Raw genomic sequence first — 57,671 nt, forward strand, 5'->3', positions numbered from 1 at the left:
TTCAGTTTTTTAAACTTTTCTTTAAAATCATCAATATTCTTTATATACTCTTTCTTTTGCTTCATAATACCTTTTTTTAACTTCTTCTTTTACTTCATTTTCAATATTTTCATTTTTTAATATCTCTTCTAAAATTTTTTCAGGATCAAGTAAGTTTCCAAAATTTTCATCTTTTAATGCTTTAAAATACTCAAGAAAAGAGATATCAGAATTAATTATTGAATCAATTTTTATTTCAATTTCCTCTCTTTTTTTAACATTTTTTAGTTTTATTAATTCAACTTCTACTTTTCCATTATCAATTTTTAATAAAGCAACTTGTGGAATTCTATCGAATTGTGTTTTTGAATCTCTTGCAACACTCCCAGGTGAGATAAATATTTTTCCATTTATCTCTCTTATTCCATATCCATCATGATAATGACCTACAAGAAAAATATCTCCTTCGCTTTCCCTTGAAACTTCTTCAAGAGAAAGATAAGGAAAATTTGCTTTAAATGGGAGTAAATATGCATGAACAATTATGATTAAGATTTTATTTTTGTCTTTCTTTTTAATTCTATGAAATTCAATATTAGAATCAACTCCATCTTTATAGTTAATTCCTCTTATTTCAATATCAGTATCAAAAGGAGGGAAAGTTTCTTCATCATTTAAAATTTTTAAAACTTTAGCTTCTTCAAGCATTTTAACTGCCTTTTTTTTGTATGTTTCAGGATTTCTTCCTTCAATATCATGATTACCAACTATGCCAATAATTGGTTTTGAATTAAATTTCTTTAAGGTTTGTGTTAAAAGTATTGTTACTTCATAACTAGGAGATGGTCTTGTAAAAAAATCTCCACCAAATAAAACATAATCAACATTTTCATTATTTGCAATTTGAGATATCTCTTCTATTTTTGTTAAAATTGATTTAAGATAATCATCTTTTCTTGATGAAATAGGTTCTTCTTGAAGATGTGTATCTGTAAAGAAAAGTATTTTTTTCATAATTTAATTATAACTAATAATTTTTTGGAAATAAGATAAAATAAATTTGGAGGAATATATGAAAGTTGTGGATACAGAACAAATTAAAGAATTAGATAGAAGAGCAGTTGAAGAGTTTAAAATAAATCCAGAAATTTTAATGGAAAATGCTTCTTTAAGTGCTGTATATTTAATTTTGAAAAAAATAAATAATATTAAAAATAGACACTTTTTAATTTTTTGTGGAACTGGAAACAATGGAGGAGATGGTTTCGCAATAGGAAGAAAAATTCATTCACTTGGAGGAGATATAAAATTTATTTTACTTGGAGACGAAAATAAATTAACACAAGATGCAAAAGTAAATTTTGAGAGAGTTAAAAAAATTGGTATTACTATTTTAAATAATCCAGACATTAAAATTATAAAGTATGAGTTGGAAAATTGTGAAATAGTAATCGATGCAATATTTGGAACAGGATTAAAAAGAGAAATTGAAGGATATATAAAAGAGGTTATAGAATTAATAAATAATTCAAAAAAATTTATTTTAAGTGTTGATATTCCTTCAGGAATAAATGGAGATAATGGAATAGAAATGGGTATTTCTGTCAATGCTGATGTTGTAGTAACATTTGGTCTTCCAAAAATAGGAAATTTAATTGAAGATGGCTCTGAGAAGACAAAAGAACTTTATCTTTCATATATTTCATATCCTCAAGTTTTATATGAAGATGTAAACTCATCAGTTTTTATTAATGAACCAATTGAAATAAAGAATAGAAAAAAGAATACATATAAAAAAGATTATGGTGATACATTATTTATTTCTGGTTCTAAAAAATATTTTGGAGCACCCTACTTTTCTTCATACTCATTTTTAAAAAGTGGAGGAGGATACTCTAGACTTGCATCAGTTAAAGAAGTTATAAAATCTGTGAGCATTAATGCAAAAGAAATTGTTTTTTACTCTTTAAAAGAGAATGAGGATGGTACAATTTCAAAAGAGAATGAGGAATTTTTACTCAATCTATCAAAAGAAGTGAAATTTATTGTTATTGGACCAGGAGTTGGATTAAATGAAGATTTGGAAGAGTTAATTAAAAATCTAACTATAAAAATTGAAAGACCTCTTTTAATTGATGGAGATGGATTAACTTTAATTTCAAAAAATAAAGAGGTTTTAAAACAAAGAAAATTTCCAACAATATTAACTCCCCACTTGGGTGAATTTTCAAGGTTAACTCAAATTCCAAAAGAAACTTTAAGGAAAGAAAAAATTAGAATTTTAAAAGAATTTTCTAAAGAATATAATTCTTATGTTATTTTAAAAGGGTTTCACTCTTTAATTGCAACACCAGATGAAAGAGTTTTTATAAATTTGTCAGGAAATCCATGCATGGCAACTGCTGGAATGGGAGATGTTCTTGATGGAATAATTCCTGCAATGTATGGTATTGGATTTAATATTGAAGAAAGTATAAGGATGGGTGTTTTTGTTCATGGTTTTTGTGGTGACTTATTAAAAGAGAAATTTGGAGAAAATGGGGTTGTTGCAAATCAAATGATTGATTATTTACCTCTTGCATTAAAAGAGATAAAAGAAAATTTTGAGAGTGTTAAGAAAAAATATTCAATTGAGGTTATTTTATGAATTATTCTATTTTACCTCAAGAATTAAATTTTGACCCTAAATTTGAAATATCAAGAATCTCTAATTTTATTAATTCTTTTTTAAATAAATTAAATAAAAATAAAGTAGTTATAGGTCTATCTGGAGGAATAGATTCAGCAATCGTACTTAAACTTTTAACTCTATCTATTCCAAAAGAAAATATCTTTGCATTAATACTTCCTGAAAGAGATACAGATAAAAAAAATTTAATTGATGCAATAAATTTTGCAAAAGATCTAGGAATAAATTATAAAATAATAAACATTTCTAAAGTGTTATCAAAATTTGGTATCTATTTATCTGTGCCATATTTTATTCTCCCAACTAGAAAATTAAGAGAAAGTTATACTAGAAAATTATATGATAAATATAGAGAATTTTATGGAAAATCTCCGTTTTATCTTCAATATGATATTAATGAAGAATTATTGAAAAATAAGTGGTTTTTTAAAGGACTTGCTTATTTGAGAATAAAACATAGAATTAGAATGGTTACACTTTATTACAATGCAGATCTTATTAATGGAGTTGTGGTAGGAACTACTAATAAAACAGAGTATCTTCTTGGGTTTTTTGTAAAATATGGAGATTACGCATCAGATTTTGAGCCAATTATTCATCTTTATAAATCACAGATTTTTAAATTGGGAGAGTTTATAAGTTTACCAAATGTTTTTTTAAATAAAAAACCTTCACCAGATTTACTTCCTGGTATCGAAGATGAATTTTCTATGGGTTTAAATTATTTAGAAATAGATAGAGTACTTGTTAGATTTTTAAATAATTTACCTATTGAAAAAATAAGTGAAGAATTGAATATATCAATTGATTTGATTAAAAATTTATATGATGCTTATATAAAATCAGAGTTTTTAAGAAATCCTCCACCCAATGTTTTGAATTTTAGTTTATAGAGAGAACAACCCCTTTTAAAGCCCAAAGATCTGATTCAATAACAAGTTCATAACCAATTTTAAAAACATCTGTTCCATACTTTAAACTAGTGGATCTAAATGAAAATTTAATTATAATGTCTTTTAAAACAGGTTGTTCTGCAATAACAACTCTTCCATCAGAAGTTTCAACCCATTTTTTAGATGGTTCAATTTGTGGATCTTCTAAAATCTTTCCAAAAACTCTTCCACTTTTATCAACAATTCTATCTCCTTTTTTAACAGAATTTGCCATTTCAGGTGGAACTTCAAGAAGTTTTACAGTTATAATGTAATCTTTATAGGAAACTTGTTTTTTAACAAATAATGGTCTTATAAAATAAAACAAAACAATTATAATCAATAAAAAAACAACAATATCAAACAAATTGAAGAGTCCAAAAAGTTTAAAATTTTTTAATCCTCTATGTTCTCTTTCCATATATCTCCTCCTATTGCTCTTAATTTTTCATCAAACTTGAAATATCCTCTTTCTATATGATATATCTTTTTTACTGTTGTTTCATTTTCTGCAAAAAGACCCGCGATAACAAGTGCTGCACCTGCTCTTAAATCTGGTGCAACAACATCTGTTCCATAAAGTTTATTTACTCCTTCAACAAACAGAGTATTTCCTTCAACTTTTATTTTAGCACCCATTTTTCTTAATTCAGGTACCACATTAAATCTATTTTCAAAAACAGTTTCAGTAATGAGACTTACACCTTCTGAAACAGATGCAAGGGTTACCATTTGTGATTGTAGATCTGTTGGAAAACCAGGAAAAGGCATTGTTCTTATTTCAAAACTTTTTGTTCTTTTTTTAGATATAACTCTTAATTTTTTACCATTTTCAATTCTTAAATCAACCCCTATTTCTCTCAATTTGAATATAAGAGGTACAAGATGATCAAAAATTACAGGCTTAAGTGTAACATCACCACCATTCACTGCTACAGCAATTATAAAAGTTCCTGCTTCAACTCTATCAGGATAAAGAGAGTGATTTGTACCATGTAATTTTTTCTGACCTTCAATTCTGATACACCTTGAACCTGCTCCTTCAATTTTTGCACCCATTGAATTTAAAAATTCTGCAAGTTCTACAATTTCTGGCTCTTGAGCCGCATTTTCGATTATAGTCTCTCCAGGAGAAACAGAGGCAAGAAGCATAATATTTTCTGTTGCACCAACAGAAGGATAGTCTAAATAAATTTTTTCTCCCTTAAGTTTCTTTACACTCCCTTCTATTATTGAGCCAATAGCATTAACTTCAGCACCTAGAAGAGAAAACCCTTTTAAATGAAGATCAATTGGTCTTGACCCAATATGACATCCTCCTGGAAATGGAAGTTTAACTTTTCCAACTCTTCCAAGAAGAGCACCAACTAGGGTTAAACTACCTCTTAATTTACTAGCGTTTTCATTTGTTATTTCATAATTTAAATTTGTTGCTTCAATATAAATTGTATCTTCATCAATAAATTTAGCTTTTACTCCTATTGACTTAACAACATCTAACAAAGTTACTATATCAAGTAATTTTGGAACATTTTTAATAATTACTGGTTCATCTGTTAAAAGAGAAGCAGCAATAAGAGGTAAACAACCATTTTTTGAACCTTGAACATTCACTTCACCTTTAAGTTTTTTTCCACCTATTATTTTATACACTTCCATAAAGTTTCTCCTTTAAAATTAGTTTTATTCTCTCAGACGCTTTTCCATCTCCAAAAGGATTAAAGTCAATTTTTGGTTTAAATCCCTCTCTTAATAACTCTTCAACACCTTCAATAATTCTTTTTTCATCTGTTCCCACTAGTTTTACAAAACCAAATCTTATGGCCTCTTCTCTTTCAGTTTCATTTCTAAGTAGAAGTAGAGGTTTTTTAAGAGTTGGAATTTCTTCTTGAATTCCGCCAGAATCAGATAATACAAGGAAAGATTTTTTCAATAAATGTATAAAATCAATATAATTTAATGGTTCAATAAATAAAACATTTTTTATGCCTTTTAAAATTTTAAATTTTTCTCTAACTATTGGGTTTTTGTGAACAGGTATTACAAAAAATAGTTCATTGTATTTTTGAGAAAGAGTTTTTATTGCATTTGCAATTTTTGGGATACCACTATCCCAATTTTCTCTTCTATGTGCTGTGACTACAACAATTTTTTTATCTTTAGGCAAAGGAATATCAAAAATTGGATCAAGATTTAAAATTTTTAAAAGTGCATCAACAATTGTATTACCAGTTACAAAAATATTTTCTTCATTTACTCCTTCACTCAAAAGATTTTTTTTAGCATCCTCAGTAGGTGCAAAGTGAAATTTCGCAAGTTTTCCTATTAAAGTTCTATTCATCTCTTCGGGAAAAGGGTAATAGATATTTTTTGTTCTTAAACCAGCTTCCACATGAGCAATTGGTATTTTATTGTAAAAAGAGACAAGGGAAGCGACAAAAGCAGTCGTTGTATCTCCTTGAACAATTGTTAAATCAAATGATTCATTTTTAACAATTAAAGATAACTTTTCAAGAATTTTTTCTGTTATATGTTCTAATGTCTGTTTTTCAACCATAATCTTTAACGAGTAATCAACTTCTATTTTAAAGATATCAAGTAGTTCATCAACCATTTCTTTATGTTGTCCTGTATTAACAATTTTTAATTCAAAATTATTGTCTTTCTTAAGTTCATAAATCAAAGGATATAATTTTATTACCTCAGGACGAGTTCCAAAAACAATAAGTGTTTTAATTTTTTTCATAGAGAAAATCCTTTAATTAATAGAAATGAAAGAAGTGAGAAAAATAGTGTTAATATGTATAAAATAATAATAACCTCTTTCTCTTTAAATCCACTATACAATAATTTATAATGAATGTGATCCATATCTGCCTCAAATATACTCTTTCTTCTTATAATCCTTCTTAGAATTGCTGAAAATGTATCAAGAATTGGAAATCCAAGAGCAAGAACTGCAACAAGAAGAATTACTGAAGTAGTTGTTTTAAGTGCTCCCCAGACAGCAATTTCACCAAGAAGGAACCCAAAAAGAAGAGCACCTGAATCTCCAAGATATATTTTTGCAGGTGGAAAATTAAAAACAAGAAAACCTATAGCTATTCCAGCAACAGCAAAACATATTATAGAAACAATTATATTTCCTTTTAAAATCGCAACTAAACCTAATGTTGTTGAAACAATTGAAACAATTCCAGATGCAAGACCATCAAGTCCATCAATGATATTTATTGCATTTGTTATTCCTGTGACCCAAAAAATTGTAAAAGGTATGCTTAATTCTTTTAAATAAAAATAACCACCTTTTGGATTTGTAATGAAATTAACCTTAACACCATAAAAAATTGGTATTAATGCGCCTAATATTTCTCCTAAAAATTTCATCCATGGTTTTAATTTAAATTTATCATCAATAAGGCCAACAGCAAAAATTAAACTTCCTCCAAGGAAAATTGATAAAAACTCTTTTGAATTATATCTTAAATAAATGTAAAGAAAAAGAAGAAGAAATGATATATAAATTGAAATTCCCCCACTTCTTGGCATCTCTTCTTTTTTAATTTTTTCTTTATCTCCTCTTTTTTCATGAGGTTTACTTATTATATTAAATTTTTTTCCTAAATAGATAGAAAGTGGAGTAAATGCTAGTGAAACAAAAAAGAAAATAATTAAATAATAAAAGTTAGGTAAAAAATTTTTTATCATTTTGTCCCAAACAATCTATCTCCAGCATCTCCTAAACCAGGAAGAATGTAACCTTTGTCATTTAATCTCTCATCAATTGCTATTGTAAAAATTGTTGTATCTTTATAATGTTTTTGAACATATTCTATGCCTTCTGGTGCAGAAACTAATGAGATAACATCAATATTTTCCAATTTTGCTCCTTTTTCAAGTAAAATCTCAATTGCTCTTACAATTGAACCACCTGTTGCAAGCATTGGGTCCAAAAGAAAAATTTTAGAATCAGATAAAGTTTCTGGAAGTTTAACATAATATGTTACAGGTTTTAGTGTTTCATGATCTCTATAAATTCCTATATGTCCTACTTTTGCATTTGGAATTAAATTTAAAATACCATCACTCATTATAAGCCCTGCTCTTAAAATAGAAACAACAGTTATTTTTGTTGATAAAATATAACCTTTTGCTTTGCCTAATGGAGTTTCAATTTCAATTTCATCAAGTGGAAGATCTCTTGTCATTTCATAAGCCATAAGCATTGAAACTTCTTTTACAAGTTCTCTAAATTCTTTTGGATTTGTATTTTTGTCTCTTAGATATGTTAATTTATGTTTTATCAATGCATGGTTTAAGAGTTTTACATTTTTATAATCCATCTATCCTCCTTTCGGTAAAATTATATCACATCTTTTCAAGAACAACTCCTATTATATTTTCTGATTCTGTTTTTAGGATCTCTTTAATTTTTAGAAAATTCAAAAATTTCTTGGCATAATCAAGTTCTTCTTTTTCCATTTCTACTATAAGAAGACCTTTTTCATCTAAAAATTTATAAGATTCCTCAAAAAGAATTTTTATATATTTAATTCCATCTTCACCGCCAATAAGAGATAATTTTGGTTCCATTTTTACATCAATTGGTAAATTTTCATATTCCTCTTCCTTTATATAAGGAGGGTTTGAGATTATAAGATCATATTTTTCATTAACATTTGAAAACATATCACTTTTTATAATCTTTCCATTTAGTTTATATTTTTCCAAATTTATCTTTATATTTTCTAATGCTTTTTCATCTATATCAACAAATGTACAACTTTCAGTAAAATTATAAAAAAGAAGCGAAACTCCAATTGCACCAGTACCAGAACATATATCAAGTGTTTTATTAACTTTTTCATATTTTTTTAAAATTTGATAGATAATCTCTTCTGTCTCAAATCTTGGAATAAAAACTCCCTCTAAAACCTCAATTTCTAAATCAAGAAATATTTTTTTGTTAGTTATATAAGATAATGGTACCCCTTTTTTTCTTAGGTAAAATTTTTTAAATATTTCTTTGAAATTTTTTCTATCTATTTCTTTATTTAAATTTAAATAAAACTCCTCTTTTTTTAAATAAAGTGAATTTCTTATTATTAACTCTACCTCAATATCACTATTTAATAATCTTCTTCCAAACTTAAAAAGGGTTTTTATGTCATATTTCAAGTGATTCAATTTTTCTTTTCTTATCTTCCTCCTTCAAAGCGTTTATTATATCGTCAATGTTTCCTTCCATTATCTCTGGAAGATTATATAAAGATAAACCAATTCTATGATCTGTAACTCTATTTTGAGGATAGTTATATGTTCTTATTTTTTCACTTCTTTCTCCCCATCCAATTTGTCTTTTTCTCTCTTCTCCAACCTCTTCTAATTTTTTTCTTTGATAAAAATCAAAAAGCCTTGCTCTTAAAACTCTAAGAGCTTTTTCCTTATTTTTAAGTTGAGATCTTTCGTCTTGGCATGTAACGACAAATCCAGTTGGTATATGTGTAATTCTCACTGCAGATTCTGTTTTTTGAACACATTGACCTCCATGACCACTTGCTCTAAATACATCAATTTTGAGATCTTCTGGATTAATTTCAATTTCAACTTCTTCAGTTTCTGAAAGAACTGCAACTGTAACAGTAGATGTATGTATTCTTCCAGAGGATTCTGTTATTGGAACTCTTTGTACTCTATGTACTCCACTTTCAAATTTCAAATCACCATAAGCGCCTTTTCCTCTAATTGAAAAAATTATTTCTTTATATCCACCTAAATCTGTTGGATGTGAATCAATAATTTCAACTTTCCATCCTCTTTTTTCTGCATAATATGAGTACATTCTGAATAAATCTGCAGCAAAAAGTGCTGCTTCTTCACCACCTGCAGCTGCTCTAATCTCCATAATTGCATCTTTTTCATCTCTCTCATCTTTAGGAATTAAAGATAAAACTATCCTGTTTAAAAGTTCTTCCTCTTTCTTTTTAAGTTCTTCTAATTCTTCTTCAGCAAGATCTTTTAGTTCTTCATTTTCAAGAAGTTTTTTTGTTTCTTCAATGTTTTTTCTAATTTCTTTTAATTCTCTATAAAGATTAACACTCTCTTCTATTTCACTTTTTTCTTTTAGATATTTATTAAGAAGTTCGCTATTTTTATAAATGTTCTCATCTAATAGAGCATTTTCAATATCTTCATACTTTTTTTCAAGTTCTTCTAATTTTTTTTCTATCTTCATATCTTTTCAAACCTCAAAATTAAATATATTGAATTATCTTTTATTCCTTTTCCTAATTCATCACCTGAAATTTCTTTTACTTTGAATCCATTAAACTCAAGAAATTCAAAAACTCCTTTAGGAGTAAATGCTTTCTCTTTTAGCTCTTGAACCTCATTAAATTTTAAATCAAAAATATTAATTTTTACTTCTTGATTAATAGGATCTAATTCATATTTATAAATTTTATCTTCAAAGATATCAAAATCCCTTTTTATGAAATAAAATAAATTTAAAGTTTCAGTAAAAATTTCGCCCTTAAGGTAATTTTTAATTATTTCTAAATAATTATGTTCAAAAGGAAATGGAAGTATAAGAAAATTTCCTTTTAATTTTTCTTTTATTTCTTTCAAAGATGTTTTTTCAAAAAAAATAAAATTATATATTTTTTTATATCCCTCCCAAAAGGATATTCTTTCTTTTAAATTAAACATTTTATCTATGGTGAATATCAGGTTTATCTGGTACTATATGATGAATTCTACATCTTGGTTCATATTTTTCAGATGCTCCAACCATAATAATTGGATCAAAATATGATGCTGGTTTTCCATTTAAAATTCTTTGAGTTCTTGTTGCTTCTTCACCACATACAACACAGATTGCAGTAAGTTTATCAACCTTTTCTGCTCTTGCTAAAATCGCTGGCATTGGTCCAAATGGTTCACCTCTAAAATCAGTATCTAATCCTGCAACAATAACTCTTAAACCCTTATCTGCTAAAAATTCAATAACATAAATTATTTTGTCATTAAAAAATTGAGCCTCATCAATTGCAACAACTTGAGTTGTATCTTCAATTTTTAAAATTATCTCCTCTGGGTGGTCTATGCTTATTGCTTCAACTTTTGCACCCGAGTGAGAAACTATACTTTTTTCATCATATCTTGTATCTAAAGTAGATTTAAATACCTGAACATTCTGTTTCGCTATTCTTGCTCTTTTTATTCTTCTTATTAACTCTTCGCTTTTACCGGAAAACATACATCCAGTAATAACTTCTATTATTCCTTTTTTCATACCCAACCATTCTCCTCAGGAACAATTGTTTTTAAAAATTCTCTGTTGTTTCTTGTTTTAGCCAACATATCTGCAAGTTTTTGTAGTGCTTCGAATGAATCTGCATTTGCAAGTGCTTTTCTTAATACCCAAATTCTTTTATACTCTTCTGGATCATAAAGAAGTTCTTCTCTTCTTGTTCCAGATTTCTTAACATCAATTGCAGGGAATAATCTTCTTTCAGCTATTTTTCTATCGAGAACAAGTTCCATATTTCCAGTTCCCTTAAACTCTTCATATATTACCTCATCCATCTTACTTCCTGTTTCAATTAGTGCGGTTGCAATGATTGTTAAACTACCTCCATTTTCAATATTTCTTGCTGCACCTAAAAATTTCTTAGGCCCTCTTATTGCAGCTGGGTCTAGTCCACCAGAAAGAGTTCTTCCAGAAGGTTGAGTTACAAGATTGTATGCTCTTGTCAATCTTGTTATTCCATCAACAAGAATCATTACATCTTCTCCTAACTCAACTAACCTTTTTGCTCTTTCAACAACAAGTTCAGTGACTCTTATATGATTTTCTGGTGGAAGATCAAATGTTGAAGATATAACCTCTCCTTTTGTTGATCTTTCCATATCAGTTACTTCTTCCGGTCTTTCATCAACAAGAAGAATAATTAGGTGAATTTCTGGATGATTTATTTCAACAGATTGTGCTATTTTTTTAATTAAAGTTGTTTTTCCAGCCTTTGGAGGAGAAACAATAAGTCCACGTTGTCCTTTTCCAAGAGGTGCTATAAGTTCAATCAATCTTATGGCTAAATCTGCATTAGGAATTTCTAACTTTATTCTTTTATTAGGGAAAATTGGTGTTAAATTTTCAAATATTGGTCTATTTTTTGCTTCCTCAAGTGAAAGGCCATTAATTGATATTATTTTTAAAAGCGCAGGGTATTTGTCTTTTTCTGGAGGTTTTCTTACCCATCCCTCAACCAAATCTCCAACTCTCAAATTAAATTTTTTAATCTGAGAAGGTGCCACATATATATCTCTTTGAGAAGGCGAATATTTTGCTCTTAAAAATCCATATCCTTCTGGAAGTATTTCGAGAATTCCTTTATCAATATATTGCTCTTCTGGTGGAATCCCTGGAAAATAATCTAATCTTTTATCAAGAAGATCTGAAAATTGTGATTTTTCTTTTACTACTATCTTTTCTTCTTTTGGTAAAAGTTCTTCAAAATCTTCTGTTTCTTCTTCAATTTCATCTTCTAGAACATTTCCCTCAACTTCAAGAATTTTTTTGATAAGTTCGTCTTTTCTAAAATGTGAATAATTTTTAATCTTTAAGTCCTGGGAGATCTTGTAAAGTTCTTTCATTGATTTACTCTTTAACTCTTCTTCTCTCGTCAATTAGCACCTCCTTTTTATTTTAAAATTTTTAAGAAAAATGGCAAAAATACAAGAGAAATTATGCTCATAAGTTTCAATAAAATATTTATTGATGGACCAGCAGTGTCTTTAAATGGATCTCCAACTGTATCTCCTACAACACTTGCTTTATGTGCAGGAGAGCCTTTGCCTCCATAAAGTCCTTTTTCAATTAGCTTTTTTGCATTATCCCATGCACCACCAGAATTTGCCATTAAAATTGCAATAAGAGCTCCAGAAACAAGAGAACCTGCAAGAAATCCGCCTAGACCATCTTTTCCAAAAATAAAAACTATTACAAAAGGTGAAACTATAACAATCAAAGAAGGAATTATCATCTCTTTTAAAGCACCTATTGTTGAAATATCAACACATCTTTTATAATCAGGTTCTGCTTTTCCTTCAAGGAGTCCAGGTATTTCTCTAAATTGTCTTCTCACTTCCTCAACCATTCTATATGCTGCTTTCTCAACAGCAGATATTGCATATCCACTAAAAAGAAATGGTAAAATTCCACCAATAAACATACTAGAAACAACATTTGGTTTTAATAAATCAATATTATTTATACCAGCAACTAGTGAATATGCAACAAAAAGAGCAAGTGCAGTTAAGATTGCTGAACCGATTGCAAAACCTTTACCCATTGCAGCTGTTGTATTTCCAAATGCGTCTAAAGAATCGGTTATTTTTCTTACCGATGGATCTTGATGTGACATTTCAGCAATTCCACCTGCATTATCTGCAATTGGACCATATGCATCAACAGATAAAGATATTCCAAGAGTTGCAAGCATACCAACTCCAGCAAGAGCAATTCCATAAATTCCTGCAAAAAGGTATGCTCCATAAATTGAAAAAGAAAGAATTATCATTGGCAAAACTGTAGATTCCATTCCTACTGCGAAACCTGCTAAAATATTTGTTGCTGTTCCTGTTGTAGCTGCTTCTGCAATTTTTTTAATTGGGTTTCCACCTGTATAATATTGAGTTATTAAACCAATTACAACACCACTAATTAAACCTAAAAATGTTGAGAAATATGGAGATAGATCTTTTACATATATTATTGTTAAGATAAATCCTAAAATTGCAAAAATAATTGCACTAAAAATTGTACCACCTGTTAATGCAAGTTGTGGTGTAATTGTTTTAATTATCTTTGAAGAGAATTTTACAAATAATACTCCCAAAATAGAGGAGATTAAACCAAGAGATACTATTAGAAATGGATAATAAATGAAAGGTTGTTTTGATGATACATTTAATGCCAATGTAAATGCAATAACTATTGATGAGACTATTGAACCAACATAAGATTCATAAAGGTCTGCTCCCATTCCAGCAACATCTCCAACATTATCTCCAACATTATCTGCAATAACTGCTGGGTTTCTTGGATCGTCCTCAGGAATTCCTGCTTCAATTTTTCCAACAAGATCTGCTCCAACATCTGCTGCTTTTGTAAATATACCTCCTCCAACTCTTGCAAATAGAGCAACAAAACTTGCACCCATTGAATAACCAGTGATCAATGGAATTGGCCCAATTTTTGGAAGAAATTTTATACCAACTAGATATACAATAGATAAACCTAAAATTCCAAGTGATGTAACTGTTATTCCCATAACTGCTCCACCAGTAAAAGCAACATCAATCGCTTTTCCACCACCTGTTTTTGCAGCATATGTAGTTCTACCATTTGCTCTTGTTGCGACACTCATTCCTACAAAGCCAGAAAATGCTGAAAGAAAATTACCAAAAATAAATGTGAGTGCAACATAAGGAGATATTAAAATTGATACAATGATTGCAAAAATTATAACTATAACTCCCATAACTTTCCACTCTCTTACAAGAAATGCTTGAGCACCTTGTCTTATTGCAAGAGAGATTTTTTTAATCTTTTCTTCTCCTTCAGGATTTTTAAAAACATTAAAAATCAAAAAAATAGAGAAAATAATACCAACAATACTTACCAAAATGGAAAGAGTCAGAAAATCCATAATTTAACCTCCTCAATTTTTTAAGAGCCAGCGACCCGACTCGAACGGGCGACCAGCTGATTACGAATCAGCCGCTCTACCACCTGAGCTACGCTGGCAAAAATATGGAAAATATAAAATAATGATAGTCACTCTGGAGCGGGAGACGGGACTCGAACCCGCGGCGGCCACCTTGGCAAGGTGGTGCTCTACCACTGAGCTACTCCCGCATGGCGGGATCGACGGGATTCGAACCCGCGATCTCCAGCGTGACAGGCTGGCGTGTTGGACCGCTACACCACGACCCCGCTCATTTCGCTTATTTCTGGTGGGCGAAACAGGAGTCGAACCTGTGACCCCTTGCTTGTGAAGCAAGTGCTCTACCGCTGAGCCATTCGCCCTGCTTTATTATTCTAATAAAATTTCTTTTTTTGTCAAGTGGGTTTAAGTTATAATAAATACATAATTAATGGTAAAATTCAAAAAGAATGGAAAATTTTGAAAAAAGAATAAAAAAACTAGAAATTGAATTTAAAAATTTAAAAGAGAATTTGTCAAAAATAATATATTTTATAGATAAAAATTATGGTAAAGAGATAATTTTTTCACTTCTCAAAGAAAGAGGATTTGAGGTATTAGAAATTAAAGATAAAAGAATTATTTTTCCAAAAGATGAAAGGTATTTTGAAGATTATTTTAAAAATTTAAAAAGTTATTACTTTAGAAGAATTTTACAGGATACAATTAAAAAAAAGGAGTTTTCTTATGATTTTATCTTAAAACTTAAAGAAAAATGGGGAGAAAAAGTTGTTGAGAGATATTTAGAAAAACTTGTAAAATATAAAATTTTTAAAAAGGAAAATTTTCATTATATCTCAAACTATATAGATATTGATAACATTGGAAATACTCTTGAATGGTATATTGGAGAGATTTTAAAAAAGGAATTTTCAATTCCTGTTATATCTAATATTGAAATTAAAAATATAAAAGAAGGTGGTGATTTTGACATATTTTTCTTATTGCTTGGAAATTTATCATATCTTGAAATAAAATCTTCTCCTCCAAATAATATATCAATTGAGGAAATTGAAAATTTTATAAGAAGAGTTGTAGAAATAGGAATAAAAGTATCAATTTTATTCATTGACACAACTCTAAATATAAAAAGGAATATAATAGATAATATGGAATTTTTACTTAAAAGAGTAAAAAAGAATTTTATTGGTAAAATGATTAGAAATGGTTTTTATAAGGTAGCTTCAGGTATTTATGTTTTTAATTCAAAAAGAAGCATTGAAGAGAGTATTAGGATTGTCATAGATGATTTATTAAAGGAGGATTTAATTTGAGAGTTTTAATAACTAATGATGATGGTATAGATTCTCCTGGAATTAAAATTTTAGGTGATATTTTTTCAGAGGAGTTTGAAACTTTTGTAATTGCACCAGAAAGACAAAGAAGTGCATTAGGTCACTCAATAACAACTCATAAACCATTAAGAATTAAAGAAATTGATTCAAATAAATCTAATTTAAAAATTTATGCAACAAATGGCACAACAGCAGATTGTGTTATTTTAGGGGTTGATGTATTAATAAAGAATATTGATTTTGTTATATCTGGGATAAATGAACTACCTAATGTTGGCGATGATATAACATACTCTGGAACAATTTCAGGGAGTATGGAAGGTGTTATTAATGGTATTCCATCAATAGCGGTTTCGATACTTGGATTTAAAGAAAACTTATCTTTTGCAGCAAAGTTTTCTAAAAAAATTGTAAAATATTTAATTAAAAATCCCCTTAAAAAAGGAACATTTTTAAATATTAATTTTCCAGGAGAAGGAGAAATTAAAGGAATTAAAATTTCTAAGGTTGGAAGAGTATGGTACAGAAATAGAACGATTGAAAGAAAAGACCCTCTAGGAAGACCATACTATTGGATTATTGGAGAGCCTGTTTGGGAAGGAGATGAGGACACAGATACTTGGGCAGTAAAAAATGGTTATATTTCAATAACTCCACTTCATCTTGATTTAGTTGATTATGAAACTTATGAGTTTTTGTTAAAAAAAGAGCCTGATTTTTTAAATTTATTGAAAAATGAATAAAATTTTGATTTTAACTGAAAAACCATCTGTTGCAGAGGATATTGCTAAAGTTTTAAATGCAAAAAGAAAGGGAAATTTATTTGAAAGTGATAAATATACAATAATTTTTGCATTAGGACACTTGGTTACTTTATGTGAGCCAGAAGATTATGATAAAAAATTTAAATATTGGACAATAAAGGATTTGCCAATTATTCCAAAAGTGTTTAAATTAAAGCCAATTAGAGAAACAGAAGATCAATTTGATTTTGTAAAAAAATTTCTAAAAAGTGATTCTTATGATTTTATTGTAAACGCTTGTGATGCAGGAAGAGAAGGTGAATTAATTTTTAGATACATTTATAAGCTTTCTAAATCAAATCTAAAAATAAAAAGATTGTGGCTTAATGCTTTAACAAAAGAAGAAATATTAAATGGATTTAATAATTTAAAGGATGGTGAAGAATTTGAAAATTTAGGAATAGCAGCTGAAGCAAGGGCTCAAGCAGATTGGCTTGTTGGAATAAATGCAACAAGAGCATTTACTAGAAAAGAAGGTCTTCTTCTTTCGATTGGTAGAGTTCAAACTCCAACTCTTTACATGATAGTTGAGAGAGAAAATGAAATTTTATCATTTAAAAAGGAAAAATATTATGAAATTTTTGCATATTTTGAAAAAGATAAATTTAAATATAAAGGAAAGTGGTTTGATGATAGTGATGATAGAATTTTTGATGAAAATAAATTAATTAAAATTTTAGAAAACATTAAAGAGAAAGATGGTTTAGTTGATTCAATTGAACTTAAGAAAAACAAAGTTCCACCTCCACTTCTATATGATCTCACAGAACTACAAAGAGAAGCTAATAGATTATTTGGGTTTACTGCTCAAAAAACTTTATCAATTGCACAATCTTTGTATGAACAGGAGAAACTTATTACATATCCAAGAACCGATTCAAGATATCTTCCATCTTCTTTAAAAAGTGATATTCCTAAGATTCTAAAAAATTTATCAAAATTAGATATTTACAAGAATTTTATTGAAAATGTTTTAAAAAGTGGAATTAAATTTAATTCAAGAATAGTTGACGATTCAAAAGTTACTGATCACTTTGCAATAATTCCAACTGGAGTTTTACCAAAAGGCATGCTTTCTAATGATAAAAAGATAATTTTTGATTTAATAGTTAAAAGATTTATTTCTGTTTTTTATCCTCCAGCAGAAGAATTAAAATTGACAATTATAACTAAAATTGTTAATGAAAGATTTAAGACAGATGATAAATATCTTATTTTTTCTGGTTGGATGAAAGTTTATGGAAAAGAAGAAGAATTATTTGAGGAAGTACCTTTAAAAATAAAAGAAAAAGTAAAAGTAAACAAAATAGAAAAAGTTGAAAAATTTACTGAACCTCCTCCAAGATTTACTGATGGTGGAATTCTTTCTTTAATGGAAACATGTGGAAAATTAATTGAAGATGAAGAATTAAGAGAGATTTTAAAAGAAAAAGGAATTGGGACTCCAGCAACAAGAGCACAAATCATTGAGAGATTGATTGAAGTTGGATACATAGAAAGAGATGGAAAATATTTAAAACCTCTTCCTAAAGGAATGAAACTTATAGAAACTCTAAAAAAAATTCCTCTTGAAGAACTGCTTTCTCCAGAACTTACAGGTGAGTGGGAGAGAAAACTTTTATTTATTGAAAAAGGAAAACTTGAATATGAAAAATTTATAAAAGATATAATAAATTTCACAAAAGATATTGTAGATAAAGTTATAAAAAGAGAAGGCAAAAGAATTAAAGACGAAATTGTTGAAGTAATTGGAAAATGTCCTAATTGTAATAGTGAGCTATTAGAAGGAGAAAGAGGCTATTTCTGCAAAAAGTTCAAAGAGAAAAATTGTTTATTCTATGTCCCAAAAACCTTCCTTGGAAGAAAGATAAGTAGAGAAGAAGTACTTGAACTAGTAAATAATAAAAAAACAAAACTTCTTTATGGATTTATATCAAAGAATAAAAAGAAGTTTTCTGCATATTTATTCCTTGGAGAAGATGGTAAAGTCACATTGTCATTTCCAGAAGATAAAGTAATTGATGAAAAATCTTTAGGAAAATGCCCTATTTGTGGGTCAAATGTGTTAGAAACTGAAACGAAATTTAAATGTGAAAATGATAATTGTTCATTTTCGATTAATAAATTTATTCTTGGAAAGGAAATAAAAAGAGAAGATATGATTGAACTTCTTGGTGGTAGAGAAACAAAAATATTTCAATTTAAATCTAAAGGAAAAAAATTTAAAGCACAATTAAAACTTGAAAAAGATAAATTGAAATTTATTTTTGAGGAGAAAGGTCATGGCAAAAGTAATAGTAAGAAGAGTAAATGAATATAATGAAGATTTAATTAAAAAAATTTTTCTTGAAAATAAAGAATTTATTTTAAAAGATTTAAATCCAAAAGACAAGGTTCTTGTTAAACCAAACTTTTTATCTTTTAACCCACCAGAAAAAGCAGTTACAACTCATCCAGTTTTTATAAAGGCATTCATAAAATTTCTTCTTGAGCATGATATTTATGTAATATTAGGAGATATTCCAGGAAGAGCAATTAGTTCAACTAAACTAAAAGAACTTTCAGGAGTATCTGAATTTGAAGGAGAAAATTTAAAAATAGAGGACCTCGGAGTATATGGTTTTAGAAATGTAGGTACAACAGTAAATGAAATTGAAATTAAACTTCCAAATATTCTTTGGGAAGTTAAAAGAGTTTTTAATCTGCCAAAAATGAAAACACATTCTTTAACTTTTATTAGTGGTGCAACAAAAAACCTTTTTGGTTTAACTCCAAGAAAAGATAGATTGATAATACACACAATTTCAGATCCAGTTTTATTCTCTAAAATTTTAATTGACATAAACAAATTTTTACCAGTTCCTCAAATTATTTTACTAGATGGGATTTTAGGTATGGAGGGAGATGGCCCTTCTTTTGGTAATCCAGTTTGGTTCAATTCTATTATAATTTCGAATGATCCTATTATTTCAGATTTTATAATGAGTAAAATAATGGGTTTTGAGATAGAAAATATTCCTCTCTTTAAAAATGATTGGTGTTTAGATTTTGATTTAGATGGAGATATTGATGTGCTTATTAAAAAATCAGAAAAACCAAAAACCTTTCTTGTTTCAGGAAAAGGAACATCTCATATAGCAGCCTTTTTTTATAAATATCTTGGAAACTTTCTTCAACCAAAACCAAATGTTGATAAAAATAAGTGTATAAAATGTGGAGTTTGTTCATCAAAGTGTGCAGGCAAAGCAATAACATTAAATCCATACCCTATTTTTGATAGGGAAAAATGTGTTTTGTGTTATTGTTGTCATGAATTATGCCCTCAGGGGGCGATATACCTTAAAAGAGGTATAATTTCAAAAATTGTAAAAACATAAAAAGGAGGATTTTATGGATCTTGGAATAAAAAATAAAATAGCAGTAGTAACAGGTGGTAGCAAGGGTCTAGGCAAAGCAGTTGCCTTTTCTCTTGCAGAAGAAGGAGCAAGGTTAGGGGTTTGTGCAAGAGATGAAAAAGCACTAAAAGATTTAAAAAGAGAGATTGAAGAGAGTTATAATACTGAAGTTTTTGTTTTTCCATGTGATTTAACAAAAAGAGATGAAATTTTGAAATTTAAAGATGAAATTATAAAATTTTATGGAACAGTTCATCTTCTTTTTATAAATAGTGGAGGACCTCCGCCAGGTGGTTTTTTTGATTTTAAAGAGAAAGATTATTTAGAAGCAATTAATTTAAATTTAATGAGTACCATTAATTTGACTTATGCATTCATTGATTATATGATAAACCAAAAATTCGGGAGAATTGTTGCATCAACTTCAATTTCTGTAAAAGAACCACTTCAAGATATAATTCTATCAAATGTATCAAGAACACCAGTTGTTGCATTTATAAAAAGTTTATCAAGAGAGGTTGGTAAATATAATATAACAGCAAATTGTGTTGCACCAGGATATACTTTAACTGACAGATTAAGAAAAATTATTGAGAATAGAAGCAAGAAAAATGGTACTACTTTTGAAGAGGAATTAAATAAAATAACAAAAGATATACCTCTTGGAAGAGTTGGAGATCCTGAAGAATACGCTGATGTTGTAACATTTCTTCTTTCTGAAAGAGCAAGTTATGTTACTGGAGTTACTCTTTTAATTGATGGTGGTATATTTAGAGGTTTAATGTAATTAAATTAAGGTTCCAACTCCATTTAAAAAACTTATACCAGAAGGTCTTTCTCTTAAAATTACCTCTACTTCCATTGTTTTTCCATTTCTTATAATTTCTATTTTAACCTTATCACCAATATTTTTCTGTCTTAAATATTTTGTTAATTCCTGAACAGATGTTACTTCTTTACCTTCAAATTTAGTTATGATATCAAATGGTTTTAATCCTGCTTCACTTGCACTTGTTCCGCTTAAAACTTGAACAACTAATATACCTTTATTAACTGGTAAATTATTTCTCTTTGCAATATCATCTGTTATTGCAACTCCACTAATACCTAAAAAAGGCCATCTTACTTTTCCATACACTTGTAAATCATTAACAACTTTTTGAATAGTATTTGAGGAGACAGCGAAACCTATTCCTTGACCTGAGGCATAAATTGCTGTATTCATTCCAACAACTTCACCAAAAAGATTTAAAAGAGGACCACCAGAATTTCCAGGATTAATTGCAGCATCTGTTTGAATTACTCCTACAAGTGTAGTTCCATCTTCAAAAGTAAGTGTCCTTTCAAGTGCAGAAATTACACCAGTTGTGACAGTGTGATCAAAACCATATGGATTTCCAATTGCAATTACAGTTTGACCAACTTTAAGAGTTGAAGAGTCTGTAAAGGTAAGATATGGAAGACCCTTGGCATTAATTCTTATCAACGCAACATCAGATGAAGGATCTGTTCCAACAATAAAGCCATCATACTCTTTGCCATCACTAAGAGTTACTGTAATTTTTTTAGCACCTTCAATAACATGATTATTTGTAACTATTAATCCATCTTCAGAAATTATAAAACCAGAACCTAAACCTGGTGTTTCATATGTGAAAAAGAAATCTTGAACAACCTGAGTGGTTGAAATTCTTACAACAGCAGGACTAACCTTTTCTGCAACATTAATAATTTGAGATTCTTCAACTTTAATAACATCGCTTACATTAACATATTGAACTTTTGAGGGATTTTGTGAAGGTAAATAAAAATTTGATTTTAAATATTTTACTGTTATGAAGCTTCCTAATCCTCCTCCAATTAATGCTCCAATTATAAACATGATAAGAATAATAAAGGTTGTTCCTCTTCTCTTTTTTGGTTTTTCTTCAATCAATTTTTCTTTTATCTCTTCTTCTATTTCTTTTATTTCTTCATTTTTTATCTCTTCTTCTTTTTCAAATTCTTCCATAATTAATACCTCCTTTAATATTTATACAAATAAATAGAATTTTTGTTACAGATGTTTTGTTTTTATTCAATAAACTCTTCTGTAAATTTAGATATGTCTTTAGTTCTTCCTATGAAAACAATTGTGTCATCTTGTCTAAATATTTCCTCTGAAGATGGAGCTACAATAAACTCCTCTCCTCTTTTTATTCCTAAAACAATTATTTTATATTTATTTCCTAAATCAAGTTCTCTTAAAGTTTTTCCAACAAATTCTTTTGGAACTTTTGCCTCCTCGAGATTATACTCAGGAGAAATTTCAATGAAGTCGAGTAGAGATGTTGAGGTTAATTGAATTGCTAGTGTTTCTCCTCTTTCTTTTTCAGGAAAAACCACTAAATCTGCTCCAATTTTTTCAAGAATTTTTCCATGAAGTTCATCAACTGCTTTTGCTACTACATATCTAATTCCCATACTTTTAACTATCATAGTTGATAGTATGCTATGTTCTTTATTATCACCAATTGCAATAATGACTGTATCACAATTTTTTATACCTGCTTCTTCAAGCGCAAGTTCATCTGTTGCATCAGCAAGAATAACATGAGTCAATTTATCTTTAACTCTTTCTATTATTTCTCTATCATTATCTATTGCAAGAACTGGAAACCCCCTTTTCTCTATATTTAATGCAAGTGAAAATCCAAATCTTCCAAGACCAATTACTCCAAAAGTTTTCTTCATATTTCTATCCTACCATAACTTTATCTTCAGGTAAATAAACCCTTTGTGATTTTCTAACAATAACACTTGTTAAAAACGAAAGAATTCCAACTCTTCCAGTAAACATTGTAAAAATTATTACTAATTTTCCAAATGTTGAGAGTTCTGGAGTAATTCCTGTTGAAAGACCTACTGTTCCAAAAGCTGAAACAACCTCGAAAAATATTGAAATTAAGCCAAATTTTTCTGTTATTGATAATAAAAATGTTGAAAGAGATATAAGAAAAATTGCAGTTGTAAAAACAAGGTATGATTTTTTGATTGAAAGAGTCTCTACACATCTTCCAAATATAGTGACTCCTTCTCTTCCTTTTATCCAACTTCTAATATTAAGTAAAATAAGTGCAAAAGTTGTTGTTTTTATACCTCCACCTGTTCCTCCAGGTGATGCACCAACAAACATTAAAAATATTGTTAAAAGTAGAGTTGGAAGATTTAAATATCCAACATTTACTGTACTAAAACCAGCTGTTCTTGGAGTTACAGCATGAAAAATTGAAGTTAAAACTCTTTCTTTAAAAGAATAAAATTTAAGTGTTCTTGGATTTGAAATTTCAAATAAGTAAAAAAGTGTAGCACCTAATATTATCAAAATAATTGTTGTTATTATAACTAGTTTAGTATGAGTTGAAAGTTTTTTTGATTTAGGAAAATCAATCAATTCGCTAATGACTACAAAACCAATTCCGCCAAACACTATTAATAATATTATTGTTAAATTGAGAACAATATTTCCTCTATATGGTATGAAACTTTTAAAATCACCAATTAAATCAAAACCAGCATTACAGAATGCAGAAATCGAATGAAAAAGTCCATAAAAAAGAGCCTTTGGAAAACCAACTTCTTTTAAAAAAACTGTTGATAAAATTATAGCCCCAGTTCCTTCAAATAATAAAACTATATAAAAAATTCTTCTTGCAAGTTTAATAATACCACCAATACTAAAAAAACTAATTGATTCTTTCAGAATTATTCTATCTAAAAGTGGTATTTTTCTTCCAAGAAGTAAAGAAAGAAAAGTAAATATTGTCATATAACTTAATCCGCCTATTTGAATTAATAAAAGGATTATTATTTGACCAAAAGTTGAATAATGAGTTCCTGTATCTAAAACAACAAGACCTGTTACACATGTTGCTGAACTTGCTGTAAATAGAGCATTGATAGGATTTGTCCATACTCTATTTTTTGAGGAGATAGGGAGTGTTAAAATAAATCCTCCAATTAATATAATTAAAAGGTATGATAATATAATAAATCTTCCTGGCTCTTTTCTTATATTAGAAAGATGATTTATCATTTGTTTTTAAAATTGATAAAAATGAGTAAATAGAAATTAATAAAAATATAATAGAGATTATTAATGGAAGAGTATCTTTAAAGTTTATTATTATAAGATAAATAAAAAGTATAATTGAAAAAACATTTAGAATTTTTGAAATATAATTATACTCTCTGAATTTGAAAATTTGTGATACAAAATAAAGTAAAATTGAAGCCAAAAGAAAATTAATAGAAGTGTTAACTGTTATTAATCTTAACCACCAATTTGTTATACCTCCAAAAATGTCTTTTGGAAGGAAAAATGTTAGAAATGTTAATAATATAATCAAAACAACAATAGGATTTGCCATTTTTAATTCAATTAAATTTAAATATTTTTTTAAAGATTTTAATGAATAAACCATAAATGAAAACATAACAACAACTGTTAAAAATAGAACAAAATTTTTACTATAACTTTCACTTAAACCTGCAAAACGAAGATATTTAGCCATCCCTTCTTGAAAAAGAGTTAGTGGATCTTTTCCTTTAATTAATGAATCAGTTTTAGCATAAATTATTAATGAAAAAGAAGAAACTATTCCTGCTAATGAAAGAATTGTAATTGGAAGAAGGGAGGTTTTTGAAACATCTTTTTCTCCTTTTATACTTTCTGATGTAAATAATATTGAAAACAGAGATTCAAAACCAGAAAAGGCAACAAAAGATAGGGTTCCTAAAATTAAAGGAATCATTGAGCCTCTCGAACTAGATAAAATAAATTCTTCTCTCTGAATTCTTACACCAATAAATGGACCAAAAAATCCCCCAAAAAGAATTATAAATATTAAAAATGATGAGAGATATGAATATGGTTTAGATAATAAGTCATCTTTTAAAAATATAAAAATTAAAAGTAAGGCAGTTAAAATAATTCCAAATGTAAATTTTTCAGTAACTATTTTAAAAGGAATAGATAGAGGATAGAATCCTCCAAGAAAGATAATGTAAAATAGAAATACTGCAAAAAATATAGTGTATGGTATAATATCTTCCTTTTTATTAATAATGAAATATGAGAAGAGAAGAGATAGCAAAACAAGAAGCAAAAATGAGGTAGAAACTCCTCTATTTTGCCCTAAAAGCTCAGCTGTGTAATGAATAAATGAGATTGTAATTAAAAAAGAGAAGATAATTAAAAAAATTAAAAGAATATTTTTTAATTTTTTATTGTTTATTAAATAATCTTTAAAACTTAATCTTTTATTCAATAAGGTAGAAAGAAATGAAAGAGGATAACCAAAAAATAAAGTCATAACTATCGTTATTACAATTACTGGAATATAACCCCACTCTATTGCAATAATAGGTGCAAGGAAAAGATAAGCACCCCCAACTGCTCCTAACTTTTCTCCAAAGGGAATAAGAGCAAATCCACCTTCTCTTTTAATTTTAAATTTCTTTTCAAAAAATAATTTAGAAAGAAAATAAAGTACAAAAAGAATAACAAAAACAAAAGTTGATAAAATATATAATTTCATATTCCTCTCCTTTTAAAGGTTCTCATACAATCATAAATTTTAAATCAATTAAAATTTCTGTCAAGAAATGTTAATATTTAATTTATGAAAATTGGCTATCCATGTATAAACTATTCAATAGGTTGTTCTCCGAATAAAACTTTTAGATTAACCTCTTATGAAGAAAATAAATTAAGAGAGACAATTAGAAATAATTTATTATGTTTAATTGAAATTTTAAAATTTAATTTGAAGGAAAATTTAAAATTTTTTAGAATTTCCTCAGAAACTATACCTTTTGCCTCTCATGAAATAATGAGCATTAAATGGTATGAGGAATTTAAAAGAGAATTGATTGAGATAGGAGATTTTATAAAGAAAAATTTTTTTAGAATTTCAATGCACCCAGATCAATTTATTCTTATAAATTCAATTAAAGAGGATGTATTTATAAGAAGCGTTAAAGAACTTGAATATCACATGATTTTACTTGATAGCATGGAATTAGATTACACACATAAAGTACAAATTCATGTTGGTGGAGTTTATGGTGATAAAAATTTATCAATTGAAAGGTTTTTAAAAAGATATGAATCTCTTCCTGATTTTATAAAAAAAAGACTTTGTATAGAAAATGATGATAAGTATTATTCTGTTTTGGATGTAATAAAAATAAGCAACAAAACAGAAATTCCTATCATTTTCGATTATTTTCATTATAGATGCAATAATAATGGAGAAAAATTAGAAAATTTTTTAAAAGATATTATATTAACCTGGAAAGAGAAAGATGGAATTCCTATGGTTGATTACAGTTCACAAGATAAAGGTGCAAAGAAAGGCACTCATGCAAGAAGAATTGATCTTAAAGATTTTGAAGAATTTATTAATATTACAAGACCATATGAATTTGATATTATGCTTGAAATTAAAGATAAAGAAAAAAGCGCAATTGAAGCAAGAAAATTTCTTGAAAAGTTAAATCTCATTTAAAATATTTTTTAAATTAATATACATAGATTTATCAATTTTTTTGTCTTTATAATAAACATCTTCAAATTTAATTATAAATTTTTTAAGTTTTAATTTAACATCTTCATTTTTAATTTTTTGAAGAAATTCTTCTAAACCCTCATACTTTTCTTTTTTTAAGCCAAGTTTTTTAATTTTTTTGTAAAAATTTCTTATAAGCTTATCTTCAAATCGCTCTTTTTTTAACTTCATATTTTTGATTATGAAATACAAAATAAAAATTAAAAACAACAACAAAAAATAGAAACCCTTTTTAAAAAACTCTATCATATTAAATTTTATATTAAAATCTATTTTAAAATCTTTAATTTTATTTAAAAGTGCAATTTGTTTTTCAAGATCATAATTTATAACAAAAGTGTTGTAATAATAGTTTATTGTATCTAAAAAAAGTCTAAATTTTGATATTTTTCTTGAATTTAAAAGTGCTAAATTTCTCTCTGAAGATGGAGTTGGATCAAATCTTATCCATCCAATTGCATCAACATATGCTTCAACCCAAAGATGCGCATCTGATTGCTTAATAATATAATATTTTCCTATTTCATTATAAATACCACCTTTATATCCTGCTACAACTCTTGATGGTATTTCAAGCCCTCTTAAAATTAAAGCCATTGCAGTAGCAAAATATTCACAATTCCCCTCTTTTGTTTTAAAAAGAAAATCTTCTACTGGATTTTGTGAGATTGGTAAGTTTTTAAGATTATATTTAAATTGAGGTCCCATAAGGTAATTTTGTACATTTTTTATAGTTTCCAAAGCATTTTCATCTTTAAAATTTCTAATAAATTCATAAAAATTTTGAGATAAATTATTAGGAAGTTGCAAATATAATTTTTTTTCTATATCTTTTTCATAAACCACATTAGAGATAACTGATTTAACATCATACTTTATTTTATTTCCTATAATTTCTCTTGTTTTGAAACTTAACCCCTCTTTTTCATATCTTAAAAAAGAATAAATTCCAACTGGTTTATCAATACCAAAAAGAATATTTCCTCCATATGGTTCAAGATAAATTGTCTGCTCTACTAGTTTCCCTTTTATTTCTAAATTTTTTGAATCTTCACCAATTTTAACATAAATCCATTCGTTATTATCATAATAATTTAGTGTTATGCCTCTAAAATAAAGTTCATCATCATTTAATCTTTCAGTTGAGACTCTCATAATAACTGAATCATCTTCTTGAATTTCTGAAACTGTACCAAGTTTTACTGTTTCAGAAAATCCAGTTCTTGCAGTTAAAGTTGAGCCAAAAAATGAAAAAAGCGGATTTGGAGTTCTTGGAAGTCCAAAAAATAGTATTACTGAAAATGGTAGAGCAATAATTGGAATCAAAAAGGCTCTTTTACTAATTTTAAAAAATTCACCTATTTTTAATTTAAGATTTTTATCTTCAGAGTAGTATGTTAGAAAAATTATTGAATAGTTTAGTAATAAAATGAATATTAAAAAGAAAACAAGAAAAGAAATTTCAAAAGAGAAAATTGTTGCACCAGTAAATATTAAGATTGAAATTAAAAAAATTTGAAGATAATCTCTTTTTTCTTTATCCTCTAAAAATTTAATCGAAAGAAGAACAATTAGAGATTCAAGAGAAGGTGTTATTATATCTGTAAGTGTTAATCTTAAAAAAATCAAAATGATAAAAATTATTGCAACTATATTTAAAAGAGTTCTATTTATTTTATAATGTTTGACAAAATCTTTATATAAAGCAAAAATAAATATAATTAGAGAAATAAATAAATAAGGAAATGAAATTATTTTAAATGAGAATATAAACATTTCAATTCCAATTAAATAGGTTAATATATTTAAAATTTTCTTTATCTCTATTTTATTCATATAGTGCTAATTCCCTTAATAGATTTAATTTATGATTAAAAGAAAAATCTGGTTTAAAAAATTTATCCTTAATTTTTAAACCTACAGGAATACCTTTTTTGAAATTATCCATTATAAGAAATGATATAAAAGAAATTTTATCTTCTAAATTTTTAGCTTTTATTTTATCGAATTCTATTATTAAAGGTTTATTTATTAGCGAATCAAATTCCTTAATTTTAAGTGAGCCAGTCTTTGCACTACTTTTCCAATCAATATATTTTTTTGGAGTTCCATTAATATAATCTTTTATTGATTTGATATCACCATCATAACCACTTTTAATTTGTGATTCATATTCTCCATTTTTTTCTTTTTGAGATATTAAATTTTCATAAATAATGACCTTTTTTGGTTCAGGAAAAACAATAAATTCAAAACTCTTTTTTAAATTATAATATCTTACAAAAAAATTAAAAGGAAAAGGAGATGAAAATTGAAGTTCATTAATTTTATATAAACCTCTTTTTGGAAACACCAATGACTCTCTTTTGCTAATTTCTTTTTCAAAATAAGGAAAAACAATTTCCTTATCATAAAATTTTAATTTTATCAAGAAAGATGGCAATCTCTTTTTATTTATTAATTTAAAAATAAAATAGACCTCCTTTTTTGCATAAATTTCTTGAGGAAATTCAATTTCAAGATCTAAATTTTGGATATTGTATCTTCCAAAAAAACCTGAAACAGCCATAAAACTTAATAAAAAAGAAGTTATTAAAAAAAGTAGATTATTACCAGTATTTATAGCAGAAACACCCAAAAAAATTGTTATTAAAATATAAAAATATCCAGATCCAGTTATTTTAATTACACTGGGGTAGGTACTTCTTCTATTATTGATTTTATAATCTCCTTTTTATTGATATTTTCATATTCTTCTTTAAATAAAACCCTATGTGGAATTATAAATTCAATAAGTTCTTTTACATCTTCTGGTATTACATAATCTCTTCCTTTGATGAATGCATTGGCTTTTGATGCGAGAAGAAGAGAAAGAGAGCCTCTTGTTGAAATTCCAGAATATAAAAATTTGCTTTTTTTGGTTGCTTCCACTATTTCAATTATGTAATCAATTACCTTATTGGAAACAAAAACTTCATTTTTAATAATTTCCTGAATTTTAATAATTTCATCTTTTGATAGAATTGGTTTAATTTTAATCAACTCCTCTCTTGTACTTCCAATATGTAATATTTCTCTAAGCTCTTCTTTTTCAGGATAGCCAAGTGATATTTTCATCATAAATCTATCAAGTTGTGATTCAGGAAGAGGAAAAGTTCCAAATAGTTCATATGGATTTTGAGTTGCTATGACAAAAAAGGGTTTTGGAAGATCATAGGTTTTTCCATCAATTGTTACTTGTCTTTCTGCCATTGCTTCAAGTAGAGCAGATTGAGTTTTTGGGGTTGCTCTATTTATTTCATCAACAAGAAGAATGTTATTAAAAATTGGTCCTGGGTGAAATTCAAATTCAGAAGAGTTTTTATTAAATACAGATAAACCAGTAATATCTGAAGGAAGAAGATCTGAAGTTGCTTGCACTCTTCCAAAAGATAGACCAAGGGTTTTAGCTAAACCTATTGCAAGTGTTGTTTTACCTAACCCTGGCAAATCTTCAATTAAAAGATGTCCATTAGAAAGTAAAGTTATAAGAGAAAGTTCAATTGCCTTTCTCTTTCCTTGAAGGTAATTTAAAAGAAAATCTATGATTAAACTTATTTTTTGGTTCATTGTGTTCTCCTTTTTATTGTGTGAGTATTATAATTTTAATTGATTTATTTAAGGAGGTCAATATGGAGATAAAAGGAAAATGTGCATTAATTACAGGTGGTAGCAGAGGAATTGGAAAGGAAACAGCAATTGAAATTGCAAAAAGAGGAGGAAATGTTGGAATAAATTTTAAGTTAAGAAAAGATGAAGCAGAAAATGTTTTAAAAATTTGTGAAAGTTTTGGAATAGAAGGAATTTTGCTTCAAGGTGATGTTAGTAAAAGTGAAGATGTTAAAAAAATTATAAAGGAGTTTATAAATAAATTTGGAAGAATAGATATTCTTGTAAATAATGCTGGAATTGCTCCTCCTAATACAAAACTCATTGATATAAGTGAAGAAGAATGGGATGAAATAATTGATATTAATTTAAAAAGTATGTTTCTTATGACAAAAGAAGCGCTTCCTTATATTCCTGATGGTGGAAAGATTATAAATCTTTCATCAATAGCAGGTAAAATGGGAGGAACAATAGGTCCTCATTACGCTGCAAGTAAAGCAGGAATTATTGGTTTTACTTTTGCTCTTGCAAGTGAACTTGCACCTAGAAAAATTAATGTAAATGCAGTTGCTCCAGGACCTGTAGATACTGATCTTGTTAGTGAAGATGTTAAAAAGAGATTGAGTGAGTTAACTCCATTAAAAAGAATTGCAACACCATATGAAATTGCTCACACAATTATTTATTTAATTGAAAACGATTTTGTACATGGAGAAGTTGTTGATGTAAATGGTGGAAGATATATGGATTAAAGAAAAAGTTTAAATTTTCACAAAAAAACTTTTAAAAAATTAAAAATCTGATAAAATTAAATATGAATGCTTAAAAATCTTACCGTTAAAAATTTTGCGATTATAGAAGACTTATCGATTGAATTCGATAAGGGGTTAAATGTTATTACAGGTGAAACAGGTTCAGGCAAATCAATTTTAATAACAGCCCTTGGTGTAGCATTAGGAAACAAATTTTCAAAAGAGATGTTTAGAGAGGGAGAAGATAAAGTTTATCTTACAACAACATTTGATGTAAGTTTTAATCCAAAAATTAAAAATTTTTTAATTGATAAAGGAATTGATGAGGATATTCTTTTTTTTCAAAGAGAAATTTATAAAGATGGAAAACAAAAATTAAAAATAAATGGAATGGTTGTTCCATATTCAATTTATAGAGAAATTGGAGAAAAATTAATTGATATTCATGGACAACATGAGCCACAATCTCTTCTCGATAAATCAAAGCATCTTGAACTGTTGGATAGATTCATTGGTGAGGATTTTCTTAAAAAGAGAGAAGTTTTTAAAGAAAACCTTAAAAAATTAAAAGAATTAAAAAAAGAGATTGAAGATATTATAAATCAAAAAGAAGAAAGGGAGAGAAGAAAAGATTATTTAATTTATGTGATAAATGAGATAGAAAAAGAAAAAATAAGTGAAGAAGAGGAAGAAGATTTAATTAAAAAAAGAGAATTATTGAAAAATGTTTCAAAATTAAAAGAAATTTATAGTGAATCATTTAATCTAATCGAAGGCGAAGGGGATGATTTAGGTATTATAGACAAACTATTTTTAATTGAGAAAAAATTAACTGAAATTGAAAATATAGATAAGAGTGCTTTTAATTTTAAAAAAGAATTAGAGGAAGTTGAAGTAAAAATTAGTGAGTTATCTCAACAGATAAAAAAAAGGAAAAGCGAAATAGATTTTTCACCTCAGGAATTAGATTTTATTGAAGAGAGATTAAAAACATATGATGATTTAAAAAGAAAATATGGAAAAACTGTTAAAGATATTTTGAATTTTCTTGAGAATTCCAAAGAAGAATTAAATAAAATAGATACAAGTTTTGAAAGACTTGAAGAATTAGAAAAAGAGGTTGAGTTAATAAAAGAAGAGTTAGTTAAACTAGGAAAAGAATTAAGGAAACAAAGAGAGGAAGCTTCAATAAAATTAAAAGAACTAATAGAAAATGAACTTTCATCTCTTGCAATGGAAAAGGCAAAGTTTTTTATAAAATTTTTTGAAAAAGAGAGCGAAGATGGGATTTTGTTTAACGAGAAAAAACTTGAACCTAATGATTATGGTTTTGAAACTGTTGAATTTTATATTTCACCAAATCCAGGTGAATCAGAAAAGCCCCTAATAAAAATTGCTTCAGGTGGAGAATTATCTAGAGTAATGCTTGCAATAAGAACTATTTTTGGAAAAGTTGATGAAACTCCATGTATTGTTTTTGATGAAATAGATCAAGGAATTGGCGGAAGGGTTGGAGAAATGGTTGGAAGAAAACTGCTTGAACTTTCTAAGACAGCTCAAGTTATATCAATAACTCATCTTCCACAAATAGCAAGTTTTGGAGACTATCACATAGTTCTTTCAAAAAATGTTATAGAAGAAAGAACATATCTTGTTGCAAGAGTTTTAGAGGAGGATGAGAGAATTTATGAAATTGCAAGAATGTTAGGTGGAGTTGAAATAACTGAGAGTGCTATAAATCATGCAAAAGAACTTTTAATTAAAGGAAAGGAGGTAAAGGGTGTTTAAAATTTTAGTTATAAATCCTGGTTCAACTTCAACAAAAGTTTCATACTTTGAAGATGAGAAGGAGATAAAAACAAAAAAAATCGAACATCAAATAGAAGAACTTAAAAAATTTGAAAGAATTTTTGATCAATATGAATTCAGAAAAAATGCTGTTTTAGATTTTTTAAAAGAAAATAATATTGATGAAAAGGAACTCTCTTGTGTTGTTGGTAGAGGTGGAGTTTTAAGACCAATTTCTGCTGGAACATATATTATTAATGAAAAAATGCTTGAAGATTTAAGAAATGCTTCTATAGAGCATGCGTCAAATTTAGGAGCACCAATTGCTTATGAAATTGCAAAACCATATTCCATACCTGCTTATATTGTAGCAGATGTTGTTGTTGATGAGTTTCCTGATATTGCAAGAATATCTGGTTTAAAAGAAATTCAAAGAAAATCTAGATTTCATGCATTAAATACAAGGTATGTAGCTCAAAAAAGAGCAGAAATGTTAGGAGGTAAATTTAAAGATTTCAATTTTATAGTTGCACATATAGGAGGGGGTATTTCTGTTGTTGCTTTTGAAAAAGGAAGAGCGATTGATGTTAATGACCCAAGTTCTTCTGGTCCTTTTTCACCTGAAAGACCTGGCGGGCTTCCATCAATTGATATAGTTGAGATGTGTTATAGCGGAAAATATACAAAAGAAAAAATTAAAAAACTTTTAATGGGAGAAGGAGGAATTGTTTCTTATCTTGGGACAAATGATCTTAGAGAAGTTGAAAGAATGATAGATGAGGGAAATGAATATGCGAAATTAATTTATGAAGCAATGGCATATCAAATTTCAAAAGATATTGTTGCAAATGCAGTTGTTTTAAAAGGAGATGTTGATGAGATTATTTTAACAGGTGGCGCCTCAAAATCTCTTAAATTGACAAATTTAATTAAAGATAGAGTTTATTTTGTTTCAAATATTTTTATCTTTCCTGGTGAGATGGAGCAGGAAGCACTTTGTTATGGAGCTTTAAATGTTTTGAGAGGAGAGGAAAAACCAAAAGATTATTAAAAGGAGGAATGAGATGATTAAAAATTTTGATGAAATGTTAACTGAAGTAAAAAAACTTGGTAAGAAAACTTTAACTATTGCAAATCCTTATGAAGCAGAAGATTTAAAAGCAATTAAATTTGCTAAAGATGAAGGAATTATTGAACCAATTTTAATTGGAAGTAAAGAAGAGATTTTAAAATTTTTAGAAAAAGAAAATATTGAACTTCAAGCAGAAATTATTGATGAGAAAGATTATTTTAAAGCAATAGAAATATCAATTTCTTATGTAAGAGAGGGAAAAGCAGATTTAGTAATGAAAGGTTTAGTAAAAACTCCTGAACTACTTCATGCTGTTCTTGATAAAGAAAAAGGAATAAGAAAAGAGAAAGTTTTATCTCATGTTGGAGTTTTACAATGTTCAAGATATCCAAAATTAATAATTATGAGTGATGGAGGAATGATAATTGCACCAACTCTTGAACAGAAAGTAGAGATATTAAAAAATGCTTTAATTGTTGCAAAAGCACTTAAAATTGAAACACCAAAAGTTGCACTTCTTTCTGCAATTGAAATTGTAAATCCTGATATGCCATCAACTCTCGATGCTGCACTTATTTCAATGATGGCAAAAAGAGGACAAATTAAAGGAGCAATAGTTGATGGTCCACTTGCTTTTGATAATGCAATTTCAAAGTGGGCTGCAGATGTAAAGGGAATTAAATCTGATGTTGCAGGTGATGCAGATGTATTTATTGTACCAAATATAGAAGCGGGTAATATTTTCTTTAAGATTTTAAATTATTTATCTGATGGAGTGAGTGCAGGTGTAATTATTGGTGCAAAAGCACCTGTTATTCTTCCATCAAGATCAGATTCAAAAGAATCAAAATTTTATTCAATTGCATTAGGTTGTTTAGTATCATCAATTAAATAAAAGGAGGATATTTATGGAGAAAGAATTAACTTTAAATCCATTTAAGATTGCACAGGAGCAAATTGAAAAAGTTGGAGAGGTTCTTAATCTTCCACAAGACATTGTTGAAGTTTTAAAATGGCCAAAAAGAGTAGTTCAAGTTTCGATTCCAGTTAAAATGGATGATGGTAGTGTAAAAACATTCCTTGGATGGAGATCTCAACACAATGATGCTTTAGGACCTGCAAAAGGTGGGATAAGATTTCACCCTGAAACAAATATGGATGAAGTTATTGCTTTATCAATTTGGATGACACTTAAATGCGGAGTTGTTGGAATTCCATATGGAGGGGGAAAGGGTGGAGTAAGATGTAATCCAAAAGAAATGAGCCAGGGAGAGTTAGAGAGATTATCAAGAGGTTATATTGATGGAATATGGCAGGTAATTGGTCCTGAAAAAGATATACCTGCACCTGATGTATATACAAATCCTCAAATTATGGCTTGGATGATGGATGAATATTCAAAATTAAGAGGTTATAATGCTTTTGGAGTAATTACTGGAAAACCTCTACTTCTTGGTGGTTCTGAAGGAAGACATATGGCAACTGCAATGGGTACTATTTATACAATAAGAGAAGGAGCAAAAGCAATTGGTTTACCACTTAAAGGAGCAACTGCCTCAATTCAAGGATATGGAAATGCTGGATATTTTGCAGCAAAACTTCTTTATGAGGATGGAGTAAAAATAGTTGCTGTTAGTGATTCAAAGGGAGGAATCTATTCAGAGGAAGGTCTTGATCCTGATAAGGTTCTTGAACATAAGAATAAAACTGGAAGTGTTGTTGGTTATCCTGGAACAAAAGAGATTGGTTCAAAAGATCCACTAACTATTCCTTGCGATATCCTTGTTCCAGCAGCCCTTGAAAATCAAATAACAACTGAAAATGTAAATGAAGTTAAAGCAAAAATTATTGCTGAAGCTGCAAATGGTCCAACAACACCTGAAGCAGATGAAGTTATTGTTAAAAAAGGAATTCTTATGATTCCAGATATTTTAGCAAATGCAGGTGGAGTTACAGTTTCTTATTTTGAATGGGTACAAAATAATTATGGATATTATTGGAGCGAAGAAGAGGTCTTACATAGACTGGAAAGAATAATGGTTAATGCATTTAAGAATGTTTATGAGATGCATAAAGAAAAGAAAATTGATATGAGAACATCTGCAGGAGCAGTTAGTATAAAAAGAGTTGTTGATGCAATGAAACTGAGAGGATGGATCTAAGATTAAATTAAAGGGGCTCCAACTGGAGCCCCTTTAAAGTGATGGAGGAAATAATGGAAAGAATTCTTGTTATAAATCCTGGTTCAACTTCAACAAAGATTGGAATTTTTGAAGGTGAGAAACCTCTTTTTATTGAAGTTATAAGGCATAATTCTGAAGAGATTAAAAGTTTCAAAAAAATTTTTGATCAATATGATTTTAGAAAAAACGCTGTTTTACAATTTCTTAAAAATAAAAATATTGATCCATCGACTCTTTCTTGTGTTGTAGGAAGAGGTGGTCTTATTAAACCACTTGCAAGTGGAACTTACATAATAAATGAAAAGATGATAGAAGATCTTAGAGAAGCAAAAAGAGGAGAACATGCAAGTAATCTCGGTGCAATTATTGCTTATGAAATCGCAAAACCTCTTAGAATTCCTGCTTTTATTGTTGACCCTGTAGTTGTAGATGAAATGGATGATATAGCAAGAATTTCAGGACTCAAAGGAATTGAGAGAAAAAGTATTTTCCATGCTTTAAATCAAAAAGCAGTCGCAAGAAGAGCAGCAAAAGATCTTGGAAAGAGATATGAAGATGTGAATTTGATTGTTGCACATCTTGGAGGAGGAATTTCAGTTGGTGCACATAGAAAAGGAAGAGTTGTTGATGTTAATAATGCACTAAATGGAGATGGTCCATTTGCACCAGAAAGAGCAGGAGGACTTCCAACCCAAGATTTAGTTGATTTATGTTTTAGTGGTAAATACACATTTGAAGAAATGAAAAAGAAATTAGCAGGTGAAGGAGGTCTTGTTTCTCATCTTGGAACAAATGATGCAAGAGAAGTTGAAAAAAGAATTTTAGAAGGAGACTCTTATGCAAAACTTGTTTATGAAGCAATGGCCTACCAAGTTGCAAAAACAATTGGAGAGATGGCAGCAGTTTTAAAAGGTGAAATTGATGCTATTGTTTTAACAGGAGGCATTGCTTATTCTGAAATGCTTACAAATTTAATAAAAGAGAGGATAAGTTTTTTAGGAAAAATTTTAATTTATCCTGGTGAGGATGAAATGGAAGCATTGGCTCTTGGAGCATTGAGGGTTTTGAGAAAAGAAGAGGAGCCAAAAATATATGAATGATAATATAGATGGAATTAAAAAAATAAATATTTTCATAGGTGAAATAGGCAGTGGAAAGACAGAAATTTCAATAAATTTTGGAATTAATATCAAAAAAAATGGCAAGTCAGTTGATATCATAGACTTAGACATTTATAAACCATATATAAGATTAAGAGACCTTAAAGACAAAATAGAAAAATTTGGTATAAATGTTATAACACCACCAAATAATATATCAAAGGCAGATCTTCCTCTTATTGTTCATGCTTCTAAAAGATGTATTTATGATAAGAATAAATTATGTATTTATGATATTGGGGGAGGTGAGAATTCAACTTTTGTATTAAGACAATTTCCTGAAATAAAAGAATTTGATTATGACATATTTTATGTGTTAAATATTTATAGACCTTTTACTAGAACTTTAATAGATATTGAAAAAAATATAAGGAATATAGAAATAGCATCTGGTTTTTCAATAACAGGTTTAATTTCAAATTCACATTTAAGATTTGATACAAAAGTTGAAAATATAATTGAAGGGTTTTTAGTAACAAAAGAGATTTCTGAAAAATTAAAAATTCCTGTTAGATATATTGGAGTAAAAGAAGATTTAATTGATAAAATTGAAGACAAAAATCTAAAAGATTTAATTTTACCAATAAAAATTTTTATAAGATACCCATATGAAAAGAATTAAGGAGGATATATGGATAAAATTTCAAAAGTTTTAATTAATGAAGAGTTTTGTAAAGAGTGCCTTTACTGTATTAATTTTTGTCCAACTCATGTTCTTGAGAGTGATTTTTCCAAATTTAACTCAAGAGGTTTTCATCCTGCAAAACTTGTAGATGAGGAAGGTTGTATCATGTGCGGAATATGTGCTCAGGTTTGTCCAGAAGGTGCAATTGAGGTGTTTAGAATCAAAGAGGAGGTTAAGAAATGAGCGAAAAAGTTTTTATGAAAGGTGCAGAAGCATTAGCAGAAGCAGTTATTCGTTCTGGTTGTAGATTTTTTTATGGATATCCAATAACTCCTCAAAATGAAGTACCAGAATATTTTGCAAGAAAATTTCCACTTATAGGAGGACTTTATCTTCAAGCTGAAAGTGAAGTTGCAGCAATTAATATGGTATATGGAACAGCATGTGCAGGAAAAAGAGTTTTTACTTCAACTTCATCTCCTGGATTTTCTCTTATGCAAGAAGGAATTTCTTACATTGCATGTTCAAATGTACCAGTTGTTGTTGCTAATGTAGTTAGAGGAGGACCTGGGCTTGGTGGAATTTCTCCTGCACAATCAGACTACTTCCAAGCAACAAAAGGAGGAGGACATGGAGATTATAAAGTTGTTGTTATTGCACCTTCATCTGTTCAAGAAATAGTTGATCTTGTTCCAAAAGCATTTGAAATTGCTGATAAATATAGAACAGTAGTTGCAATTTTATTAGATGGTGTTTTAGGTCAAATGATGGAGGCAGTTGAATTTAATTATGAAATTGATCCAAATATGCTTCCAGAAAAATCATGGGCTTTAACAGGTGCTAAAGGAAGAAAGAAAAATACGATTGTTTCATTTAATCTTGATCCTGAAAAACTTGAATTAATGAATTTGGAATTAAGAAAAAAATATGATGAGATAGAGAAAAATGAGAAAATGTGGGAAGAGTATAAACTTCAAGATGCAGAATATATTTTTGTTGCATATGGAACTGTTGCAAGAATTATAAAAACAGTTGTGGATGAGGAAAGAGAAAAAGGAATTAAGGTTGGACTTTTTAGACCTATTACTTTATGGCCATTTCCATATCAAGAATTGAGAAAATTTGTTAATCAAGCAAAATTTTTCCTAGATGTTGAAATGAGTTTAGGTCAGATGATTGAAGATACTAGACTAGCAATATTAGATATGAAACCAACATTTTTCTATGGAAGAACTGGAGGAGTTGTTCCAACTACAGTTGAAATAAAGGAAGTTTTTGAGAAAAAAATGAAGGAGGTAATATAAAAATGGAAGTTAAAACAATTTATAAATATCCAGAATCACTTGAAAAAAGAGTTACACATTATTGTCCAGGTTGCCACCATGGCATAGTACATAAACTAATTGCAGAATTAATTGATGAATTGAATTTAATTGAGAAAACAGTTATAGTTTGGCCAATTGGTTGTTCTGTTTTAGGTTATGAATATTTTAAAGTCGATTCATGTGTTGCAGCTCATGGAAGAGCACCAGCAATGGCAACAGGAATAAAAAGAGCAAATCCAGAAAATTTTGTTTTAGCATATCAAGGCGATGGCGATCTTGCATCGATTGGTATGGCTGAAATTGTTCATGCAGCAGCTAGAGGAGAAAAGATAACTGTTATTTTTATAAATAATACAAATTATGGTATGACTGGTGGACAAATGGCACCAACAACACTTCCTGGACAAAAAACTACAACATCTCCATACGGAAGAGATCCTAATGTTTGTGGTTATCCAATTAAAGTTGCTGAACTTTTATCAAACCTTGAAGGCGCAGCATATATAGCAAGGGTTGCACTAAATAAACCTGCAAGAATTACTCAAGCTAAAAAATTCTTAAGAAAAGCATTTAATGCACAACTTAGAGGTATTGGATTTTCTCTTGTTGAATTTTTGTCTGCTTGTCCAGTTCAATGGCATATGACTCCGCTTAAAGCACTAGAAAGAATAGAAAATGAACTTATTCCATTTTATCCACTTGGTGAATTTAAAATAAAAGAGGGGGTTGAGTAATATGGAAAAAAGATTAGAAGCAATAATAGCAGGTTTTGGTGGTCAAGGTGTAATGTTAATGGGTGAATTAATTTGTGAAGCAGCAACAAAACTAAATCTTTTTGCAACATTCTTTCCATCATACGGTCCTGAAATGAGAGGTGGTACAGCAAATTGTAATGTTATTGTATCTGATAAACCAATTGCATCACCTGTTCTTGCAACAAGTCAAAATATAATTGTTATGAATAAACCTTCTCTTGATAAATTTGAAAGTAGAGTAAAAGAAAAGGGCATTCTTTTTATGAATTCATCTTTAATTGATAAAGAACCAACAAGAAATGACATAGAAATAATAAAAATTCCTGCAAATGAAATTGCTGATAAATTAGGGAATAGTGTTGTTGCAAATATGGTTATGTTAGGAGCATTTATCGAGAAAACAAAATATCTTCCACTTGAGGTTGTAAAAGAAGTTGTTGAAAAATTTTTAAGCGAGAGGAAAAAAGAACTAATTGAAATAAATCTTAATGCATTAGAAGAAGGAGCAAAGTTAGTAAAATAAAATTTTTAGAGGGAGGTTCAAGTGGGACCTCCCTATTTATTTTCTATAAAATCAACCATAATATTCAAAAATTCTTTCGGTTTTTCTTCATGAGGAACATGTCCACAATTTTTTATTATTTCAAGCTTACTATTTTTTATCAACTTATTGATATTATATCCAACATCTAGTGGAATAACTTTATCAAATTCTCCCCATATAATTAATGTTGGAGCATTTATTTCACCTAACTTTTCTTCTAAATTTATTTTTTCTTGAGAGACAAAAATTTCATATAAACCTTTATCCCAATTTTTTACATTTAAAACCTTTTTATATTGATAATAAACTTCATCTGTAATTATAGATGAATCGTAATAAGCGATATCTTTCAATCTAGAAATTTGATTTATAAAAATTATTACAAGAGGGGTCCATAAAAATTTTCCAATTGGTGTTTTTAAAAAATTTAATAAGCCTCCTCCCATAATTCCATTTAAAATAGCACCATCTTCAATTATTAATTTTTCAACATATTCTGGATATTTAATTGTAAAATATGATGCAACTGCACCCCCCATAGAATGACCCAAAATTATAACTTTTTTTATTCCTATTTTATCTAAAAATCTTTTAACAACTTCAACTTGTCCACTTCTTGAATAAGGATTAAATGTTAAATTTTTACTAGATACTCTTTCAGTTAACCCAAAGCCAGGCAAATCAATAGCATAAACTTTATAATCTTTTGATAGTGGTGTATAAATTTCTCTAAATGAAAATGTACTTGCTGCAAATCCATGTATTAAAAGAATTGTTTTATCTCCATTTCCATATTCTTTATAGTGAAGATTAAAATTATCAATTCTTATAAATTTTGAATCGGTATCTTTTAGTATATCTATATCCTTATATGAAAGTTTTATAGTTATATATGAATAAAGATAATAAGAAATAAAAAAAATTATTAATAAAATAAAAATTATTTTTATAACCCTTTTCATTTTTCTAATTCCTCTATAAATCTCTTTAATTTATCTTCATATAAATTTTTTGATAATTCACTCTCTTTTAAAAATATAAAATTTTTAGATCTATAACCTATTAACTCTTCCAAATCTTTTAAAACTTTACTATTTTTTTCTCCTAAACCAGACACTGAAAAAATTGAGTAACTTTTAATTTTATCTTTATACTCCATAATAAAAGTTCTAATTGCAGGAGTAATATTTCCTGCCCATATTGGAGTTCCAATTATAATATGGTCAAAATTTTCTAAATTATTATTTAACTTTTCTATTTGAGTTAATTTTTTTGTTAGAGCATCAAATCCAGAAATTATAAAACCGATAACTCCTTCTCTTTTCTTTTTATCAATTATTTTTTCTATTTGAAAATTTAACTTCTCTTTTAAATAATTAGCGATTCTCTCATTATTTCCTGTTTTTGAATAATAAATTATAATGCCTCTCATATTTCTATCCTCCTTTAATTAATTTTAAAATATTTTTAAAATTATATAAAATTAAATAAGGAGGAGAATATGAAAAAAATTATTAAAATTAACAATTTTACATCAATTCTTCATCCATATCCAACAACTCTTATAACAACAATGGGTAATGATAAAAAACCTAACATAGTTGCAATTGCATGGATTGCACCACTTAGTATTAATCCACCAGTTTTAACTTTTGCATTAAGAAGAGAGAGATATTCTTATAAACTAATTCTTGAAAATAAAGAATTTGTTGTAAATATTCCTAATTTTAATTTATTAGAAGAGTCTTTAATTTGTGGAACTTATAGTGGAAGAGAAAAAGATAAGTTTGAATTAACTAAATTTACCCCAGTTAAATCAGATTTTGTAAATGTGCCATCCATAGAAGAATGCATAGCAAATATTGAATGTAGAGTTTTAGATATTGTTGATAAAAAAGAGTTAGATCATGTAATTATAATTGGTGAAGTTTTAAATGTAAAAGTTGAGGAGGAATTTTTTGATAAACATTGGGATTTAACAAAAATTAATTTGCTTTTGCATGTTGGAGGGAATTTATTTACAACAAATAAAAATGAGATAAAGAAAATAAAAATTTAAATTTTAAAAAATTTCTTCATTGTATTTTTTAAGTTTATTTTTTGCATTTTCAAGTGCTTGCTTTAAAAAAATTATTTCTCCTTTTAGTGAACCTATCTCAAAGTTTAACTTTTCAATTTCTTTTAATGCAGAATAGAGTTTAAAATTTAAAGATGCATTAAGTTTTGATAACCTCATATTTTCTTGAATTAAAAATTCAACTTTTTCTTTTAATTCATCATAGGTTAAACTCTCTTTTTCCATATTAACTCCTTTTTGTAGGAGTCATCACTCTTAAAAGAGATTTATAAGGCAGACTCCATTGCCTTAAAATTATTATTAAATTTTAAATCTAAAAACCAAATTGTCAACTTTGAATTTATAAGGGTGATAAAATATAATTGATGGAGAGAATAAGAATTGTTACAGATTCTACTGCAAATTTACCTATTGAATTTATAGAAAAGTATAAAATTTTGCAGATACCATTTTATTTTGAAATTGAAAATAATATTTATAGGGATTTAATAGATATTAATACTGAAGAAATTTTAAAACTTTTTGAGAATAAAGAAAAATTAGAATTTAAAGCATACCCGCCTAAACCTGAGGACTTTTTAAATCTATTTCAGGGTGTTGAGGAAGAAAAAATAATATGTATTACAATATCTTCAACAATTAGTGGCTGTTTTAAGAATGCTTTAATTGCAAAAGATTTAATTAAAGAAAAGGAGATAGAAATAATTGATTCTTTAAATGCAGGAAGTGGTGAAGGAATATTAGTATATAATATTATTGATTTAATAAAAAATAATTTTTCATTTAACGAAATTATTTCAAGAGCAAAAGAAATGGTTAATAAAATCAAAACTTATGTATACATTGATTCTCTTAAAGATGTATATAGGACAGGAAGAATACCAAAGATTTTATCTGATTTTGGTTCTCTTCTTTCTCTAAAACCTATTGTTTCAATTGATTTTGGAAAAATAAAAAAAGTAACTCTTTCAAAGAATAGATATGATGGAATTTTAAAATTAGTTGAAATTACAACAAGAGAAATAAAAGATGATACTATATTTTGTATGTATTTAAATTTTAAAGAAGATGAAATAAAATTTTTTGAGAATGAGATTAAGAAAAAAATTAAAAAAATAAATATTTACAATGTTCCATTCACTCCAATTATGGGATATGCTGTTTTAACAGGTGCCTTTGGGATTTCATTTATGGGAGGTGAGAGAGAATGAGAGTTATTGATTTTATATTAATTGTTGTTTCTTATTTTATTGGATCTTTAACATCTGGAATTGTTTTATCAAAAATTTTTAAAAAAGAAGATATAAGAGAAAAAGATTATCCAGGTGGTTCTGGTGCTGTAAGACAATATGGAATTGGTTTTGGATCGCTTGTAGGTCTTCTTGATATTTTAAAAGGAGCCATTATTTCACTACTTGTAATTTTATTTAGCAAAAATGAACTTACAATTATTTTGTCATATATTTTTTTAATTCTTGGAAATAACTATCCAATTTATTTTGGATTTAGAGGCGGACAAGGTGTAGGTGCTACGATAGGATATGCAGTAATTCTTTTTCCATTAGAAGCAATTATTTCATTTTTAGTTGGTTCATTTTTCGCTTTGTTATATAAATTTTTAAATTTAAATAGATTTATAAAATTCATGGGTGCAGTACCTTTTGGGGCTATTTTTGGTTTAATTACAATGTTTGTTTTACTCATAAGAAAATATCCATTTTACCCTTTTCCTTTACTTGTTATAATCGCAGGAGCTCTACTTCTTTTCAGAGGTCTTCAGGTAATTATTTTTCAAAAAAAGAAAATGAGATGAACGATTTCTATAAAAAAATAAAAGAAGCTCTTTTTTTAACTCTTAAAAAACTTGAAGAAAAAGAAAATTATATAAATAATTTAAATGTATTCCCAATTCCAGATGGAGATACTGGAACAAATATGTGTAAAACTTTAAAAGAGACAATTGAATCAAAATATAATTTAAATGAATTAGATTTTTTTAAAATTATTAAAGAAAAAATTGTCTTAAAAGCGCATGGAAATTCTGGCATAATTTTCTCTCAATTTTTGAAAGGTTTCATAGAAGAGATATTAAAAGAAGATAAAGATAATTTCGAAAAAATAAAAAATGGATTTGAAAAAGGATATCTATTGTCATATGAAATACTAGATAACCCAATTGAGGGAACAATAATAACAGTTATAAGAGAGTCCCTTAAAGGTTTAAAGAGAGGCACAAATATAAATGAAGGAATAAGAAATGCTTATTTTGAAGGAGTTAAAGCACTAGAAAAAACCCCTGAACTTCTTAAAGTTCTTAAAGATGCGCATGTTGTTGATGCTGGAGGAGAGGGTTTTATAAATTTTCTTGAATCTTTACTTTATATATTTAACAATGAATCTTATACAAGAAAAGAGATAAAATTTAATGAATATGACCTTTCAATATGGAGAAAAAGACCAAATTATAGATATTGTATTGAAGCATTTATCGAAAATGTTGTTGATATGCCTAATTTAAAAACTAAATTAAAAGAGTTTGGAAATTCTATTATTGTATTAAAAGAAAATAATGAGCTCAAAATTCATATACACACTAATAAGGTTGACGAAATTAACAAATTTTTAAACAATTTAGGAAAAATCAAAGAAATTATTTCAAGAGATATGAGAAAGCAACAACTAAGGTTTTTACATGATATAGATATTGGTATAATTGCTTTTTCTATAAGTGATAAGATTAGTGATCTTTTTTATTCTCTTGGAGCAACAATTGTGATTGATATAAATGATAAACCATCATTAGAAGAAATTCTCGAAACAATAAATGATATACCTTCTCAAAAAATTATAATTCTTCCTAACGATAAAGATTTAATACTAACAATTAAAAAAGCAAAAGATAAAACTTTAAAAAATTTAGAATATATTGAGACAAACTTTGTGACAGAAGGAGTTGAAGCATTATTAAACTTTGATGGTTCTTTAAATTTTGAAGATAACATAATTAATATGAAAAAATCGATTAAAAATATTAAATCTGGTTATATTGCAAGAGCAGATAAAAGTATAAAATATAAAGATTTAAATATTAAAGAGGGAGATTTTTTTATTACTTTCAATAATGAAATAATTCTTAGTGATAAAGACCCTGTTTTGCTTTTTATGTCTTTATTAGAAATTGTTAATATAAATAAAGAAGAAATCATTTTATTTTTTGGTAATGATTTAGATTTTAACTCACAACAGGAGCTAAGATTCAAAATTTTAAATAAATATAATTCAATTAATTTAATAACTTACGATGGAGGACAAAAAATTTATAGTTTAATTTATAGTATGAAATAAAAAACTTTTATTCTTTTTTCATTTCTTTTTTGTAATTCGGATCCAAATACTTTTCCGGATTTTCTTTAAATTTTTCATAACAAAATTTACTACAAAAATAATATTTTTTCCCTTTATATTCAAAATTTAAACTACCTTCTTCTTTAACAACCATTCCACATACAGGATCAATATGTTTCATAATAAAACCTCCTTTTTAAATTTTTATTTTATTCAATCTCAATGAATTAGTTATTACATTTATAGAACTTAAAGCCATTGCAATTTCTGCAATGACTGGATGAAGAAGACCTAAAAAAGCAATTGGAATTGCAATAACATTGTAAAAAAAAGCCCAAAATAAATTTTCTTTAATTTTTTTAAAAGTTATCTTTGAAATTTTAATTGCTTTAATAACATTAGAAAGTGAACCTTTTAATAAAACAATGTCTCCAGTTTCTATAGCAGTATCACTTCCAGTTCCCATAGCTATGCCTACATCAGCCTGTTTAAGAGCAGGTGCATCATTTATCCCATCTCCAACCATTGCAACAACTCTTCCTTCTTTTTGTAATCTTTTAACAATTTCAACTTTATCTTTTGGGAGAACCTCAGCGTAGAATTTCTCTAGTTTAAGTTCTTCTTTTACCCATTTAGCATAATTTATATTGTCTCCTGTTGCAAGAATTGGCTCAATATTCATTTTCTTGAGAAGATCAATAAGTTCTTTAGAATCTTCTCTTAACTTATCTCTAAGTGCGATTACTGTTAATATGTTTTCATAATCACTTAAGATTATCACTGTTTTACCTTCTTTTTCGAGTTTTTCAATTAAATCATTAAAATTAATTTTATTTTTTATAAGTTCTATTATCTCTTTTGGTTTTCCTAAAATATAATCTATGCCTTGAATTTTACCTTTAACTCCTATTCCTGGTATTTCTTCAAAATTTTCAACATTATAAAAGCTTGTTTCACTTTCAAAATACTTTTTAACTATGCTTTTTCCAAGAGTATGGCTTGAATTATTTTCAAGTGATGCAGCGATTTTAAATCCTTCTTTTTTTGATGTAAAATCAAATATATCTGTTACTTCAGGTTCTCCATAAGTTAATGTTCCAGTTTTATCAAAAATTATTGTATTTATATCTTTCATTCTCTGAATTGCCTCACCATTTCTTATAAAAATTCCTTTTTTTGCACTTATTCCACTACTAACCATAATTGCTGTTGGAGTTGCCAATCCAAGAGCACAGGGACAAGCAATTACAAGTGTTGCTATCATTGAATATATTGAAAGTGAAATTCTATCTAATCCTAAATTTATCCAAGGTATAATTTTAGATGCATATTCAAGTATGTTTTTAGATTTCTCATAAAAGAAAAATGAAAAAAGAAATGAGAGAATTGAAATAATTAAAATAGAAGGTACAAAATAAGTTGTTATTTTATCTGCAATTTGTTGAACTGGTACCTTTGATTTTTGTGCCTCTTCTATAAGTTTTATAAGATTTGAAAGAAAATTTTCATCTACTCTTTTTGTAACTTTTACAAGAATTTTACCACTTCCATTTAATGTACCACCAATCACTTCATCACCCTCTTTTTTAAATACATCTAGGGATTCACCAGTTATCATTGATTCATTGACAGTAGTTTTACCTTCTATTATGATTCCGTCTGTTGGTATTTTTTCAAATGGTTTAACAACCATAATATCTCCTGGATCTATTTCATTAATATTTACTTCCACCTCAACTTCATCAACAATAATTCTTCCTTTTTTAGCGCCAATCTCTAATAGAGTTTTAATTTCTCTTGATGCTTTTCCTTTGGCAAGTGCTTCAAGATATTTTCCTAAAAGAAAGAAAAAAATTATCATTGCTCCAACAAAAGAGAAGTTTGAAATTTTAATTCCTAATAATTCGACTATTCCTGTAGAAAAACTAGCGAGAGTTCCAATTGATATAAGTAAATCCATACTAATATTTTTATTTAATAAAGATAAAAAAGAATTTTTATGTATTTTAAAACCAATTATAAGAATTACTGGAATTGAGAGAAATGTTTCAATAATAGAAATATTAGGTATCATTACTAAATTAAACATATGAAAAATCATTATTATTGTGATTGGAATTAAAAATATTATTGAATAAATTAATAGTTTTTTTATCTTTTTTAGTTCAGTTTCATCTTCTTCTAAATTTAGTTTTAGTGAGTAACCAACCTTTTTAACTTTTTCTTGAATTTCATTTAAAGTTATAACTTCAGGGTCATAAAAAAAAGTTGCTGTATTTGAAACTAAATTTACTTCAACATCAGAAACTCCATCTGCACTTTCAATTGCTTTTTTAACTATATTTACACAGGATGCACAATGCATCCCTTCAACTTCAATATTAACCTTCTTTTTCATATATTAAACTTCTTTTCCTTTTGTTAAATATTCAAGAACCATTTTAAGTTCTTCTAATTTTTTATCAAACATTTCAGTTTCTTTTGATTCTTTTACACATGTCTCAATATGTTTTTTTAAGATTTCTAGATTAATTTTTTTTAAAATTGAAATCACAGCAAGTATTTGTTTTGAAATATCTATACAATATTTGTCTTCGAGAATCATCTTTTCTATACCTTGAATGTGTCCTTTAGCAATATTAATAAGTTTCAATACATCTTCATGTTTATGATGTAATAGACCTCTATTTTTAAATCTTTTTTCTTCTTTTTTTATATCTCTTTTCAATATAGTCTCCTTTCAATAAAACTTCAAAAATAAATTATTTAACCCATCCCTATAGGATAGGGTATATAAATTATATTAAATTTAATTTATTTGTCAAGTAAAAAACATATTTTTTTATTTCTCAAATTTCTAAAATAATATATTATTAAGGAACAGTTGTAATTTTTTCTATAGTATATGTATATTCATGATCAGCTCGAGTAGGACATTTGCCACAACCTTCAGTTTCGTATATAGTTTTCTGTGTAACTGTTCCATTAATTTTTGGAGATAAAATATTTTTGCTATCAAATTGGAAACCATTTGGAAATTTACCTGTAAGTATTCCTGTTATTGTATATTTATAATCAGGAAGTAAGGGATCAGTAAAGGTAATTATTCCAGAAAAATTAATTTTAATATTTCCATCTTTATCATAATTACCATCTACTTTCCAAATTTGACCCTCAAGATGTTTAATTTTACCATCTTTAAAATTAATTTTAATATTTGCTCCACTTCCTCCTACAAATTTACAATTAACACAATCATATAAGACAGTTCCTATTGTAAAAATATAATTACCCTCAAATGGATCTTTTAGACTTATTATTGATTTAAAAATAATATCTTTGTTTGATTCATATTCATATTTTTCTCCAGTATATACAACAACTGGACCACTCTCAATATTATCTGGAAGTTTAACTTTAATTTCTCTATTATTCCAACTAACAATTTCTACATTTTTATTTCCAATAATAACTTTACTTTTAGAAGATTTATTTTTACCAAACATAAATCCATTAATTGTTATTATATCTCCTCCTTTTCCTGATTCTGGATTTATTGATGATATTTTAGGCAATATTGATAAAGTTGCTTTAATTATAAATGAATCCCTTATAAAAATATCATTAACAGAAAGTTCCTCCTGAAGACTTGAATAAATAAGTATTTTTTGTTTCCCATCTTTGTCAGAAATATTATAATCTATTAAATCTTCAGGTTTATATTTATAGTTATAAGTAATATAAGATGCTTCATTTAATTTTGCTTCATTTATAGTAAATTTTTGAATATTATTGACTACTCTTTTCCCTGGATAACCATCATTATCTTCATAAATTATAGTATCAATTTTTATCTCCTTTTTATTAATTGATCCATTATATGCATTTAATGAAAAATTTAAAAACTCAATATCATTTGGTATAAAATCTAGTTCTTGATCTTTTCCGAAAAATCTCCAAACATAACCATTCTTTTTATCTGAAGGTTTTATTTGTAAAAAATACAATGGTGATAATCTTTTTTTAATATCTACATAAAAAGCAATTTCTCCACCTTGCATTGAATAGGCCTCATTTCCACCTGGACACATTAAAGAAAGACAATCACTAGTAGCAAAAGGTCCTTCTGGATATAATATAAAATAACTTTCGATTTGTAGCTTTCTTGTATGTCTCTCTCTAATCCAATTCCAATCTCTTATGGTATACATAGTACCATTTTCATTATTTGAAGGGGATACATTTTGTGGGTCGTGAATTATTATTTCTAAACCATTACTTTTATAACCTAAAACTAGAACTGCATGATCACCCCAACTTAAAATTACAGGATAACCTTTATCAATTTGAGCAAGTGTTCTCCATTTTAGATGTGCAATTCCATAATATGGTATACTATTAACTCTATAACCGAGATTTTTACTAATATAATCTCTAAGATTATAAGAAAATACTTCAGCTTTTAAACCAAAATCATTGTCAGGTGTATTCATTGTTTTAAGAATCTCAAATAGTTTTATATCTTTTCCACCAAATTTTAATAACATTTGCGCACATGTTGATGCACAAGAGCCTCCAATTTGTTCATAATAAGGCATTCTAATAATTTTTTCATTTGATTTAGTAGAGTAATAAGGTGTCCATCCAATATAAACTGATAATTTATCCTTTAATCCTAAAACTTTTGAATAACTTTCTACTACTTTATTTGAAAATAGATAATTTTTATTATTATTATTCAATAAAATTGTAGGAGAAATTTTTATACTCACTAACCCACTATTTGAATCATAACTATATTGAAAATCTATCTTTTTATTTTCTTCATGATCATATCCAAAAATATTCAACTCTTCATTTTTTAATCCTTTTGGTCCATTAACAGATAAAGTCAACTCTCCTTTTAATTCTTTAAGACCATTTATTTCAATACCTAATGTATCAACAGTTGAAAAAAGTGGATTTATTATTGATTTTAAACTTACTTTTGTCTCTTTTGAAAATGCATTTGGAGAAACAAGTAGCTTTGTTCCATCAGAAAGAGCAAGTTCTCCTCCTGAAGATGTAAATATCTTTTCTCCTTCACTTGATACTTTATTTATTTCAGATGGTACCTCTAACTTATAGTTAATTGTAATTGTTTTTGTATTTCCATCCCACTCTACAACACATCCTAACTCTTCTGTTACAAATCTTAAAGGCAACATTGTTCTTCCATTTATAATCTGAGGTGGAACATCAAGTTGTTTTGAAGTTCCATTTACTCTTGCACTCTTTTTGTCAATCCAAAGTTCTATTGTTGTATCTTTTAATTTAATTATCACCTTTCTTTCATTTCCATTCCACTCTATAGTTCCACCCATCTCCTCAATTATTGCTCTTATTGGAACTAAAGTTCTTCCTTTTACAATAACTGGCACTGTTCCTCTTCCTGGGTCAATTTCCTTTTTTACTCCATTTACTTGCATATATGGGTTATTGATTTGAAGGATAATTATTATTTGATCTAAAGATTGTTGAAGTGATTGACTTTGAAATTTCTGATTTGAGTTTATAGTTTTAAATATAACCATGTGTAGATTAAGATAAAAGAATAAAAAAATTAACGAGAAAACAATTAATTTTTTCATTTTTTCACCTCAAAATAAAAGATTTGAAAGTAATTAAATTATATTAAGACATTATTCTTAATTTTCTTTAATTACTTTTATGATTTTATTTTAAATTAAATTTGTTATGTTTCAAGGTGAATAATATAATTAAATTAATGGACATTTCTATAAGTGAGAAAATCTTCGTTGAATTAAACAAAATTGGAGTTTGAGTTTATTTTATATGGAGAGATGAAAAATTTATTATAGATAAAATTTTGTATGAAGAAAGGAAAGTCGATTTAAAAAGAAAGTGGTATCAAAGAAGACATAAGAAAATTTATGTGGTTAAAACAAAAGAGGGAAGAGTTTTTGAAATATATAAATCTTTAGGTTTTGGGAAAAGGGAATGGGTTTTATTTAAAGAATTAAAGAACTTTTAATAAAAATTGATAAAATTAAAATATATATAAAAATTAGGGAGGTGAAACTTTATGAATGATGCAGAAATTATTTTAAAATTAACTGAAATGAGGATGTCAGATAAAATTGATGATGCTTTTATCTGGATGTACACTCAATATAAAGCAGATTCATATGAGGAATTCAAAGAGAAATATCCAAGAGGAACCAAAGAGAGAAAATATTTCACAACTGTTTGCAACTTCTTTGAATTATGTGGAGTTCTTGTTTTAAGAGGATATTTAAATGAAGACCTCTTTTTTGATCTTGGTTTTGGACTTGATATTATGTGGAAAAAAGTAAAACCTATGATGGATGGATTTAGAAAAGAGACAAATGTAAGAATGTATGAAAATTTTGAACTTCTTTATAAAAAACATGAGGATTGGCTAAAAAGAAATCCACCAAAATTAGGATAGTTAATGCCTCTTTTATAAAAATTATCCTTTTAAAAATTCTTTTATAATATAATCTCTATATTCTTTGTAATCTAGGTAATTATCAATTACATATATGAGAAAATCATAATATTTTTCTTTATTTCTTGAAAAAAGAAGTTTTCCCTCTTTAAAAACATGATAGAGAAATGTAAATTCTAAATCATTCAAAATAACCAAATCAATTTTAAATCCTTTGAGTTTATTTTCAAGTATAATACCCAGTTCAATTATATAATCTAATTTATTTATTTTATCCAATAAATCCTTTTTTAAATAAATACCTATATCTATATCTTCAAATGGAGTATTCGAGATAAAACTTCCAAATATATATGCAAATTCAATTTCCTTTTTTCTTAAAAGTATTCCCCTTAATTTTGTAAAAATTTTCTTTTTTTCCAAACTTTCCAACTGTTTTCTCATACAATTCTTTATAAAAGATTTTCAATCTCTTTAATAAAAATTTTTATATCTTGCAAATTTTGTTTTAAAATCTTATATATTTCTTTATCATCTACTTTTGTATATAAATGAATTAAGAGATTTCTAAATTTTGTCATTTTTATTAAATTTGTTGATAAAGTTTTATCTATAAAACCTTTTTCGCCTAATATTTTAAAGCAGTTTCCATAACTTTCAGGAACAATATTATATTTTTTAACAACTATATGATTACAAATATTCATACATGCTTCAATTATATTTATTAATCTATATTTGGTAGCATCTATAATTTCCCTATTATTTAAAAATTCTTCTAAACTTATATTTTCATATTTTTCTATTAAATTTAAAATTTCTTTAATTTCATTAAGTTTTCTAATTATCAAATCTTTATTTATCATATTTAAATTTTATCATATTAACTATATAATTCTTTTGATGAAAGATTTTGGATTTCAATGGCACATTACTGATTTTTGCAATTTAAGATGTAAACATTGTTATCAGGAAAAATTTGATAAAAAGAGCGAACTTCCTTTTGAAAAAATAAAATATATAGTTGATAAAATTAGCGAAAGTTTAAAAGATAGAAAAATATCAGTAAATATTACAGGAGGAGAACCATTTCTAAGAGAAGATATTTTAGATATAATCTCATACATTAATAATAAAGAAAATTTCAAAGAGATAAATATAATAACTAATGGAACGATATTAAATGATGCTATTATAAATTTTTTAGAGAGTATTCAAAAATTTAAATATCTTAAGGTATCTATAGAGTCTCATAATGAGATTAAAAATGATTTTATAAGAGGAAAAGGAAATTTAGATAAAGTTAAGGAAAATTTAAAAATTTTAAAGAGTAAATCTTGTAAAAAAATTTTAATAATGATAACTCTTTCTTCTTTAAATTATAAAGAACTTATCTCATTTCTAGAATTTACAAAATCTCTTAATGTTGATGGTGTTATACTTGAAAGGTTTGTTCCTTTGGGAAGAGGAAAAGAACTATTTAATTATTTTTTAAAAAAAGAAGAATGGAAAGAAGTAATGAGAGAAATAATTTATTTTCTTGATATTAATATTTCTTACATAGAACTTATTCCATATAAAGCATTTTGGATAGATTTACAAAACAATAAAATTAAGGGTGCTCTTTGCAATCTTGGAGATGAGGCAATAGCTCTTATGCCAGATGGAACAATTTATCCATGCAGAAGATTAACTATACCTTATGGAAATATATTAACTGATGATTTTAATGAAATTCTTAAGAAATTAAAAAATTTCAGAGATGAAATAAAAACTAAATTAAAAGGAAAATGTAAAAATTGTGACATAAATTGTATTGGTTGCAGAGCATTAACATATGCAGTTTTAGGTGACCTTTATGAAGAAGACCCTCAATGTTTTTTATAACATTTTACAATCGAGTCTGACACAAAAGTAACATTTTAAGATATTTTAATTATTCTTTTGTTTGTTATTATATAGTGAACTTTAACATCTTTTTCATTCATAAGATAAGAAAAATCTTCAAAAATTTGACATTCATGAACAATAGTTATTATTTTTAAATTTTCTTTTAAAAATCCACCCTTTTTTAAAATTTCATACTCTTTATCGCCATAACCTTTGCCTTTGCCAATTCTATTTCCTTTAAGATCAACTGCTACACTTCCTTCAATCATTAGGTCAATTTTTGTTCTGAGTGGTTTACCATATTTTTCAAACCCTCTTATTATAGAGGCTTCTTTAATATTTATCCTTTCATGAATCTCAACAATATCTTTAATGTGAGGCAATGCAACAACAAGAATTTTTCCATTTTCAAGGATAATTTCTCTTACTCTTCTTAAAGGTGAATCAGGTGCAACAAAAATTGCATTTGCACTTTTAAATTCATTAATTTCTTTTATCTTTTCACATGCTTTATCTGAATCTACAAAATTAGGGATTCTTCCAAATACTGGTCTTGGAAAAGAGGAGATATTTTCCTTTTCCATTTTNTTCCAAACATAATTTCTAATCTCTTCTTTTGATTTCATATAATTCCAATTTCTTTTGCAATTAGCGCTGCTTCAGTTCTATCTCTTGCACCAATTTTTTGTAAAATAATAGTTACATAATTTTTAACAGTTCCCACAGAAAGATTTAATTTATCTGCAATATCTTGATTAGTGTATCCTTTTGAAATAAGTTTTAAAATTTCCAATTCTCTTAAACTTAATTCTTCAATTAAAGCTTCTTTTTTAATTTGAGGTTTTTCTATTTTTGATAGTTCTGACAAAATTTTTTTTGTTATTGATGGTTCAATAAGTGCACCACCTTCATAAACAATTCTTATTGTTTCAGATAGTTTTTCTATTGAAATATCTTTCAATATATATCCTAAAGCACCACTTTTGAGTCCATCATAAACATATTGATCATCATCAAATGTTGTAAGAATTATTATTTTTGCTTGAGAGTCAACCTCTTTAATTTTTTTTATTGCTTCAACTCCATTCATAACTGGCATTTGAATGTCCATTAAAACAATGTCAGGTTTAAGTTTTATGTATAATTCGTATGCTTCTTTTCCATTAGATGCTTCGCCTATAACACAAAATCCATCTTCCATTTGAAGAAGAGCTTTCAAACCTTCTCTAATTAATTTTTGGTCATCAACTATTAAAATTTTTATCTTTTCATTCAAATTACCCACCTCACTTTACAGGAAGAGAAAATATAATTCTTGCTCCTCCATCATCTCTATTTTCAAAAATTGCATTTCCATTAAAAATCTTCGCTCTCTCCTTAATTCCTTTTAACCCAAATGAATCTTCTTTTATTTCTTTAGGAAAACCAACTCCATTATCTTCAATTGTAAGTATAAAATTATCACTTATTTTTTCAAATTTTATCCAAACTTCATTTGCATTTGAGTGCTTTTCAATATTTGTTAATGCTTCCTGACAAACCCTTAAAAAAGTAATTTTATAATCACTTGATAAATCTTTTACATTTTTATTAATTTCAAGATTAATTTTGATGTTTTTTAGTTTAGCAAAATTTTCTATTAAACTTTTTATTGATTCTTCAATAGGAATATCAAACTCAATAGGTTTTCTTAATGTTTTAACAACATCTCTTAATTCTTCAAGTGATTTTTTAATCTCTTGTTTAATTGTTTCAATTATCTTTAAACTCTCTTCCTGATTTTCTTTAAAAATTTTTTTAAGAATTTCAAGTTGAAGAGAAACAGTAATAAGGTGGTGCCCAATTGAATCATGCATCTCTCTTGATAATCTATTTCTTTCTTCAATTAGTGTAAGTTGTTCAACTTTTGATGCATATTCTTTTAATTTTTCATTTGTAAATTTTAATTCTTCAAGAAGTGCCTCTTGTTGTCTTTTTGNTTCAATAGCAACAGATAAAGCATAACCGAAACCTCCAAAGAAAAGTGAGCCTGCACCATAAAGAAGTCCAAAAAGTATTCCTTGATATAATCCAAGTTGATATGAAAAGACAATAAAAGATATTAATGAAAATATTATTATCCAAATAACCCCATTTTTTAATGAAAGTTCCATTACAGCAAAAACACTTAAAACAAAAAATAGATAAGGGAAAATTCCCCAATTAATATTAAGAATTAAAGGTATTAAAATTATTATTGTTTCAACAAAAATAAATAAATTTAAATAAAATTTTGATTTTTCTATTTTAGGAAGATAGAATCTCCAAATAATTGTGAATAAAGCCATAATTATAACACTAATCAATTTATCTTTACTGCTTTTAACAACATTTACTTGCAATATTGTAAATATTAGAATTGTTATATATGCAATTAAATTAGTTATTTTATCTATTTTTCCAGATTCTTCCTCTTTTCTTTTTTCCATTATAACCTCATAGGACTTATTAAAATTATACCTTCTTTTTCTCTTTTCTCGATTTTAAAATCATAATTATTATCATACCTAAAAGGGATAACCATCCTATGTAATCTCCAAGAAAAATTTGTGGTGTTTTATCTGTTCCAAGAGGAACATCTGTTACTAAAACTTTTCTTACTCCATCTTTATTAATACTTTTTTCTAAAATTCTTCCAAATGGATCTAAAATCGCTGAGTCAAAAGCCCATTCACTTTTAACAATTGAAACACCATTTTCGACTGCTCTAAATACTGCATGAGTATAATGTTTATAAGCAATTTCTGGCCAATCTGCAGATGGAGCGAAAATAATTTGGGCACCATTTTTTACAACCTTTCTTGCTGTATCAGTAAAATCTAAATCATAACAAATTATTGTTCCAAAATTTCCAAATTTTGTTTTATAAACTGGATATGTTCCACGAGTTATACTAGTTTCACCTGCAAAAACAACTGGGTGGTCTTTACCAAAAACTCCTAAAAACTCACCTTCTGGTGATAAAATTGTTACTTCATTTCTATATCCTTTTTCTTCCATAACTCCATAAGGAATAACAAGATAAATTTCAAGTTCTTTTGTCAAATTTTTAAATATTTCACTATTTTCAACTTTTGGATCAAAACTTAAAGCACCTTCAGACCAAACTACAACTTGTGCTCCAAGTTCTTTTGCTTTTCTTGTATCCTCAATTAATCTTTTAAACCCCTCTTCCTTAAATTTTTCAAACTCTTCTTGAGTATAATTTCCACTCCATAAATTTTTAAGTGAAATCATATCAAATGGGTTTGTTTGTGTTATTCCAACTCTTATTTTTTCAACATTAGGTTTCTTAAATAAACTTAAACTTAAAACTCCCCAAAAAATTAAAACAATTAGAGATAAGGAAACCCACTTTTTAATAAAAGAAAAAGGAACTTCAATAAGCTTTTCATTTAATCTCCATTTATTATTTAATAATTTAATTACAAGTAAACCTAATGAAAAATTAATTAGAGTTATTAAAACTCCTAATCCAAAAATACCAAATATTTTAATTGGTTGTATAAACCAAGGTTGATTG

At 27.2% G+C, this 57,671-nt stretch carries 59 protein-coding genes, 4 tRNA genes and 1 riboswitch (2 of these 64 cut by a window edge); of the genes, 26 read left to right on the forward strand and 37 right to left on the reverse strand.

The features are described 5' to 3' along the window. Both N3D74_01980 and N3D74_01985 read right to left on the reverse strand, forming a co-directional pair. On the reverse strand, window positions 1–65 hold the start of the coding sequence (locus N3D74_01980) for a DNA double-strand break repair nuclease NurA (GenBank protein ID MCX8094950.1). The gene continues 949 nt to the left of window position 1, outside the view; 65 of the gene's 1,014 nt are visible here — the first part of the coding sequence; its start codon is at window positions 63–65; the stop codon falls past the left edge of the window. Continuing rightward, a complete protein-coding gene (locus N3D74_01985) occupies window positions 31–993 on the reverse strand; it encodes a metallophosphoesterase (GenBank protein MCX8094951.1) in 963 nt (320 codons plus the stop codon). The genes N3D74_01980 and N3D74_01985 overlap by 35 nt, the downstream gene beginning before the upstream one ends. Before the next feature lie 58 nt (window positions 994–1,051). Between N3D74_01985 and N3D74_01990 the strand changes: the two genes are divergently transcribed. Both N3D74_01990 and nadE read left to right on the forward strand, forming a co-directional pair. Next, window positions 1,052–2,626 (forward strand): NAD(P)H-hydrate dehydratase, encoded by a 1,575-nt coding sequence (locus tag N3D74_01990; protein MCX8094952.1) that lies wholly within the window; start codon window positions 1,052–1,054, stop codon window positions 2,624–2,626. Continuing rightward, window positions 2,623–3,561 (forward strand): NAD(+) synthase, encoded by a 939-nt coding sequence (gene nadE, locus N3D74_01995; protein ID MCX8094953.1) that lies wholly within the window; start codon window positions 2,623–2,625, stop codon window positions 3,559–3,561. The genes N3D74_01990 and nadE overlap by 4 nt, the downstream gene beginning before the upstream one ends. Here nadE and N3D74_02000 read toward each other — a convergent pair. The 15 genes from N3D74_02000 to N3D74_02070 form a co-directional block, all read right to left on the reverse strand. After that, entirely contained in the window at window positions 3,551–4,021 is a 471-nt protein-coding gene (locus N3D74_02000) for a DUF4330 domain-containing protein (protein ID MCX8094954.1), read from the reverse strand. The genes nadE and N3D74_02000 overlap by 11 nt on opposite strands. Continuing rightward, window positions 3,997–5,259, reverse strand: a complete 1,263-nt coding sequence (murA, locus tag N3D74_02005; GenBank protein MCX8094955.1) for a UDP-N-acetylglucosamine 1-carboxyvinyltransferase — start codon at window positions 5,257–5,259, stop codon at window positions 3,997–3,999. The genes N3D74_02000 and murA overlap by 25 nt, the downstream gene beginning before the upstream one ends. After that, window positions 5,246–6,346, reverse strand: a complete 1,101-nt coding sequence (gene wecB, locus N3D74_02010; GenBank protein MCX8094956.1) for a UDP-N-acetylglucosamine 2-epimerase (non-hydrolyzing) — start codon at window positions 6,344–6,346, stop codon at window positions 5,246–5,248. The genes murA and wecB overlap by 14 nt, the downstream gene beginning before the upstream one ends. Next, entirely contained in the window at window positions 6,343–7,308 is a 966-nt protein-coding gene (locus N3D74_02015; protein MCX8094957.1) for an undecaprenyl/decaprenyl-phosphate alpha-N-acetylglucosaminyl 1-phosphate transferase, read from the reverse strand. Before N3D74_02015 ends, wecB begins: the two co-directional genes overlap by 4 nt. Beyond that, entirely contained in the window at window positions 7,305–7,943 is a 639-nt protein-coding gene (upp, locus tag N3D74_02020; protein ID MCX8094958.1) for a uracil phosphoribosyltransferase, read from the reverse strand. The genes N3D74_02015 and upp overlap by 4 nt, the downstream gene beginning before the upstream one ends. Window positions 7,944–7,968: 25 nt before the next feature. After that, complete coding sequence (locus N3D74_02025) at window positions 7,969–8,787, reverse strand: peptide chain release factor N(5)-glutamine methyltransferase (protein ID MCX8094959.1); 819 nt, start codon at window positions 8,785–8,787, stop codon at window positions 7,969–7,971. After that, window positions 8,768–9,829, reverse strand: a complete 1,062-nt coding sequence (gene prfA, locus N3D74_02030) for a peptide chain release factor 1 (protein MCX8094960.1) — start codon at window positions 9,827–9,829, stop codon at window positions 8,768–8,770. The genes N3D74_02025 and prfA overlap by 20 nt, the downstream gene beginning before the upstream one ends. Window positions 9,830–9,831: 2 nt before the next feature. Beyond that, entirely contained in the window at window positions 9,832–10,227 is a 396-nt protein-coding gene (locus N3D74_02035) for a hypothetical protein (protein ID MCX8094961.1), read from the reverse strand. Window positions 10,228–10,309: 82 nt separating this feature from the next. Next, window positions 10,310–10,894, reverse strand: coding sequence for a thymidine kinase (locus N3D74_02040; protein MCX8094962.1), 585 nt, complete (start codon window positions 10,892–10,894; stop codon window positions 10,310–10,312). Next, window positions 10,891–12,288, reverse strand: coding sequence for a transcription termination factor Rho (rho, locus tag N3D74_02045; protein MCX8094963.1), 1,398 nt, complete (start codon window positions 12,286–12,288; stop codon window positions 10,891–10,893). Before rho ends, N3D74_02040 begins: the two co-directional genes overlap by 4 nt. Before the next feature lie 14 nt (window positions 12,289–12,302). Beyond that, window positions 12,303–14,312, reverse strand: a complete 2,010-nt coding sequence (locus N3D74_02050; GenBank protein MCX8094964.1) for a sodium-translocating pyrophosphatase — start codon at window positions 14,310–14,312, stop codon at window positions 12,303–12,305. Window positions 14,313–14,337: 25 nt separating this feature from the next. Continuing rightward, window positions 14,338–14,410 (reverse strand) — tRNA-Thr (locus N3D74_02055). Between the two features lie 36 nt (window positions 14,411–14,446). Further along, a tRNA-Gly gene (locus N3D74_02060) sits at window positions 14,447–14,521 on the reverse strand. 1 nt (window position 14,522) lies between these two features. Continuing rightward, a tRNA-Asp gene (locus tag N3D74_02065) sits at window positions 14,523–14,599 on the reverse strand. A gap of 18 nt (window positions 14,600–14,617) precedes the next feature. After that, a tRNA-Val gene (locus N3D74_02070) sits at window positions 14,618–14,692 on the reverse strand. An 87-nt stretch (window positions 14,693–14,779) separates the two neighbouring features. On the opposite strand from N3D74_02070, the gene N3D74_02075 reads away from it, so the two are divergent. The 5 genes from N3D74_02075 to N3D74_02095 are packed head-to-tail and all read left to right on the forward strand — an operon-like array spanning window position 14,780 to window position 20,649. Continuing rightward, window positions 14,780–15,643, forward strand: coding sequence for a hypothetical protein (locus tag N3D74_02075; GenBank protein MCX8094965.1), 864 nt, complete (start codon window positions 14,780–14,782; stop codon window positions 15,641–15,643). Next, window positions 15,640–16,407: a 5'/3'-nucleotidase SurE gene (gene surE / locus N3D74_02080; protein ID MCX8094966.1), complete on the forward strand. Its 768-nt coding sequence runs from the start codon at window positions 15,640–15,642 to the stop codon at window positions 16,405–16,407. Before N3D74_02075 ends, surE begins: the two co-directional genes overlap by 4 nt. Next, window positions 16,400–18,781, forward strand: a complete 2,382-nt coding sequence (locus N3D74_02085) for a DNA topoisomerase 3 (protein MCX8094967.1) — start codon at window positions 16,400–16,402, stop codon at window positions 18,779–18,781. The genes surE and N3D74_02085 overlap by 8 nt, the downstream gene beginning before the upstream one ends. Further along, window positions 18,750–19,844 (forward strand): DUF362 domain-containing protein, encoded by a 1,095-nt coding sequence (locus N3D74_02090; protein MCX8094968.1) that lies wholly within the window; start codon window positions 18,750–18,752, stop codon window positions 19,842–19,844. Before N3D74_02085 ends, N3D74_02090 begins: the two co-directional genes overlap by 32 nt. 13 nt (window positions 19,845–19,857) lie before the next feature. Further along, window positions 19,858–20,649: an SDR family oxidoreductase gene (locus N3D74_02095; GenBank protein ID MCX8094969.1), complete on the forward strand. Its 792-nt coding sequence runs from the start codon at window positions 19,858–19,860 to the stop codon at window positions 20,647–20,649. Here N3D74_02095 and N3D74_02100 read toward each other — a convergent pair whose 3' ends face one another. The 4 genes from N3D74_02100 to N3D74_02115 form a co-directional block, all read right to left on the reverse strand. Next, window positions 20,650–21,873: a trypsin-like peptidase domain-containing protein gene (locus N3D74_02100; protein ID MCX8094970.1), complete on the reverse strand. Its 1,224-nt coding sequence runs from the start codon at window positions 21,871–21,873 to the stop codon at window positions 20,650–20,652. 62 nt (window positions 21,874–21,935) lie between these two features. Further along, window positions 21,936–22,595: a TrkA family potassium uptake protein gene (locus tag N3D74_02105; protein MCX8094971.1), complete on the reverse strand. Its 660-nt coding sequence runs from the start codon at window positions 22,593–22,595 to the stop codon at window positions 21,936–21,938. Window positions 22,596–22,599: 4 nt separating this feature from the next. After that, window positions 22,600–23,937, reverse strand: a complete 1,338-nt coding sequence (locus tag N3D74_02110; protein ID MCX8094972.1) for a TrkH family potassium uptake protein — start codon at window positions 23,935–23,937, stop codon at window positions 22,600–22,602. Then, the gene (locus N3D74_02115) at window positions 23,918–25,441 is read right to left on the reverse strand and encodes a hypothetical protein (protein MCX8094973.1); all 1,524 of its coding nucleotides are present in this window, start codon (window positions 25,439–25,441) and stop codon (window positions 23,918–23,920) included. Before N3D74_02115 ends, N3D74_02110 begins: the two co-directional genes overlap by 20 nt. An 84-nt stretch (window positions 25,442–25,525) precedes the next feature. On the opposite strand from N3D74_02115, the gene uvsE reads away from it, so the two are divergent. Next, window positions 25,526–26,413 (forward strand): UV DNA damage repair endonuclease UvsE, encoded by an 888-nt coding sequence (uvsE, locus tag N3D74_02120; GenBank protein MCX8094974.1) that lies wholly within the window; start codon window positions 25,526–25,528, stop codon window positions 26,411–26,413. Here the strand turns inward: uvsE and N3D74_02125 are convergent. The 3 genes from N3D74_02125 to N3D74_02135 are packed head-to-tail and all read right to left on the reverse strand — an operon-like array spanning window position 26,399 to window position 30,082. Continuing rightward, a complete protein-coding gene (locus N3D74_02125; protein MCX8094975.1) occupies window positions 26,399–28,309 on the reverse strand; it encodes a DUF3488 and transglutaminase-like domain-containing protein in 1,911 nt (636 codons plus the stop codon). The two genes, uvsE and N3D74_02125, sit on opposite strands and share 15 nt — an antisense overlap. Further along, window positions 28,302–29,111: a DUF58 domain-containing protein gene (locus tag N3D74_02130; GenBank protein ID MCX8094976.1), complete on the reverse strand. Its 810-nt coding sequence runs from the start codon at window positions 29,109–29,111 to the stop codon at window positions 28,302–28,304. Before N3D74_02130 ends, N3D74_02125 begins: the two co-directional genes overlap by 8 nt. 47 nt (window positions 29,112–29,158) lie before the next feature. Next, window positions 29,159–30,082: an AAA family ATPase gene (locus tag N3D74_02135; protein ID MCX8094977.1), complete on the reverse strand. Its 924-nt coding sequence runs from the start codon at window positions 30,080–30,082 to the stop codon at window positions 29,159–29,161. A gap of 62 nt (window positions 30,083–30,144) precedes the next feature. Here N3D74_02135 and N3D74_02140 point away from each other — a divergent pair, with 62 nt between their 5' ends. From N3D74_02140 to N3D74_02190, 11 genes are all read left to right on the forward strand, one after another. Further along, window positions 30,145–30,873: a 3-oxoacyl-ACP reductase FabG gene (locus N3D74_02140; protein MCX8094978.1), complete on the forward strand. Its 729-nt coding sequence runs from the start codon at window positions 30,145–30,147 to the stop codon at window positions 30,871–30,873. Window positions 30,874–30,939: 66 nt separating this feature from the next. Then, window positions 30,940–32,661 carry a DNA repair protein RecN gene (gene recN, locus N3D74_02145; GenBank protein ID MCX8094979.1) on the forward strand — a complete coding sequence of 574 codons (1,722 nt, stop codon included), beginning with the start codon at window positions 30,940–30,942 and terminating at the stop codon, window positions 32,659–32,661. After that, window positions 32,654–33,712, forward strand: coding sequence for a butyrate kinase (buk, locus tag N3D74_02150; protein ID MCX8094980.1), 1,059 nt, complete (start codon window positions 32,654–32,656; stop codon window positions 33,710–33,712). The genes recN and buk (N3D74_02150) overlap by 8 nt, the downstream gene beginning before the upstream one ends. 16 nt (window positions 33,713–33,728) lie before the next feature. Then, complete coding sequence (locus tag N3D74_02155; GenBank protein ID MCX8094981.1) at window positions 33,729–34,628, forward strand: bifunctional enoyl-CoA hydratase/phosphate acetyltransferase; 900 nt, start codon at window positions 33,729–33,731, stop codon at window positions 34,626–34,628. 13 nt (window positions 34,629–34,641) lie between these two features. After that, entirely contained in the window at window positions 34,642–35,895 is a 1,254-nt protein-coding gene (locus N3D74_02160; GenBank protein ID MCX8094982.1) for a Glu/Leu/Phe/Val dehydrogenase, read from the forward strand. A 53-nt stretch (window positions 35,896–35,948) separates the two neighbouring features. Beyond that, window positions 35,949–37,016: a butyrate kinase gene (gene buk / locus N3D74_02165; protein MCX8094983.1), complete on the forward strand. Its 1,068-nt coding sequence runs from the start codon at window positions 35,949–35,951 to the stop codon at window positions 37,014–37,016. After that, window positions 37,009–37,698 carry a hypothetical protein gene (locus N3D74_02170; protein ID MCX8094984.1) on the forward strand — a complete coding sequence of 230 codons (690 nt, stop codon included), beginning with the start codon at window positions 37,009–37,011 and terminating at the stop codon, window positions 37,696–37,698. Before buk (N3D74_02165) ends, N3D74_02170 begins: the two co-directional genes overlap by 8 nt. Before the next feature lie 9 nt (window positions 37,699–37,707). After that, window positions 37,708–37,944 carry a 4Fe-4S binding protein gene (locus N3D74_02175; protein MCX8094985.1) on the forward strand — a complete coding sequence of 79 codons (237 nt, stop codon included), beginning with the start codon at window positions 37,708–37,710 and terminating at the stop codon, window positions 37,942–37,944. Next, entirely contained in the window at window positions 37,941–39,005 is a 1,065-nt protein-coding gene (locus N3D74_02180) for a 3-methyl-2-oxobutanoate dehydrogenase subunit VorB (protein ID MCX8094986.1), read from the forward strand. The genes N3D74_02175 and N3D74_02180 overlap by 4 nt, the downstream gene beginning before the upstream one ends. Before the next feature lie 2 nt (window positions 39,006–39,007). Next, window positions 39,008–39,760, forward strand: coding sequence for a thiamine pyrophosphate-dependent enzyme (locus tag N3D74_02185; GenBank protein ID MCX8094987.1), 753 nt, complete (start codon window positions 39,008–39,010; stop codon window positions 39,758–39,760). A gap of 1 nt (window position 39,761) precedes the next feature. Next, window positions 39,762–40,304: a 2-oxoacid:acceptor oxidoreductase family protein gene (locus N3D74_02190; GenBank protein ID MCX8094988.1), complete on the forward strand. Its 543-nt coding sequence runs from the start codon at window positions 39,762–39,764 to the stop codon at window positions 40,302–40,304. 32 nt (window positions 40,305–40,336) lie between these two features. Here the strand turns inward: N3D74_02190 and N3D74_02195 are convergent, their stop codons facing one another. Both N3D74_02195 and N3D74_02200 read right to left on the reverse strand, forming a co-directional pair. Next, a complete protein-coding gene (locus tag N3D74_02195) occupies window positions 40,337–41,287 on the reverse strand; it encodes an alpha/beta hydrolase (GenBank protein MCX8094989.1) in 951 nt (316 codons plus the stop codon). Continuing rightward, a complete protein-coding gene (locus N3D74_02200) occupies window positions 41,284–41,757 on the reverse strand; it encodes a flavodoxin domain-containing protein (protein MCX8094990.1) in 474 nt (157 codons plus the stop codon). Before N3D74_02200 ends, N3D74_02195 begins: the two co-directional genes overlap by 4 nt. A 69-nt stretch (window positions 41,758–41,826) precedes the next feature. On the opposite strand from N3D74_02200, the gene N3D74_02205 reads away from it, so the two are divergent. Then, window positions 41,827–42,384, forward strand: a complete 558-nt coding sequence (locus N3D74_02205) for a flavin reductase family protein (GenBank protein MCX8094991.1) — start codon at window positions 41,827–41,829, stop codon at window positions 42,382–42,384. A gap of 3 nt (window positions 42,385–42,387) precedes the next feature. On the opposite strand, the gene N3D74_02210 is transcribed toward N3D74_02205, so the two are convergent. Beyond that, on the reverse strand, window positions 42,388–42,627 hold the full coding sequence (locus N3D74_02210) for a hypothetical protein (GenBank protein MCX8094992.1): 240 nt from the start codon (window positions 42,625–42,627) through the stop codon (window positions 42,388–42,390). 8 nt (window positions 42,628–42,635) lie between these two features. Beyond that, window positions 42,636–42,699: riboswitch (Fluoride riboswitch) on the reverse strand. A 68-nt stretch (window positions 42,700–42,767) separates the two neighbouring features. On the opposite strand from N3D74_02210, the gene N3D74_02215 reads away from it, so the two are divergent. Genes N3D74_02215 through N3D74_02225 form a run of 3 tightly spaced genes read left to right on the forward strand, consistent with a single transcriptional unit; the run spans window position 42,768 to window position 45,747 of the window. Beyond that, window positions 42,768–43,613: a DegV family EDD domain-containing protein gene (locus N3D74_02215; protein ID MCX8094993.1), complete on the forward strand. Its 846-nt coding sequence runs from the start codon at window positions 42,768–42,770 to the stop codon at window positions 43,611–43,613. Further along, entirely contained in the window at window positions 43,610–44,215 is a 606-nt protein-coding gene (locus N3D74_02220) for a glycerol-3-phosphate acyltransferase (GenBank protein ID MCX8094994.1), read from the forward strand. The genes N3D74_02215 and N3D74_02220 overlap by 4 nt, the downstream gene beginning before the upstream one ends. Next, window positions 44,212–45,747 carry a DAK2 domain-containing protein gene (locus tag N3D74_02225; GenBank protein ID MCX8094995.1) on the forward strand — a complete coding sequence of 512 codons (1,536 nt, stop codon included), beginning with the start codon at window positions 44,212–44,214 and terminating at the stop codon, window positions 45,745–45,747. Before N3D74_02220 ends, N3D74_02225 begins: the two co-directional genes overlap by 4 nt. A 7-nt stretch (window positions 45,748–45,754) precedes the next feature. On the opposite strand, the gene N3D74_02230 is transcribed toward N3D74_02225, so the two are convergent. The 4 genes from N3D74_02230 to N3D74_02245 form a co-directional block, all read right to left on the reverse strand. Beyond that, window positions 45,755–45,928: a YHS domain-containing protein gene (locus N3D74_02230; GenBank protein MCX8094996.1), complete on the reverse strand. Its 174-nt coding sequence runs from the start codon at window positions 45,926–45,928 to the stop codon at window positions 45,755–45,757. A gap of 15 nt (window positions 45,929–45,943) precedes the next feature. Then, window positions 45,944–48,145 carry a cation-translocating P-type ATPase gene (locus tag N3D74_02235; GenBank protein ID MCX8094997.1) on the reverse strand — a complete coding sequence of 734 codons (2,202 nt, stop codon included), beginning with the start codon at window positions 48,143–48,145 and terminating at the stop codon, window positions 45,944–45,946. A gap of 3 nt (window positions 48,146–48,148) precedes the next feature. Beyond that, the gene (locus N3D74_02240) at window positions 48,149–48,475 is read right to left on the reverse strand and encodes a metal-sensing transcriptional repressor (protein MCX8094998.1); all 327 of its coding nucleotides are present in this window, start codon (window positions 48,473–48,475) and stop codon (window positions 48,149–48,151) included. A 145-nt stretch (window positions 48,476–48,620) separates the two neighbouring features. Continuing rightward, window positions 48,621–51,377 (reverse strand): stalk domain-containing protein, encoded by a 2,757-nt coding sequence (locus N3D74_02245; GenBank protein ID MCX8094999.1) that lies wholly within the window; start codon window positions 51,375–51,377, stop codon window positions 48,621–48,623. 239 nt (window positions 51,378–51,616) lie between these two features. On the opposite strand from N3D74_02245, the gene N3D74_02250 reads away from it, so the two are divergent. Then, window positions 51,617–51,781, forward strand: a complete 165-nt coding sequence (locus N3D74_02250; GenBank protein MCX8095000.1) for a hypothetical protein — start codon at window positions 51,617–51,619, stop codon at window positions 51,779–51,781. A gap of 51 nt (window positions 51,782–51,832) precedes the next feature. Beyond that, on the forward strand, window positions 51,833–52,219 hold the full coding sequence (locus N3D74_02255; GenBank protein ID MCX8095001.1) for a DUF4760 domain-containing protein: 387 nt from the start codon (window positions 51,833–51,835) through the stop codon (window positions 52,217–52,219). 21 nt (window positions 52,220–52,240) lie between these two features. Here the strand turns inward: N3D74_02255 and N3D74_02260 are convergent, their stop codons facing one another. Next, window positions 52,241–52,642, reverse strand: a complete 402-nt coding sequence (locus tag N3D74_02260) for a nucleotidyltransferase domain-containing protein (GenBank protein ID MCX8095002.1) — start codon at window positions 52,640–52,642, stop codon at window positions 52,241–52,243. 29 nt (window positions 52,643–52,671) lie between these two features. Beyond that, window positions 52,672–53,085, reverse strand: a complete 414-nt coding sequence (locus tag N3D74_02265; protein ID MCX8095003.1) for a DUF86 domain-containing protein — start codon at window positions 53,083–53,085, stop codon at window positions 52,672–52,674. A gap of 37 nt (window positions 53,086–53,122) precedes the next feature. Here N3D74_02265 and N3D74_02270 point away from each other — a divergent pair, with 37 nt between their 5' ends. Further along, window positions 53,123–54,106, forward strand: coding sequence for a radical SAM protein (locus N3D74_02270; GenBank protein ID MCX8095004.1), 984 nt, complete (start codon window positions 53,123–53,125; stop codon window positions 54,104–54,106). A 35-nt stretch (window positions 54,107–54,141) separates the two neighbouring features. Here N3D74_02270 and N3D74_02275 read toward each other — a convergent pair whose 3' ends face one another. The 4 genes from N3D74_02275 to N3D74_02290 form a co-directional block, all read right to left on the reverse strand. Beyond that, a complete protein-coding gene (locus tag N3D74_02275; protein MCX8095005.1) occupies window positions 54,142–54,735 on the reverse strand; it encodes a 5-formyltetrahydrofolate cyclo-ligase in 594 nt (197 codons plus the stop codon). Then, window positions 54,732–55,385 carry a response regulator transcription factor gene (locus tag N3D74_02280; protein MCX8095006.1) on the reverse strand — a complete coding sequence of 218 codons (654 nt, stop codon included), beginning with the start codon at window positions 55,383–55,385 and terminating at the stop codon, window positions 54,732–54,734. Before N3D74_02280 ends, N3D74_02275 begins: the two co-directional genes overlap by 4 nt. Before the next feature lie 10 nt (window positions 55,386–55,395). Further along, the gene (locus N3D74_02285; GenBank protein MCX8095007.1) at window positions 55,396–56,577 is read right to left on the reverse strand and encodes a sensor histidine kinase; all 1,182 of its coding nucleotides are present in this window, start codon (window positions 56,575–56,577) and stop codon (window positions 55,396–55,398) included. A gap of 25 nt (window positions 56,578–56,602) precedes the next feature. Beyond that, window positions 56,603–57,671: part of a hypothetical protein coding region (locus N3D74_02290; protein MCX8095008.1), annotated on the reverse strand (this coding region is incomplete at its 5' end). 231 nt of the annotated region lie beyond the right edge of the window; the window shows 1,069 of its 1,300 annotated nt.

The organism is Caldisericia bacterium (assembly GCA_026414995.1).
Classification (GTDB): Bacteria; Caldisericota; Caldisericia; order B22-G15; family B22-G15; genus JAAYUH01.

Excerpts from the sequence above, each read along its gene's own strand:
- N3D74_02050 (MCX8094964.1), bottom strand. The coding sequence starts at position 14,312 with ATGGATTTTCTGACTCTTTCCATTTTGGTAAGTATTGTTGGTATTATT.
- N3D74_02185 (MCX8094987.1), top strand. The coding sequence starts at position 39,008 with ATGGAAGTTAAAACAATTTATAAATATCCAGAATCACTTGAAAAAAGA.
- N3D74_01985 (MCX8094951.1), bottom strand. The coding sequence starts at position 993 with ATGAAAAAAATACTTTTCTTTACAGATACACATCTTCAAGAAGAACCT.
- N3D74_02075 (MCX8094965.1), top strand. The coding sequence starts at position 14,780 with ATGGAAAATTTTGAAAAAAGAATAAAAAAACTAGAAATTGAATTTAAA.
- N3D74_02200 (MCX8094990.1), bottom strand. The coding sequence starts at position 41,757 with ATGAGAGGCATTATAATTTATTATTCAAAAACAGGAAATAATGAGAGA.
- N3D74_02210 (MCX8094992.1), bottom strand. The coding sequence starts at position 42,627 with ATGGAAAAAGAGAGTTTAACCTATGATGAATTAAAAGAAAAAGTTGAA.
- recN (MCX8094979.1), top strand. The coding sequence starts at position 30,940 with ATGCTTAAAAATCTTACCGTTAAAAATTTTGCGATTATAGAAGACTTA.
- N3D74_02180 (MCX8094986.1), top strand. The coding sequence starts at position 37,941 with ATGAGCGAAAAAGTTTTTATGAAAGGTGCAGAAGCATTAGCAGAAGCA.
- N3D74_02160 (MCX8094982.1), top strand. The coding sequence starts at position 34,642 with ATGGAGAAAGAATTAACTTTAAATCCATTTAAGATTGCACAGGAGCAA.
- N3D74_02190 (MCX8094988.1), top strand. The coding sequence starts at position 39,762 with ATGGAAAAAAGATTAGAAGCAATAATAGCAGGTTTTGGTGGTCAAGGT.
- nadE (MCX8094953.1), top strand. The coding sequence starts at position 2,623 with ATGAATTATTCTATTTTACCTCAAGAATTAAATTTTGACCCTAAATTT.
- N3D74_02100 (MCX8094970.1), bottom strand. The coding sequence starts at position 21,873 with ATGGAAGAATTTGAAAAAGAAGAAGAGATAAAAAATGAAGAAATAAAA.
- N3D74_02220 (MCX8094994.1), top strand. The coding sequence starts at position 43,610 with ATGAGAGTTATTGATTTTATATTAATTGTTGTTTCTTATTTTATTGGA.
- N3D74_01990 (MCX8094952.1), top strand. The coding sequence starts at position 1,052 with ATGAAAGTTGTGGATACAGAACAAATTAAAGAATTAGATAGAAGAGCA.
- N3D74_02110 (MCX8094972.1), bottom strand. The coding sequence starts at position 23,937 with ATGATAAATCATCTTTCTAATATAAGAAAAGAGCCAGGAAGATTTATT.
- N3D74_02040 (MCX8094962.1), bottom strand. The coding sequence starts at position 10,894 with ATGAAAAAAGGAATAATAGAAGTTATTACTGGATGTATGTTTTCCGGT.
- N3D74_02175 (MCX8094985.1), top strand. The coding sequence starts at position 37,708 with ATGGATAAAATTTCAAAAGTTTTAATTAATGAAGAGTTTTGTAAAGAG.
- buk (MCX8094983.1), top strand. The coding sequence starts at position 35,949 with ATGGAAAGAATTCTTGTTATAAATCCTGGTTCAACTTCAACAAAGATT.
- N3D74_02090 (MCX8094968.1), top strand. The coding sequence starts at position 18,750 with ATGGCAAAAGTAATAGTAAGAAGAGTAAATGAATATAATGAAGATTTA.
- N3D74_02195 (MCX8094989.1), bottom strand. The coding sequence starts at position 41,287 with ATGAAAAGGGTTATAAAAATAATTTTTATTTTATTAATAATTTTTTTT.
- N3D74_02255 (MCX8095001.1), top strand. The coding sequence starts at position 51,833 with ATGAATGATGCAGAAATTATTTTAAAATTAACTGAAATGAGGATGTCA.
- N3D74_02115 (MCX8094973.1), bottom strand. The coding sequence starts at position 25,441 with ATGAAATTATATATTTTATCAACTTTTGTTTTTGTTATTCTTTTTGTA.
- N3D74_02140 (MCX8094978.1), top strand. The coding sequence starts at position 30,145 with ATGGAGATAAAAGGAAAATGTGCATTAATTACAGGTGGTAGCAGAGGA.
- upp (MCX8094958.1), bottom strand. The coding sequence starts at position 7,943 with ATGGATTATAAAAATGTAAAACTCTTAAACCATGCATTGATAAAACAT.
- N3D74_02225 (MCX8094995.1), top strand. The coding sequence starts at position 44,212 with ATGAACGATTTCTATAAAAAAATAAAAGAAGCTCTTTTTTTAACTCTT.
- N3D74_02170 (MCX8094984.1), top strand. The coding sequence starts at position 37,009 with ATGAATGATAATATAGATGGAATTAAAAAAATAAATATTTTCATAGGT.
- N3D74_02095 (MCX8094969.1), top strand. The coding sequence starts at position 19,858 with ATGGATCTTGGAATAAAAAATAAAATAGCAGTAGTAACAGGTGGTAGC.
- N3D74_02125 (MCX8094975.1), bottom strand. The coding sequence starts at position 28,309 with ATGAATAAAATAGAGATAAAGAAAATTTTAAATATATTAACCTATTTA.
- N3D74_02205 (MCX8094991.1), top strand. The coding sequence starts at position 41,827 with ATGAAAAAAATTATTAAAATTAACAATTTTACATCAATTCTTCATCCA.
- N3D74_02235 (MCX8094997.1), bottom strand. The coding sequence starts at position 48,145 with ATGAAAAAGAAGGTTAATATTGAAGTTGAAGGGATGCATTGTGCATCC.
- N3D74_02265 (MCX8095003.1), bottom strand. The coding sequence starts at position 53,085 with ATGATAAATAAAGATTTGATAATTAGAAAACTTAATGAAATTAAAGAA.
- N3D74_02215 (MCX8094993.1), top strand. The coding sequence starts at position 42,768 with ATGGAGAGAATAAGAATTGTTACAGATTCTACTGCAAATTTACCTATT.
- N3D74_02245 (MCX8094999.1), bottom strand. The coding sequence starts at position 51,377 with ATGAAAAAATTAATTGTTTTCTCGTTAATTTTTTTATTCTTTTATCTT.
- N3D74_02105 (MCX8094971.1), bottom strand. The coding sequence starts at position 22,595 with ATGAAGAAAACTTTTGGAGTAATTGGTCTTGGAAGATTTGGATTTTCA.
- N3D74_02135 (MCX8094977.1), bottom strand. The coding sequence starts at position 30,082 with ATGAACCAAAAAATAAGTTTAATCATAGATTTTCTTTTAAATTACCTT.
- wecB (MCX8094956.1), bottom strand. The coding sequence starts at position 6,346 with ATGAAAAAAATTAAAACACTTATTGTTTTTGGAACTCGTCCTGAGGTA.
- N3D74_02015 (MCX8094957.1), bottom strand. The coding sequence starts at position 7,308 with ATGATAAAAAATTTTTTACCTAACTTTTATTATTTAATTATTTTCTTT.
- murA (MCX8094955.1), bottom strand. The coding sequence starts at position 5,259 with ATGGAAGTGTATAAAATAATAGGTGGAAAAAAACTTAAAGGTGAAGTG.
- uvsE (MCX8094974.1), top strand. The coding sequence starts at position 25,526 with ATGAAAATTGGCTATCCATGTATAAACTATTCAATAGGTTGTTCTCCG.
- N3D74_02270 (MCX8095004.1), top strand. The coding sequence starts at position 53,123 with ATGAAAGATTTTGGATTTCAATGGCACATTACTGATTTTTGCAATTTA.
- N3D74_02230 (MCX8094996.1), bottom strand. The coding sequence starts at position 45,928 with ATGAAACATATTGATCCTGTATGTGGAATGGTTGTTAAAGAAGAAGGT.
- N3D74_02085 (MCX8094967.1), top strand. The coding sequence starts at position 16,400 with ATGAATAAAATTTTGATTTTAACTGAAAAACCATCTGTTGCAGAGGAT.
- N3D74_02000 (MCX8094954.1), bottom strand. The coding sequence starts at position 4,021 with ATGGAAAGAGAACATAGAGGATTAAAAAATTTTAAACTTTTTGGACTC.